This window comes from Haloarcula sp. R1-2, from assembly GCF_011627385.1.
In the GTDB taxonomy this organism is placed as follows: Archaea; Halobacteriota; Halobacteria; order Halobacteriales; family Haloarculaceae; genus Haloarcula; species Haloarcula marismortui.
Genome location: NZ_JAANTG010000001.1, coordinates 225,257 through 282,927, shown reverse-complemented (window position 1 = coordinate 282,927; position 57,671 = coordinate 225,257). Strand labels below are relative to the sequence as shown.

The following is a 57,671-nucleotide window of genomic DNA, read 5'->3' as shown; positions in this document are numbered from 1 at the left end:
TTCGTCGTGCAGGTCGACGCCGACGGCCAGCACGACCCGGAGAAGATTCCGACCCTCCTTGACCACGCCGAGGACGCGGACATGGTCATCGGCAGCCGCTACCTGAACGAGAGCATCGACGACTACCCGCTTATCAGACGGCTGGGAATCACCTTCTTTACGACCGTCGTGCGGAAGCTGGGCGGCATCGACATTACCGACGTAACGAGCGGTTTCCGCGTCTACCGCGTGTCGGCGCTGCAGGATATCCTCCACCGCTCGGACAACCACTGGGCAGTCGAACAGACGCTCGATGCGGCCCAGCGCGGCCAGCGGATCGAAGAAGTATCGATAGCGATGCCGATCCGGGACGAGGGCGAGTCACAGTTCAGCCTCGACACGCTCGTGCTCTACCCGCTCCGGATGACTGACACGGTGTTTCGCGTCCTCCTCTTTCGCTAACTATGGTCTTTGGATTCGACTACTCACTGGTTAACCTCCTGTCGCTGGTCGTCGGGCTGGCGTTCCTCGCGAACGGGTTTATTATCGTCAGGAGCGAACGCGAGTCGCTGGAGTTGTTCGTGATGTCGCTGCTGCTCGGCACGGGGCTCATCGTCGTTGCTATCGTCCCCAACGTGTTCGAGGTCGTGGCGCGGCTACTGGGCCTGGAGTGGAAAGCCCGCGCCATCCTCGTCATCTCGAACCTGACGCTGTTTGTGGCGGTGACGTACCTGCTCAACCGCATCGGGCACATGTACGACCGGCTGTCGCGGCTGAACGAGGAGCTGAGCCTTCTCCGGAGCGAACTTGAGGAACACCAGCTACAGACCGAGGACAAGCAAGATGAGTAACCGCGCGGTGCTATCGATAGATTTCGAACTGTTCACTCAGACGCCGGCCTACCGGAGCGCGTCGGGGACGACCGACCGCGACGGCGTCGGCCTCGACGGCGGCCGGTTTTTCAGAGAGACACTCGCGGAGTACGACGCGACTTCGACCGCGTTCGTGGTGTCGTCAGTCGCCGAGTCCCATCCAGACGCCGTGCGGGCACTCGCTGACGCGGGCCTGGAAATCGCCTCGCACACGCACACCCACCAGTTGCTCTCAGCACTCGACAGCGACGGGCGACGGGGAGAGCTGTCCCAGTCGAAGGACGTGCTGGAGCGAGTCACCAACGAGCGGGTTTCAGGGTTCCGAGCACCCGCCTTCGACATCACCGACGACCACTTCGATCTACTTTCCGACATCGGATACACGTACGACTCTAGCGTCGTCTCAAGCCGGTCGATTCCGGGGTGGTACGGCGGCGAGTACGACATTCACGAACCGGTCCAAGCGACGGCGGTCCGCCCGGACGCACCGGACAGCATTACCGAGTTCCCGGCAAGCGTCATGCCCGGCCTGCAGTTGCCCCTCACCGGGACCTGGCTCCGGTTTTTCGGCCCGCGATACACGATTCTGGGCATGAAACTGCTGGCCCGCCGGGGTATCACACCGATGCTGTACGTCCATCCCTGGGAACTGGTCGACCTGCCAGCTGTCGAAGGGGTGCCGACGCGGGTGTACGTCAGGACCGGCGACTGGATGCGCCGGGCCGTCGAGCGGATTCTCCAACAGGACTTCGAGTTCACGACCGTGCGGACAGTTCTGGAGGACGGTGAAGCGGCCGCGACGCAGCTACAGAGGGGCGAGACACCGTGACGAGTCGGGCTCGTGATCTGGGGATCACGGTCGCCCAGTACGGTATCGCCGTCGTTGCGCTTTCGTGGCTGCTCACGCAGTTCGACATCGCGAGCGCAATCGACCTGCTCGCCAGCGTCGAAACCGAAACGGCGCTCGCGGTCGTCGCCGTCAGCGTTCTCGGTATCTGTGGCCGGACCTACTCGTGGCACGCGGTAATCACCCCGCTCGCACCGGTCCAGTTCCGGACCGCCGCCGGGACGACGCTCATCGTGAACTTCGTCAATCAGTTGCTCCCGTCGCGGCTCTCGGGACGGCTGGCTGCGCCGTTCGTCCTCCGGAGCCAGACCGGAATGGCTTACAGCGACGCTGCAGCCGCGTCGGCGCTTCACACCAGCATCTTTGCCCTATACTACGGCGTCGCGGCGACTGCTGGCCTCATCCTGGCGATTCCACTGCTCCGGGTCGAACTTATTCTGTTGCTGGCGCTTGCGACAAGCCTGTACTTCGTGGCCGGCCTGACGGTACTGTTTGGCGGCCTCAACCTCGACTATCTGGACCGGCTTATCGGCTGGCTGTCAGGAGTGGCAGTCCGGGTTCCACGCGCCGGCGAGACACTCGCGGCGCGTCTCGACGGCCTGCTTGAGTTCACCGACAGTTCGACAACGACGTTTCGGTCGCTCGCGAGCGAGCCGGCAGTGTGGCTCCGCTACGCGGTCGGCTGGGCCGTCGACCTCGTGCTCGCACCCGGTGTCCGCGTCGGCCTGCTGCTGGGGAGTTTCGGCGTCGCGTTCGAACCGCTGGTCGCGTTGCCGCTGTATCTCTTGGTCGCGTACACCGTGACGCTCCTGCCGCTGACGCCCGGCGGCATCGGCATCACCGAGGCCACGGCGACGGCGGTGTTCGTCGCGCTGGGTATTCCAGCGGAGGTCATCATCCCCATCATCTTCGTCGACCGGTTCCTCAGTATTTACCTGCCGTCACTCGCAGGCTGGTATCCTTCTGTCCGGCTCGATGTCGCGTCACTGACGACGGAGTAGCCGGCCCCCAGGATACATCAAAGCGGACTCAGAACGGCGGATGACGGCTCGTATCGCACTCGCCATCGCGTTCCAGAATGAGGGTGTACTGATTTGCCGCGAGTTCCTGCTCGTCGGCGAACTGGTCCGTGTGCGGGACGACGCCGAGCCGGAGCAGGTCGGTGAACGAGCCGGGGGTCGGTCGCTGGGGCACGAAGTTCGGTGGCCGCTCCCCGAACTCCGCGACGATTCGGTAGTTGGACTCCTCGTTCAGGAGGTTCCGGAGATAGACGGCCTGTGCGTCACCGTTGCGGTAGTAGGTATCCTCCTTGAGGTACAGGAGGTCCCGATACCCGACCTGAATGTATCGCGGGCACGCCATCGCTTCCTCCGCCTCCGAGTCTTGGCCGGCGACGTGTCTTGCGGTCAGCGAGTGCGGGACGGCAGTGTCCTGAATATGGACGCGATACGTCTCCACCACGTCGCCATCCTCGCTGTTCTTTTCGAGCCACGCTGTCGCTTCGTCCCGGGGCATCGACGCGAACTGGGCCGTCCCGATACCGGCGTAGACGGCCGTTGTTACCAACAGAACCGCCATCACCGGTCGTGCCAGAGACGACGAGCGTTCGCGGAGCTCCACCAGTCGCCCCCCGACGAGTAAGGCGATGAGCGGGAACGTCGGTATGAGGTGGTGCACCCGGAAGTCGTGCCACTGGGAGAACATCGCGATGTAGGCCGTCAGGCCGGTCAGAATGAGGACGGTCCCGTGAAATGCAGAACCGCGGTCACGAATGGTTGCAACAGTCGCCACGACACTGGCGGCGGCCGCGGTAACCAGCGGCAGTCCCAGCGCGCTGAAGTAGCCCCGCAGGAACCACCACCACATCGGGGCGTCGGGTCCCGTCGGGTGGCTCATCCGCGAAGTCGAGCCGCCGAACACCCGCTCGATGAACGGCTCGGGCCCCGCCACGAGGGCGGTTGGAAATCCGAGTACAATCATGGCGAACCCGAACAGAGCGCCGCTCAGGAGGAGCTTCGGCCGGTAGAGCGTCTCCGTCAGCGGTGCGTCGGCGGCGTGAGCCCGGAGCAGGAAGGCCACGCCGATAAGCAGAATGACCGGCGCGGCCGTCAGTTTGAACGCGATGGCGACACCACCGGCCGCGCTCGCCGCCAGAAACAGCGTTCCGTCGTCGGTCTGGACGTACCTGACCAGCAGGTACAGCGCGAGGAGGACGAACACCAGCGCCGGCATATCCTCGCCGGCCTCCTTCGAGATTGTGAGAAAGCCGAAAGTCAGCGAGAGCACGACGGCCGAGAGCCGGCCGGCGTTGCGCCCCTCGATTGCGACACCGAGGCGATAGGTGAGGTAGACAGCACAGAGCGCAGCGACGACGTTTGTCAGGCGGATGGAGACGAGACTCCAGGTCCATATCCACTCGGGCGTGGCGGCCCAGACCTCGTAGTGGCCGAACTCCCAGCTGGGGAAGGCAATCGTGGTGAACCCGTCTAGATCCCCGGTGAGAGCCGCGACGAGCACGACGGGGAGGATGGCCAGCGCATAGAGATATAGCGTCGCGCCGAAGGGGGCCCGGCCCCACTCGATACCGGCTTTGAGCCCCTCGAAGCTCGGTTCTTCGAGAACCGATCCGTAGACGACCATGGCGTCGAGCAACCGACTGTACTCGTCACGAGTCGCAAAGTTCGGAATGCGATGCCAGAACCAGAACCCGACCATAACAGTCGATAGCAGGAGCACGTAGCGGAGATAGGGGTCGTCCCGGAAGTCCGACCGTACCTGTTCGACAGCACGTCGGGACAGTGACCGCCAGCCACTCATCGTGTCACCGCTCCGGGGTGTGAGTTGAAAAGACTGCCCTTCTCAGAAGTAATCGGCATCGAACTCCCGGCGGAGGATGTAGTGGTTCGCGTACCCGCGGACGTACTTCGCAAATAGCGAGACATATCCCTCGTCTGCCTCTCTGCGGGCCGACGTAGCGACACAGGAGTCAGCGTCGTAGACGATTCGGCCGTAGTCTTTCATCCGCAGTGAGAGTTCCGTGTCCTCCATGAACGGAATGTCTTCGTCGAAGCCGCCCGCGGCTTCGAAGGCGTCGGCCCGGAAGCTACAGTTGAAGCCCGGTTGCTGGACGAAGCCCAGCGGCCAGGACACCCGATACCAGTAGTCCGACAGCAGTTTGAACAACACGCGGTGTTTGAGACTGTCTTCGAGTGGCCGTGCGGGCCCGCCAACGCCGATCACCTCGTCGTCAGCGTAGTGCCTGAGATGCAGGCGAACCCAGTCCTCGGGGACCACCGTATCGGCATCGGTGAACAGCAGAATCGGGGCTGTTGCGGCCGCGGCTCCGCGGTTTCTGGCGATTCCCGCCCCGCCCTCGTCGCACCGGACGACGGTGTCGACGAAAGGGGTGTCGCGGGCCACCTGCTCCGTGCCGTCGTCGCCGCCGACTACGACGACCAGTTCGACGGGCTGTGACTCGAAGGGAGCCAGACAGCGGGCCAGCGACTCCGCCTCGTTGTAGGCCGGGACGATAACTGCGGCGTCCATCTGAGAGGCAGGTACAGTGTACAGACAGAAATAGCAAGCGATGCGACGGCCTGTCCGCAGCTTCAGGCAGTCACGAACGCCGCGCGAGGGCGGTCCCCGCAAGGACAGCGACGAGTGCAATGCCGGCAAGCGTCCCGAACAGCGCCGTCGCGTTCGCGAAGGCCAGAATCGACCCAGCGAGACCACCGCCGAGCGCGCCGACGCCGAACACGCCCAGATACGTGAAGCCGTACGAGAGTCCGCGCGTTCCGGCGGGCGTGTACTCCGCGACTGCGGCCTGATACATCGGCTGGACGACGAACAGCGCGACACCCAGCAGCGCACCCAGCACCGCCAGCGGACCGAGGCCCATCCCCGACACCGGGACGAACAGCACCGCAAGCACCGCAAGCACCAGGAACGAGCCGGCGATACCGTATTCGACGGGAATCCGGTCGCTCAGTTTGCCGCCAGCGTACTGGCCGAGGACGCCGATGAGCAACAGGCCGGCATAAAAGTAGTCCTGTGGCTTGAGCGTCTGGCCCGTCCCGGCCTCGATACCGAGCGCCGACAGGACGCCGGGAGGCAACAGCGTCTCTATCGGGATGGGCTCGAAGCCCGGCAGGCCTCGCAGGAGTTCCGGAAGGAACGTGAGGACGCCGCGGTAGTACAGCCCCGAGCACATGACGACGACGAACACCAGCAGGAAGCTCCCGGTCAACAGGTGCTTGCTCTCTGTGAGAAATTCCCCGAGCGAATCGATACCGCTGCTGGCTTTCGACCCGCCGTCAGTCGCCGTCGTCACCGCCGCCGTCTCGTCGAAACTCGCCTGTGAGGCGTAGACGGCGGCAAGCAACGCCGGAACGCCAAGGACGAGCGCGACCGTCCGCCACTCGGCGACCAGCAGGAGAACTGCGGCGACGAGCGGGCCGAGGCCGATTCCGAGGTTGCCGGCGACGCCGTGATAGGCCAGTCCGGTCCCACGTTGTTCGACACCTTTGCTGATGAGCGAGAGCCCGGCTGGGTGGTAGACGCTGGCCGAGAGGCCCCAGAGGACAAGCGCCAGCGCGATGACGACCATACTCGGGGCAAGGCCAAGCAGGATGTACGAGCCACCCATGCCGAGCAGACAGCCCGTGATGAGGCGACGGGAGCCGATACGGTCAACGACGATACCGCCCGGGAGCGCACCAGCCCCGAACAGGCCGTAGCCCAGCGTCACGATGACGCCGACGGTGGCCGTCGTCACGTTGAACTGGGCGATACCAAGATTGATGAGGTCGAATTCGGTGAGCCAGATGACGACAAAGATCGGGACTGCCATCTCGTAGGTGTGGACGAGTCCGTGTGCGAGCATGACCAGTGCGGTGATCGCTCGGTCGTTCGCGTTCACAGTGTGGTTCGTGTCGGCCGCCGGCAAGTGTGTGACGGTTTCGCGCATTCACGCGTGCGCCTTTTTGACCCCTCCCAAAAGCAGGGGTGGGTTTTTATGTCCGAACAGTATAGGCGGCAAGTGTGAGCAAGATCAAGGTGTCACTCCCGGACCAGGTGGACTCGGACATCCAGCGACTCGTCGAACAGGGCGAGTTCCTCAACCGCGACCAAGCCGTGGAAGACCTCCTAAAGCGAGGGATTTCGGCCTACAATACCACGACCGAAGAGACCGAGACGCTTGATGAAGAGATTTTCGACCAGACGGCCTCCGAACAGCAGGACCCGGCAATGCAGGACGATTTCCTCTAATCGCGGTTCTGTGAGAGTCGGCTGTCGTCCTCGGCTGCCCGTTGTCCGGAGCCGTTGTCTTCCTGCCGCTGTTGTTTCATTTTTGCGCCGGGTTTCGGACCTCTGTCGACTGACTCGTACGGCGTTTCCGCGATACTCTCCGGGATGATGTACCACGCGAGACCACCGCCAACGACGGTTCCGCCAACAAACATTCCAGCAACAATCAGCAGTTCCGCACCGCCGTACAACGTCACAAGCCCCATCGAGACGCCGATGAGAAGCGCGAATCCGACTTGTGTGTATCTGAGAAATCGTTTCCGGTCGGCGTCCGTCATCGAGGGGCCGACCATTAGCGACCCCCGGTACAGACTGGGAGTGTTCGGTTGACCATCAGTAGAAGCCCCGCTCTACGTCTTCTTCGATAACGTCCTCGAACTCCGCGTCGAGTAGTTCCTCCGCTTCTTCGAACGTCTCAGTGAGTTCGCTCATCTGGTCTGGTCGGTCGTGGTGGTCGAACTCCATCGGCCCGTAGGCCGGGGAGTCCATCGCGTCCATCATGTCCTCCAGCAGCGCTTGCGGTGACGTCGGTGCGTCCGCATGCGTTTCGAGGACCGTTTCGAGGTTCTTGGCCTTCTCTTTGGCGTCGTCCTCGTCTTCCGGCCCCTGCTGGACGCCGAAAATGCCGGACCCGTCGTTTGGAAACAGCGGGTCGATATCATCGTCGATACGGCGTGCCACTTGCGACCCGACGCCCTGTACCTCGAAGGGGTTCTTTGCGTAGGTTTTGAGTTGATAGACACCGGCGTCAGGGTGACCGAAGTAGATGTCCTCGCCGATTCCGTTCGCGCGGTCGCCCCCGACGGCACGCCAGTCCCCCGGATTGGCATTGCTCTCCATCACGTCTTCGAGAATGTCCTGCCAGTCACGAACGCGCATTGTAAGTTTCCTGTTCGGACTGGGTCAGAATGAACCCATCGGTCCCGACTGCTGCCAGGGGCGAAGAAATGTCGGATATACTGGCTTGGCTGCCCTGACGACTGTGGCCACTGTCGAGAACCATACCGGGGATTGATTATCTTTCACGTTAGTTTCCATGATAACAGCTCGGGGTGTCGCAGTACGGGCGTACGTTACGAGGGGCGACAAGTGGGTACAGCATCCGATACTGACCACGGCGGCGTTGACTGGCGGCAGCTACTACTGGTAAGTCTTTGCCTCGTTGGGCTAATCGTCGCTGCGTTTCTGGCCCCACCACCGGTCACCGAGAGCGGGGTCGACAGCAGTGGGGGCAGTGACGGGAGCCCCGGGTCTGAACCACTGACGCAGACGCCAGCCGACACACGAGAACAGCGTCGCGACGGTGGCGGGAGCAGCAACGTCACAGGCGACACAGAGCCGATTCCGATTCCCGGCGAGACTGCCCCGCCCACTGAAGACGGCTGTGGTGTCCTCATTGAATCGACGCCAAAAGCCGGGCATCCCCTCACAGTCCTGGTGTATCAGGATCTGGAACCAGCGGGCGCGACCCGTGTCTGGTTCAATGACCGGTATGTCGGTCGGACTGACCAGAGCGGGCAGGTGACCGGACAGGTGCCCTACCAGCGCGAACTGAACGTAACGGTCGAATCGCCGGGCCCAGAGCCATGTCAGTTCTACCGTCGACCGGACGAGGAAGCAGGCGCTGAAACGGCTGACCGCCTCGCGAAAGGCGATATGTGGCCATCTGGCGCGGGTGATTCGACAGCCACACGCCAGCAGACAGCGGCCGACAACGACACCGGTCAGTACCGTGTCGCCGGGAGCGTCAACGTGACACTGCTTGGCGAACCGTATCCCGGGACGACTGTCCCGCTCGTCGCAACGGTCGACGGCGTCCCGGTACGAAACGCGACTGTGAGCCACGACGGCGATATCGTCGGCCGAACTGACACCACCGGCCAGTCTCAACTAACAGTCCCAGATACCGATACTACTGCGGTAACCGTGTCCCGCGGCGAGTTCGAGGGTACCGCACGCGTCGATGTGCTGAACTTACACGTTCGCGTCATGCCAGCGAAGACCCTCCCAGTCCCGGGTGATAGCGCCGCAGTCAACGCCACGAGAAACGGAGAGGCAGTCACGAACGCGACTGTGACGCTCGGCGACCAGCGCCGGGGGACGACTGGCGCTGACGGCACCGTTGCTGTCTCACTCCCGGCAAATCCCTCGCTTACCGTTACAGCGGCAACAGACAGACAGACAGCGAGAACAACGCTCTGGGACGCGTACATCGGGACCGTCGTAGTGAGTTCAGTGCTGCTGGTGACAACTGTGGTGACTATCGCTATCGCCGCACTGCTGTACACCCCTAGGGTCGCACGCGGCATCGGTATTCTCTGGGCGCTCTTCGATTCGCTGTTTTTCATCGGCGTGCTCTGGGAACGCGATGGACTGGTCATCGCGCTCACAGTCGTGGGCGTCGCCGCGCTGTACCACTATCGGGCCGATATGCTTTCGCGCGGGCAGGCGGTCGCACATACAGTCAGGAACGGCAGTCAAATACTTGCTGGCCACGTCGCCCGCCTCATTCAGTTGAGTCGGCGAACAGCACTCTGGCTCGTTGGCCGTATCGAAGCCATGCTGAGCATTGGCCGACGACTGGCTATCCGTCTGGCCGCATGGCTCGCGTCGCTGCCGCTAACGGTGACAGGACTGTCCCGTCGCTTCCAACAGAGGCTCCGGTCGGCCGGGTATCGAGCCATCACTGTAGCCAGGGCTGAAACCACGCCGCGCAGGATTGTAACGCTCGGATTCTCGTGTGTCGTCGTGATACTGAGCTATGTTCGCTGGGGCACGACCGGTGCCGCCGTGGCTGGAGTGGGGCTGGGTGCGGTCAGTGTCTACACCTCTCGCCGGACCGACGATACGGACCGCCCAACTGCGGCATCTAGCTCCGGACCGAGCGAGTCGGTTACTGACTCGTCGGACGGCGACGAGTCTGCTCTTCCGTCGCTCCGGGACATCTGGCGTGCGTTCGCCAGGCACGTCGTCCCCGGACACTGGCGGACGCGGACGCCCGGCGAGGTGTCCCGGGCCGCAATCGACAGCGGCCTCCCGAGGGCACCCGTCGAAGCACTGACAGAGGCGTTCCGAGACGTCGAATACGGCGGCCAGTCGAGTGACAGTCGCCGTGAACAGGCCCGTAACGCGTACGATGCGCTGGTGAGCGCGAGCGACGAGCAGGAGGACACAGAATGAATCGTCGTCACGTCGGGCTGGGAATCGCCGTGCTGTGTGGCCTGCTACTTGTGGCTGCCGGCGCGGTTATCGGGCTGATAGGGACGCCAGAACCGGCGGCGTCCGGACCGGGTGCGGCGGGTGTCCTCGTCCTCCTCGTCTGCGTGCTCGTAGCCTTCTGGAAGCTTTTGCGGACGCCCGACGACCCCGCGATATCACCGTCACCGTGGGCTGCTGACGACGGGTTCACCAGAGAATATCTGGAGACGACGCCGACAGATGACGCTGTCTCCGGAACCGACCTCGCAGAACGCGTGGAGGCGGCGGTTGCGCAGGCCCGCGACGCCGGGTCAGTCGACGGGAGCGTCGGCCCCGTTCGGGAACCACTTCGGGCGACGCTCACGGAGGCACTGGTTCAGGGTGGTCACGACCCCGACACGGTAAGAGCACAGCTAGCCGCGGGGAGCTGGACGGACGACCCGGTTGCCGCCGCGGTACTGGACGAATCCGTCGCGCCGCCGGACCGGCCGTTTCGCGCTCGCCTCCGGGCCTGGCTGTTTCCAGAAAAGGCCGTCCGAAAGCGGTGCGCGCGGGCAATGGCGGCAGTCAGTGTCGCGGCCGACGACGCGTTGCCGACGGTTGTCGGCCAGCGAGCGCCGCGTCCGGTGCCAGTCGTCGCCCCAGCAGTCGCCGACCTGCAGCGGGCCGCTGACGGGAGCCTCCAGCGGGCCATCGACGGGTCGATTCCCAAGCGAGAAGACATCGAGGCCAGCGAAAACAGCACGTCTGAAGATGCCCGCGTCGACAGGGACGGAACTGCCGCGGACGGCGAGACCAGCAGTGAATCGGAAACTGACGGGACGACGCTGGTCAACGATGACGGAACGGATGCCACAGCCACCAACGGGGCCGACTGGGGCGATGTAACGGAGGGGAGAGACTGATGGGGCGACGGGCCACGCGGTGGCGCGGCGCAATCGTTGCCGCGCTGGCACTCGCCGGAGCGGGCATCTGGGAGGGAAACGGGACACTGCTGCTGGCCGCGACGCTCCCGCTCTCGTATCTGGCCTACGGAGTTCTGTCGACCGCTGCTGTCCCGGCAGCACTCGTCGTGTCGCGGGCGGTCGACCCGACGCCAGCGCCCCCGGGGCACCCGGTGACAGTCCAGTTGACGGTGACAAACAGCGGCCAGCAGACGCTGTCGGACGTCCGGGTCGTCGACGGCGTTCCGACTGACCTCGCAGTGCTGGATGGGTCGCCACGCGGTGGCGAGACGCTTGCTGCCGGCGAATCAGTCACAATAGAGTACACGCTCATCGCCCGCCGGGGCGAACACGACTTCGACGAGCCACGGCTCCGCGTCCGGGGGACGGGTGCCGGCGAAGTCGCGACGGCGACACGACACCCCGAGGGCGATGACAGGCTGGTGTGTCAGTTGGACGCGAAAGCGCCGCCGCTGTCCGACCGGGGGACCGACCGCGTGGGCCAACTCACGACCGACGCCCCCGGCGATGGCTTCACGTTTCATTCGACGCGGGAGTATCAGCACGGTGACCCGGCCGGCCGTATCGACTGGCGCGGCTACGCGAAGCGCGGCGAGCTGTCGACGGTCAACTACGAGCAGTGGGTGTCGACGACGGTCGTGTTCGTCGTCGATGCCCGTTCACCAGCGCGGGTGACCGCCGGCCCCGGTCGCCCGACAGCGGTCGAACTCGGCGCGTACGCGACCACGCAGGCACTGACATCGCTGCTGGATGCCGGCCACGAGGTCGGGCTGGCAATCGTCGGCATCGACGGCGACGGGCCAGCGGGACTGACGTGGCTCCAGCCAGGCGACGGACCCAATCAGCGGTCGCTAGCTGTCGAACAGCTACGGGCCGCTGCCGATGCTGCCGAGAGCGACCCGGCTGGTGGGCCAGCAGACGAGGCCGACACACAGCGACAGTTCCGGAAGGTGATGGAGATGGCCGGACCCCGCTGCCAGCTGGTGCTCGTATCGCCGCTGCTCGACGACGCGCCGGTCGCCGCGATGGAGTCCTGGGCGGCGTTCGATTGCCAGCGAACCGTGCTCTCGACGGACGTAACCGCGGCGAGCACCGTCAGTGGACAGTACGAGCACGTCCGCCGTCGGACCCGTCTGGCGCGGTGTCAGGCGTCCGGGGCCCGGACGATAGACTGGCGACGTGGGACACCGCTGCCGCTCATCCTCGATTACGCCTTCGCCGTCGCAGCGCGCCAGCCGAGTGGCAGCGCCCAGCTAGGAGGCGGAGCGTAAATGATTGGCGGGCCGCGACTCGACACACCATCGGCCGTCGGCGAGGAGGGGCGGCCGCGGGCGACCAGTCTGACTATCGCCGCGCTCATCATCGCCGCGTTCGCCCTGACGACAGGCGTTCTCTCTGGCGACCCGAAACTGTTCAGCGGTATCGCACTCCTCGCCGGCATTGCCGTGGCGGGGCTGACCCTGCTGGACCGAGACGGGCTGGGACCGACGGTCATTGGCCACCTCTGTTTCCTGCCGGCAGCGACTGGCCTCATTGCCTCGGTCGGGCAGGTGGCAGTCGCCCCGCTTCTCGCGCTCGGTGTCGCCGTCGCAATGGTTGGCGTCGCGGCTGCCTGGACCAACGTGCTCGACAGAGAGACAGTGTCAGCGGCGACAGTGAGCAGCGTCGTTTCGTATCTGTTCACAGTGGCGGGCCTCGTCGTGGGCACTGTCGTCCTCGCGCTCGCGTGGTTTAGCTGGGAACTGGTGAGCGCTGTCGCCGGTGGGACATCGCCGATTGCCGCCACGGTCTGTCTCGGTGTCCTCGGTGTCGCCGCATCGGGCTGCCTGTATTTTGCCGTGGCACAGCTTCCACTCGTGCAGTTGACAGCGCGGAGCCGCCGCGACGCGATAGCTACCAGACTGAAACGGGGGACTCGGGCGCTCAAACTGGTCGCAATCGGTTCAGCGGCGTTCACTGTAGTCGTGCCGTTGGCACTGCTGTTGACGCCGTTTGGTCAGCTTGTCGCGTCCCCACCGTTCAGTCTCGGTATCCGAGTGCTGTCGTCGTGGGTCGTTCTTGCGCCGCTTCTGGCAGTCACAGTCGGCGCGCTGGTTGCTGGTAGCGGTGCGATTGTCATCCGAAAGTTCACGACTGAGTTCAACGCCGCCTCGGTGCGGACTGTCGGAGCCGCCATCGCGGCAGTTGGCTATCTGGTGTTGCTAGCCCTGTTCCTCCTGCGGACTGGCATCTTCGGGTTCGGCTCGTTCATAACTGTGTTCTTCGGCGCACTCCTCCTCCCGTTGCTCGTGTATCTGGTGCTCGTGCTCGTCAACGGGGCACTCACATTTGGCCTGTTGCCAGCGCGTGCCGGCCCCGCAGCACTGACCGCTTCAGGACTTATCTGTGCGAGCATCGGGGCGGCACAGGCCGACCTTCCCACGCTACTGGTGTTTGCTGGTGTCGTCAGCGGCCTCGTCGCCTGGGACGTTGGTACATTCGGCCTCGGACTGACAGCAGAGCTGGGCCATCGTCCGGAAACACGACGGCTGGAGCTGTATCACAGCGTGTTCGCCGTCGGCGTCGGGCTGCTCGGTATCGCCGCCGTCGGCATCGTCGATGCAGCGCGCCATGCCGTCGGTTCCGCAATCGGGTCGCCTGAGACAATGGCACTCGCCGCAATCGGTGTGTTACTGCTGCTTGCCCCGCTTCGTGGCTAAGGGACTGGTTCATGCTAGCCCGTCCAGAATGGGTCAGTAGCCACTTTGAACTGACAGATACCGACTAATGGTACACATTGATACACCCCGAGTGCAACGCATGGAGCATGGCCGGGTCGTCGTCGGATTTGAGCGTTGCGGCGGCGTCAGAACACTGTCTCAACATTGTGGAGCGAGTTGAGGAGGCTGTCGTTGTCGAACGCCGAGTGCTGTTCGAGACACTGGCTGGCGTCATCGCCAGAGGACACGTTCTGGTGGAAGACGTACCGGGAACGGGCAAAACTGTTCTGGCGCGGGTGCTAGCGGAGGCGCTGGGGCTTGAATTTACCCGGATACAGTTCACACCGGACCTGCTGCCGGCGGACGTGACCGGGTCGAACGTGTACAACGAACACGAGCGGGAGTTCGAGTTCGCACAGGGGCCGGTGTTCTCGAATGTCGTGCTCGCAGACGAAATCAACCGCGCACCGCCGAAGACCCAGTCTGCACTGCTTGAGTCAATGGAAGAGCGGCAGGTCAGTGTCGACGGGACGACGCATCCCCTCCCGACACCGTTCGTCGTTATCGCGACCCAGAATCCCATCGAGCAGGAAGGGACCTTCCAGCTTCCCGAGGCCCAGCGGGACCGCTTCAGCGTGAAGACGTCGATGGCCTATCCCGATGTCGAGGGGGAAATGGGGCTGCTCGACCGGCGGGCCAACCGGCGAACACTCTCGCCGTCGGTCGACCCGGTAGTTGACCCAGAGACGGTGCGTGCCCTTCAGGAGTGTGCAGAAGACATCCGCGTCGACACCAAGGTTCGTCGCTATATCGTCGACCTGGCGCGGGCGACACGCGAAGACGACCGGACAGAGATCGGCGTTTCGCCGCGGGGCGTGCAGCGGGTCTTCGAGGCTGTCCGGGCCAGCGCAGTCATCGCCGGCCGGCAGTATGCCACACCCGACGACGTGAAGCGGCTGGCGAACGCGACGATGAGTCACCGACTGGTCCTGACAACGGAGGCTACCATCGAAGGGACCGAGAAGACCGACATAATTCAGGCTGCGCTGGACGCTGTCGACGTGCCCGCAGTCTCACCGAATGCACCGGAGACGGACGACAGGGCCGAATCGACAGCGGCGAGCGGGGCCGAGCCTGCTGACTCTCCGTCGAAAACCTCGCCAGACGATGATTCGCCCGAGCAGCAGCCGCCACAGAGTGCTGCTGGAGCAGAGAAGAGCAAGGCCAGGCAACCGGACAGGGATGGCGACCAGCCTACCGACTCAGCAGGTGACACGCAGAGCCGGAGTGACGAGGACGACATCGGACACGGACAGTGAGCGCGAGCGGGTAGCCGAACGGCTTTACTCTCCGGAACAGCCAGACGTAGTATGGAAAGCGAACGCAACGTCCTCGGCGGGGAGTTGGCTCCCTGCTCGATGGACCCCGAGACCGGGTTCATTCGCGACGGGTACTGCTACCCGCTCCAGCGCGACCCGGGCCGGCACGAGATTTGTGCCGTGATGACGGCGGAGTTTCTGGAGTACAGCAAGGCACAGGGCAACGACCTCGTGACGCCGCGGCCGGAGCTGAATTTTCCGGGTCTCGACCCCGGTGACAGCTGGTGTGTCTGTGTCCCGCGCTGGATAGAGGCCCACGAGGCCGGGCGCGCACCGCCGGTGAACCTCGACGCGACGAGCGAGGACGTACTCGAAGACGTGTCGCTGGAAACGCTGCAGGAGTACGCTGCCGATGGTGACTCGGATGCCGACGCGACCGCTGAATGAGCCACGCCGCGAACGACTTTTGAGGGACCGCCCCGTCGCTTTGGCCGTGCAACAGGGGAGGGCCAAGCGATGAGCGTGGACCGCGTTCGTGGCGTCGTCGTCGACATCGAGGAGCCAAAGACGGTGAACACTCAGTACGGCGAGAGCGACCTCTGTGAGGTGACGATACGCCCCGACCGAGGGGCCGGCGAGCCCACGACGGTCACGCTCTGGGGAAAGTGGACCGAGAACGCCGCCGTCATCGAGACGGGCATGGAGATTGCCGTTTACAACCCTGACGAACGCGAGTACCAGGGCGAACAGCAGTACTCCGTCGGCGGTGACGCCACGCTGGTCGTCCAGCCGGATTTCCTCGTCGACGTGACTGACATCCGGGCGTGGGTGCAGTGCCCGCGGATGTACTACCTCCGGAAACTCGACGGCGCGGAGCACGCTTACCCGCTGGTGAAGGGGACCGTTGTCCACGAGGTCTTTGGCGACCTGCTTCGGGGCCGGGACCTCGACACCGCTATCGAGGAGCAGGTCGACGCCGCTGGACTGGACATCGGACTGCTGGGCCGGGAGGCCGACGAGGTGGCCGGCGACGTGCGCGACCACGCGTCGGCCATCCAGGGGTGGCTCCAGCAGGGGACACTGACGGAGACCGACCAGTGGCGCTCCGAGATGACGCTCATCTCCGAGCGGTTCGGCATGAAGGGACGGGCTGACGCCGTCCGTCGCGGGATGCCCGTCGAACTCAAGACCGGCAAAAACACCAAGCGAGAGCCGCGGTTTCAGGACAAGATACAGGCGACGGCGTACGCCTTGATGCTGGGCGAGCGCGCGGCTGGCGCGGGCAGCGCCGTCGACGCAGCCCCGGACACGGGCACACTTCTCTACACCAAGAACGCCGCCGTCGACCGAAGCGAGGAGAGCGGCGACCTCTCGCCGGCAAAGGAGTTCTCTATCGGGAGCGGGCTCCTAAATTACGTCGTTCGGACCCGCAACGCGATTGCGGCGATGGAGTACGACTCTGGCGTGCCGACGGGCTACGAGGCCAACGCGAAATGCGAGTACTGCTTCGAGCAGGACACCTGCATGGCCGTCTCCGGCCGCCTCGACCAGGAATCCAAAGCAGGAACAGTCGGTCGGGCAGTGCCCGACGAGGAACTGGACTACTTCGAGCGGTTCTACACGGCCGTCGAGGCCGAACGCCGGTCCGTCCACCGGGAGTACGCGAAGCTCTGGGAGCAGACGCCCGAAGAGCGGGCCGACAACGACCGGGCGCTCATCGGCCTGAAACCGACCGGTCGCCGGGAACTCGACGGCGGCCGCTGGGAACTCCGGGCAACCGGGACGGGGGCCGTCTCGAAGATCCGCGAAGGTAATCTCGTGCTCGCCAGCGACGGCGACCCGGTGACCGGCAACGCCGAACTGGCCCGCGTGGAACGTCTCGGCGAAGAAATCGTCGTCACGGCCGACGAGCCGCTGGACCTCCGCCGACTCGACGTGTACCCCTCCGAACTGACGACCGACCGGCTCCAGAACGCGCTCCACGACGCCGTGCTCCTCCAGTCGCCCGAGCAGAAGGACGTGCTGTTCGGGCGGCGCGAGCCGGAGTTCAATCCGGTCACGGAGACGTTCATCGACAACAACGACGCCCAGAACGAGGCCGTCCAGCTAGCGGTCGGTGCCGAGGACTTCGCGCTCGTCCACGGCCCGCCGGGGACGGGCAAGACATACACGCTGGCGCGGATGGTGCGGGCCCTCGTTGCTCGCGGTGACCGAGTCTTGCTTTCGGCCTTCACCAACCGCGCCGTCGACAATCTGCTGGAGGCGCTGGAGGAGCAGGGGTACACCGATATCGTTCGCGTCGGCACGGAGAGCGGCGTCCGCGAGGACATGCAGAAGTACCGCCTGGAGACCAGCGGCGACCCCGGCGAGTGTGCGAGTCGGCTCCAGAGCGCGCAGGTCGTCGCGGCGACGACGGCCACCTGTGGCGGAAGCACGCTTCAGACGCAGGAGTTTGACGTGGCCGTCGTCGACGAGGCTGGCCAACTCACCGAGCCAGGGACGCTGGCGGCGACGACGCTGGCCGACCGATTCGTGCTGGTCGGCGACCACCAGCAGCTCCCGCCCGTGGTCCAGTCCGAGGACGAGACGTTGTCGACCTCGCTGTTCGAGCGGCTTATCGACGACAATCCCGACGCGGGCGTGATGCTGGACCGGCAGTACCGGATGGCCCAGCACATCCAGGCCTTCGCCTCGCGGGAGTTCTACGACGGGCAGTTGCGACCCGCGACCGGCGAGGTGGCGGCCCAGCGGCTCGATGACCTCGATGGCGTTGGAACAGCGAGCTTACCCGAGGCACTCCGAGACCGAGTGGCGTTTGTCGACTCCGGCGGCAGTCAGGTCGGCAACACCAACCCGACCGAAGCCGACCGGATTGCCGAAATCGTCGCGTCGTATCGGTCTGCGGGGGTTCCGGCCGCCGACATCGGCGTCATCGCGCCGTACCGCGCGCAGGTCGCGGAGATTTCCAAGCGCCTGCCGGACGTGACCGTCGACACGGTCGACCGGTTCCAGGGGTCGAGCAAGGAGGTCATCGTCATCTCCTTCGTCGCCACCGGGACGCTCGACAGCCCGATCTTCGAGGATTACCGGCGTATCAACGTCGCACTCACGCGGGCGAAGAAGGCGCTCGTCCTCGTCGGCGACGGCGACGCGCTGGCGACCGACGAGGTGTACGGTCGGATGGTCGAGTGGGCGCGGGGCTGACTACGCGTTCGCGTCGCCGCTTCTGTCGCCTGTCCGCAGCCCTGCAACGTGTGCGGTGAGCCGGTCTCGTAGCGTGTCTCTGAGTTCTTTTGCGATATCCTCGTCAATGTCGTACACCCGAGCGACACCGCCGAGCAGGCTTGATGAACTCGCCGTGTCAGCCCCCACGGTCGCCAGGTCACGGCGGCGCTGGAACGGCGACCGCGTGACGAACACCGTCTGGAGCCGGTAGTAGGGGACGATGCGCGTCGTCCGCCGCCAGAACCCGCTCCGGGTCGCCAGTACCGAGTCATCGAGGTCGAACCCGCGGTGTCGCCAGCGGAAGTGTGCCGCTGGCACGACCGGGAGAAAGAGGAGGGCGGCGAGCCACCAGTAGCCGGTCTCAAGCACCAGCGAGTCGACGGCGTAGGCGACTGCGGTGAGTCCGGCCGCCGCCAGCGAAAACCGCGCGAGATAGCGCCGACGGGCGCGCTTCGGCGACCGGTCGAAGTCGAGGTCGCCGAACGGTTCGATGTCACGGGCCAGTTCGTACACTTCCTCGCGGGGCGCGAGCGGGACGGCGACGCCCTGCGTAGACTGCTGGTTCCCACCGCTGTAGCCGGCCGTCTCAACGGCCAGCGTCGCGTAGCCGAACCGCCGCATCAGAACGTTCTCGCGGATGGTGACCGTCTGGACCTTCTCCAGCGGGATGTTGCCGCTGTACCGGCGCAACAGCCCCCGCTCGTACCGGAGGTCGCCGTCGGCCTGTGTGAGCCGGAAGCCGTAGTATTCGATGACTGTCAGCGCCACGCTGACGACAAGTGCGAGCAGGAGGAACTGGACGAGCGAAATCGCGGCGAAGACGGCGAGTCGCGTGGCTTCCGGCGAGCTAGCCAGCCAGCGGATGACGGGTCCATTCAGCGACGCGCCAACGAGGGTCGCGTTGAACCGAAGGACGGCCCAGACGACGTCCATCCCAAGCGGGAGCGACGCGAGCGTCAGGACCGGCGCGGCCGGCCGAACAGAGACAAGCGCGTACGTCAGGAGCTCGCGCTGGTCGAACGCGAACAACAGCGACCCGTCCGGCTGGTCGCGTGGTTCCGTGTCCGAAGCCGAGGCCGAGTCCTCGAAGTCGTTCGCCGTCTGGGCGTCGCCGGTGTGTGCAGGTGTGGGACCGGTCACGCCGGGGAGGTCAGCGTGGGCCGACCGGCCAGATGTTGCAGTCCCAGACACCGCGCCGGCGGTTTCTGCCGCCGACTCGGCGGCTTCGTCCCGGTCGTGAGTCCGCACGTAGTTCCGGAGGCGTTTGACCTCGGCCTCGTCAACTGCGTCCAGCGTGGCCTCCGTCGCGCTCCCACCGGCCGTCTCAAAGCGGACGATTGCGAGCCCGAGCAGGCGGTTGAGGATGTTCTGTTCGACATCGAGATTCTGGACGCGGCCCAGCGGAATCTGGCGGGACTGTCTGGCGAAGACGCCAGATTCGACGGTGAGCGTGTCCCCGTCGAGTTCGTAGCGAAAGCGGAAGTACCGTGCCAGCGCGTAGCCGCCAAACGTCAGCGCGCCGAGCAGGCCCAGCAGCGGAACCGCGAACGCTGGCAGTCCAAGCATTCCGGTCCCGACGGACCCGCCGAAGAAGCCAAAGAAGCCGCCTTGTAGCGCCGCTCGGGCGACGCTCAGAACCGCACTTCGCGGGTGGAGCCGGTTCATACCGCGTCCGTGGCCTCGCTCTCGTTCGCGAGGTCACGGAGTTGTTCTCGCAATTCGGTGGCTCGTTCGGGCCGCAGGCCGGGAATCGTGATGTCCGCGCCGCGGGTCCCAGCAGTGTAGACGACGACACTCGCCAGCCCGATAGCTCGCTCTACTGGGCCGCGCGTGGTGTCGACGTGCTGGACACGAACGTACGGGACCGACGTGTCGGTCCGGGTCACGACACCGCGGAGGAGAAAGAGCGCGTCGTCCTGTAGGTCAAAACGCCAAATCCGGTGGGCAGCGATGGCATGGGCAACACCCAGAAGCACGAGCACAACCCAGCCGCCGACGACCACCGTCTGTGGCAGTGAGACCGCGAACCGGTCGACAAGATACGCGATGACGCCGAGCACCGACGCCTGGATAACTGTCGACAGAACCCACAGCAGTCTCACTCGCGGGTGAAGCGACTCCATGTCCGAATCGAGGGGCCGGCCGCGGATTAACGGTTTGGCTCCGGAACGAAATTGGAAGCGTTCCAACCCACACATGGGTCAAACAGTGGGCAGAATCGTCTGAAACTTCGAAAAACGTCCTTGTATGCCCCCGACGCCGGACAAAGCGTATGTCACGAAGCCGACGGACGTTTCTGACAACGCTCGCCGCTGCAAGTGTCACGCTCCCGCTCGCTGGCTGTGCCGGCGGCGACGAACAATCCGCAGACGAGGAGGCGGAGTCAATGAACAATGAGGGGATGACTGACTCGATAGACGATGAAGGGATGACTGACTCGATGGAGGGCGGCGAAACGAGCAGCTCGATGGCCCAAGAGAATAGCACAGCGATGGACGGCAGCGCAATGACCGAATCGATGACGGAGGCAGCGGACGGCGAGTCGATGGGTGACGACGAAATGAATGACAGAATGACGGAAAACGAGACTGCGTCGTAAGCCGCCCGGTGATGACCGTATCGGACTACACGCGCTCGTTGACCTGTTCAGCGACGCGCTCGCCGGGCCGGCGGAGGTGGCCACTCTCGACTTCGTAGACGTAGCCTGTCACCGTGACATCATCGGGAATCAGCTCGTGGTTTTCGAGGTATTCGACCTGTGCCGCACAGGCCGCATCGATGTCGTCGGTCATCCGGACCCACTCCGCGATTGACGCGTCACCGGTGTCTAGCTCCGGCAGTGCCGGGTCTAGATCGATATCATCGAGGTCACCGTCGACCGCGGCCTCGAACCCCGCGACGATATCCTCGTCGGACGCACTCATCATTCCACAGTCGGTGTGGTTGACGACGATAATTTCCGTCGTATCGAAATACTGTGTTGTCAGCGCCGCCGAGCGAATTACGTCGTCTGTTACCTTCCCACCGGCGTTTCGGTATATCTGTGCGTCGCCCAGCGAGAGCCCAAGCGCGTCCTCGACGGGGATTCGCTCGTCCATACACGCGACGACGAGCAGTTGCTTGTCGGTCGGGATGCCCTTGCGCCGTCGACGCGCCCAGTCGTCCCTCGCGTCGACGCCGTCGTCAACCGATTCGTGGACGTGGCCGGCCTCCGGCTCTTCGTGGTCGTGCGCGTCGTCACTCCCGTGTGTGTGATGTGGCATTGCAGAACATGCCTTTGTGCCCCGTGGCCTTTACTGCTTGCTCGTCGGCAGTACAGCGGAGGAAAGTAATCCGAGTCGAACAGTCCCAGCCACTCAGTCGTCAGTGGCGACGGCGCTGTCTTCGCCGTTTCCGTCGTCAATCTCGTTTAGCACGCGCTGGTGGAACTCCTGCAGGACGGCCGACTCGTCCTCAGCGAGGACCACGTCGCTGGCCATCAGCGTTGCGAGGCCGAAGGCGCGTGGCGACGGCGAGTCGACGCGGGTCCGGACCACGTCAACGTCGCCGTCCTGCATCGCACGCAGGATAGTCTCAATGCCGTCGACGTTGAGCTTATCCTCCAGAATCTCCCGGTAGGTCTCTTCGACGACGGCGAAATCGCCAAGATCCTCGGCGAACCCGAGCAGCATCTCCGAGGAAACCTGCTGTTCGCTGGCCGATTTCTCGTAGCCCTTGTAGCGTTTGAGTATCATCAGGGACCGCGTGGCGTTGATGCGGAAGTATCGCTGGAGGAGGTCTGTCCCGTCGAGGCTGGCCCGGAGGTCCTCGCGGGCTGTTTCTGGGTCCAAATCGCGGACGATTCGCGCGATGTCGACTTTTCGGTTCAGCGGCATCGAGAGCGTGAAGCCGTTGTCGGCGACGGCGACCTGAACGTTCGCGCTGGCCGCCCGAGCGATGTGATACGCCAGCAGGCGCGAGAAGCCGTCGTTGAACCGCCGGCCGTAGTTCGAGTGGACGTGGTAGTGCCGTTCGTACTCGTCGTGGTCAAGCGTCTCCTCGATGACGAGCCGGTCGGTCGTCGCGACGCTATCAGGTCCAGCGTAGGCCACCTGCTCGCGGAACATCCGCGCGATGGCCCGGACGCTGTTCTCGTCGACGGGGAACGTCCGGAGCCAGTTCCGGACTTCGGACATCCCGCCGTCGGCCAGTCGGTCCAGCAGTTGGCCCTGAAAGTCGAGTATCTCGCGGCCGAGGTCGTACGACAGCGGGAGGCGCTCGGAGAACCACGACGGGACCGTCGGGCGGGCGGCGGTCCGGTCCACGTACACCTTCGACCCGCGGCGGTAGCGGTACTCGAAGTTGTTCCCACCCAGTACGAACACGTCGCCTTTCTCTAACGTGTCCAGATACGATTCGTCCAGCTGGCCGACCCAGCTGTCGTCGCTCCGGGTGACAACGTCACAGGTAAACGAGTCAGGAATCGTCCCGATGTTGGTCATGTAGATGACCCGCGCGAGCCGGCCGCGTTTGCCGATGAGCGGCTGGCCCACATCGTAGTCCTCGTAGTGGTGCTCGCCGTCGGGCGCATCGTTCGTGTCCCGCCAGATTTTGGCGTAGACGTTCTTGTCTTCCATCCCCGGGTAGTCGGCGGTCATGTACCGCATCAGCCGTTCCCAGTCCCCGTCGTCGTAGTCCCGATACGGGTAGGCCCGCCGGAGGACGCTTTTGAACGTCTCCTCGGGGCGGACATCGTTGATGGCCATGCCGTATATCTGCTGTGTGGCCACGTCCTGTGCGTTCTCGGGGATGAACACGCGGTCGACAAAGCCCCGTTCGGCCTTTTCGAGCATCACCGCACACTCCACGAGTTCGTCGCGGTCCAGTGCGATGACCCGGCCCTCGACAGTTTCGCCGAGCTGGTGGCCGGCGCGGCCGATGCGCTGGAGCAACGCGGCCACGGATTTGGGCGAGCCGACCTGCACGACGAGGTCGATATGAGGCATATCGATGCCCAGTTCCAGGCTGGTCGAGGTCGTCACCACATCGAGTGACCCCTCCTTCAGCGACTCCTCGATGTCGCGGCGTCGCTCCTTCGAGAGCGAGCCGTGGTGACAGCCGGAGTTGGACTCGTCGTAATCACCGAACTTTTCGCGGAGGTTGTGCAGGACGCGTTCGGCTCCCGAGCGCGTGTTCGTGAACACGAGCGTGTTGGTGTGAGATTGGATGTGGTCGTGGAGCTGGGTGTAGAACCGCTCGGTAATGATGTCCCGCGGCGTGTTGATGAGGTCGTCGGCCGGACAGGACAGTTCCATGTCGAAGTCGCGGGCAAACCGCGTGTCGACGATTTCGTAGTCGCGGGGCTCGCCGCCGGGATCCTCACAGCCGACCAGAAACTCCGCGACGGTGTCGAGCGGTTCGACGGTCGCCGAACAGCCGATTCGCGTCGGCGGTTCCTCGACCATCTCCTCTAGGCGCTCCAGCGACACCGAGAGGTGGGTCCCGCGCTTGTTCTCGGCGAGGCTGTGAATCTCGTCGACGATGACGTACTCGATGGTTTCGAGTTTCTTTTTGAACTTTGGGGAGTTCAGCAGAATTGCGAGGGTTTCCGGCGTCGTGTTGAGGATGTGGGGCGTCGTTTCGAGCATCGCCTGCCGCTCGCTGTCGCTGGTGTCCCCGTGGCGGATGGCGTGCCGGATTTCCACGTCCTCGCCGCGTTCATCGAGTTTGGCCGTGATACCGTCGAGCGGCTGTCCGAGGTTCCGGTGGATGTCGTTGGCCAGCGACTTCAGCGGCGAGACGTACAGACAGTAGACGGAGTTCTCCAGTTCGTCCTCGCGGGCCTTCCCGAACAGTTCGTTGATGATGCCAGTGAAGGAGGCGAGGGTCTTGCCGCTCCCCGTCGGCGCACAGATGAGCGCGTTCTCGCGCTCGTGGATGAGCGGGATGGCCTCTTTCTGTGGCGGCGTGAAGAAGCCGCCGTTACCGGGGACGAACTCGCCGAACTGCTCGACCCACCACTCCTGAACGACGGGCGCGAGGCGGTCAAGCACCTCGGCGTCGTCGATGTCGACCGCCTCCGGGTCGAACTCCGGGTCCGTCGCTGCGAGACGCTCGCGTCCTCCCATTGTCGGCTCTTACCAACCTGTAGGACTGCCGGGGCAAGTGGGTTCCGCCATATCGACGGGAAAACGACTAAGCGACCGCCACGTCTGGCCTGTGGCATGGCCGACTCCTTCGACGTACTGACGCCGCTGGTGACACCGTTCGACGCCGACGGCAACCTCGATGTCGCTGGCATAGAGTCGCTGGTCCAGCACGTCGTAGCGGCCGGCGTCGACGGCATCGTTCCCTGCGGGACGACTGGCGAGTTCGAGACGCTGTCGCCGCAGGAGTACCGGACCGTCGTCCGAACCGCAGCGACGACAGCGCCCGACGACTGCCGCGTCATCGTCGGGACGGCCGCCACCGACGTTGCGACTGTCCACAAGCGGATGGCGTTTGCCGCCGAGCAGGGCGCAGACAGCACGCTGGTCGTGCCGTCGTACTACGGCGGCCAGGCGAGCGGAGCGGGCAACGAGGCGTTCTTCGACGCGGTACTGGCCGACGCGCCGCTGCCCGTCTACCTCTACAACATCCCCGGGGCCGTCGGACAGGAACTCTCCATCGAGACGGTCGCCGCGCTCGCTCAGTCCGACGCCGTCGCGGGACTGAAGGACTCCTCGGGCGACCTCCCGTACGTCACCGCGGTCATGAATCAGACGCCTGCGGATTTCACCGTCTACCAGGGCCACGACGGCCTGTTCGTCCCGTCAATTGTGCTGGGCGGCGACGGTGGCATCAGCGCGCTCTCGCACCTACTGTTTGACGAACTGGAGCAGGCGGGTACTGCCGTCGCAAGCGGCGATGTTGCACAGGCCAGAACAGTCCAGCGGGATGTCCTCTCACCGCTCTCGGACGCGTGTGCCGAGTTCGGTTTTGCGCCAACGGTGAAGGCGCTGCTCGCCGACCGCGGCGTCATCGACCACGCGACGGTGCGACCGCCCAGAACCTCGCTTTCGTCCGACGCGGTCGCGTCGGTGACCGAACGGCTGGAGTGAGTCTCTAGACTCAAATGGGTCTGTGAGGTTCCACGAGATTCATTACGCTGGGCGGCAGTGAACGGAATATATGTCGTTGCTGCCCTCCCGCGGTCCCGACACGAGCACCTCACAGGACGGGGAGCTACAGGTCGTCGGGGTCGACGAAGATGTCTCGGCCGTACTCGATGCCCTCTCCTCGGAAACGGCCAGGGAAATACTCAACACGGTCTATGAGGAGCCGGGGACACCCTCAGAACTGGCCGACCGGCTCGATATGTCGATACAGAAGGTCTCCTATCATCTGGAGAAACTGGAAGACGAGGAACTCATCGCTGTCGCCGGGGTCCAGTACTCAGAGAAAGGCCAGGAGATGAAGGTGTACGAGCCCCCGAATGACCCGCTAGTGCTGTTTGTCGGCACACAGGACCGCAAGCAATCGCTCCGGTCGCTCGTCCGCCGCGTTTTGCCTGTTATCGGCATCCTCACTGCGGCCAGCGTCATGCTGCAACTCCTGCTCGGGCAGTTCCCGGTCCAGTTCGGGAGCTCCGGGGCCGGCGACGCAGGAACCGCCGGTGACGGTGCGCAGGGTGGCGGAGACGTCGAGCGTCTGGACGCGGCGAACCAGACAGCCGCGACGGCCGATACCACACCGACCCCGACAGCGGCGGACGACGGCGGATTCCAGGTGGCTGAGGCGACGGAGGCCCCAGAAGCCACGCCGGCCCCGAAAAGCACTCCGGCTCCGGAGGCCGACACCCCGGTCGAAGTAATGACCGAGGAGGCGCGGCAACTGACGACCGACGCCGCGGCCAGTGGCGGCTTCCATATCGAGCCCGGTGTGGCCTTCTTCCTCGGCGGGTTGCTGGTCCTGACGCTGTACGTCTCGTTCTGGGCGTACAGAAACTACCGCTAAGTCGATTAACGGTTCAGTCGCTTCAGTCCGATTTAACGCGTTCGGCGACCAACACGCCAGCCTGCTCGGTAACCATCTCGACGGCCGTCAGCGCGTAGCCGGCATCGGTGAAGGCGTCAGCGAGGACGCCGACTGTCGCCGGGTCGTCGACTTCAGGGCTGTAAAACGGTGCGTCGGGGTCGTCGTCGCCAAACAGCATCACGTCCCCGAGGACAATGCGCCGCGGCCCCAAGTCAGCGATTGTGTCGATAGCCTCGCGTTTCTCGTCGTCGCCAAGATGGTGCATCGCAAAGTTCGATGTGACGATGTCCACCGGCCGGTCGACGTTCGGAGCGCGGAAGCGGCCGTCGCCGAAGGAAACGTTCTCGACGCCTCGCCCGTCGGCTTTCTCCCGAGCTTTCTCCAGCATCCCGTCGCTGATGTCGCGGCCGATAATCTCCGCTGCGTCGGACGCGAGTGCGAACGCAATCGCTCCGGTGCCCGTGCCGAGGTCAAGTACCACGTCGTCGCTCTCGGGGGCCGCATGGTCGACAACGAAATCGACGCAGGCGCGATACGCCGCCGAATCCTGATCCTCGTCGTACGCGTCGGCGTGGTCGGAGAACCGCTCGGCGTGCTCGTCGAGTGATTTCTTCATACTCGCTTCTCGTCGTACTCGCACAAGTGTCTCCCGCTCCGTTTCGCGGTTTTGCCGCAGACGCGGTTCGGTTAAAACAGTTTTTGAGCCACGGGTGAATTTTTGCTATCCCCGTCCCAAGCATGAACTGCGCCGTCGACGGGTGACCTTCCCACACGGCCGCCCTGACCCCGTCCCCGCCGACGGCCACCGCCCTCACTCCGCTGACGCTCCCTGGTGGTTCCCCTGGCAACGTGTTCCCCCAGACACCAACCCTTTGTCCGTTCGCTCGCTGTCGTCCGGTATGCGTCTCACGTTTCTCGGCACCGGCAGCGCCATGCCCACCGGCTCTCGAATGCAGTCCGGCTATCTGCTGGAGCGCGACGGGAACCGGCTGCTCGTCGACTGTGGTAGCGGCGTGTTGCACTCGCTGGCACAGACCGACACGGGGTACGAAGGCGTCGACACTGTCTTGCTGACTCACCACCATCTGGACCACGTTTCCGACCTCGACGTGCTGATGAAGGCCCGCTGGCTGGCCGGTGAGACGGACCTCACGATAGCTGGCCCGCCGGGGACGAGCGATCTGGTTCGGGACCTGCTCGAAACACACGACTACATGCAGGACCGACTGGACCTGACACTCAGGGACCTCGATGGCGGCCCCTTCGAACTGGCTGGGTTCAGTGGCGACACCTGCGAGACGCGCCACTCGATGCAGTGTTTTGCCTACCGGCTTTCCGTCGGTGACGGGCCGGCAATAACGCTCGGTGCTGACTCCGAGGCGTTCACGGACCTCATCGAGTTCGCCGACGGGTCGGCCGTGCTCGTTCACGACTGCTCGTTCCCGGACGACGTGGACGTGTCGAACCACCCGACGCCGACAACACTCGGAGCGACGCTCCGCGATGCCGACGCCGAGGTCGGGCGCGTGTATCTCACCCACCTGTATCCACACACGGAGGGACGACACGAGGAGATGCTTGAGTCGATAGCGGACAGCTACGATGGCGACGTGCAGTTTGCCGAGGACAGCCTGACGATAACAGTTAGCTAGATGCGTTCGAGCGTGACGCGGAACTCGGCCCCGCCAGCGTCGCTTTCGCCCACGCTGACGCTGCCGCCGTAGGATTCAGTCAGCGCCCGAACGAACCCGAGGCCGAAGCCGGTCCCCGAACTCTCCTGGCCCTTCACACCCATCTGGAAAATATCCTCGCGCAAGTCCGGCGAGACACCGTCCCCGTCGTCGGCGAAACAGACCGTAACTTCGTCGGGGCTGACTTCCGCCGGATACACTCGCATGTGGACATCGCCCTCGTTGTGGACCGCCGCGTTGGACATGATGTTCGTGAACACCGAGTCGAGCAGGTCACCGCCGTACACCTGATACTCGAAGTCTGACTGCGCAAAATCGACAGTCAGTGACCCGTAGTTGTCTCTGACATCACGCACCGTGTCCCCGAGGACCGATTCGAGGTCCTGTGGCTCCGGGTTGTCCTGAGCTTCCAGCGTCGAGACGAGGTCGCCGACGCGCTGGATGAGGTCGGCGGCGCTCTCAGCCGCGCGCTGGATCTTGCCGGCGTACTCCTCGGTCTGGCCGTCGACCTGTCCAGCGACGACATCGGCGAACCCGGCAATGACCTGCAGGTCGTTACCCAGGTCGTGGCGGAGCAGCCGGTCGTACATCTCAATCATCTCCTTTCGCCGTTCCAGATCCCGATGAGCCCGCTCTAGCCGTTCACGAGAGCGGATATTGGAGATGGCCGTCGCGGCGTGGGTGGCAAGAATTTCCATCGGTCTGACGTATTCGTCTCCGAACTCCTCGACGGTCTGTGACCGAGTGACCAACACCGCAGTCACCTCATCGCCCATCCGGGACGGGACAGCCAGCGCACCCGTCACATCCGAGTCGGCCGTGACAGCGGCATCAGCGCCCTGTTCGACCAGCGTTTCGCCGGCCTCCTGCGCCCGTCGAGCCAAGTCACTCGGTGGCTCGCCCTGCACGAGATTCGGGTTCGTACTGTGGACGACGCGGAGCTCGTCGTCGCGAACCTCGACGAACGTAGAGTACGAGAACTCGAACAGCAGCGACATCGCTTCGAGCGTGAGCGAGACGACTTCATCGACGGACTCGCAGCGGTTGAGTGCCTGGCCGTATTTGTTCAGGTCGGCGACCTGTCTGGCAAAGTCCTGTTGTTCTTCGAACGACATATCACCCACTCCTCGCAGACATTGGAACTACGTACCAATGGAGAGCGGGGCAAAAAACGGTTTCGGGGGACTCACCGGCGGAATGAAAGACGGTAGACACGTATCGTGGGTAGCGGCCTCAATCGAGGCGGTAACGCAGTAGCGCCGCGACACCGCCCAGATTCGAGAGTTGCTGTCCGGGCGCAAACTCCGCGGAGAAGACGGTTACGTCGCCGCCTTTCTGTTCTGTCGTTTCGATGATCTGGTCGACATCGATATCCCAGTCGCCCTCGCCGGCCCGCTCCAGCCGGAGTCGTTCGTCCAGCACGAGCAGCGTCTCGATAGCGCCGTAGTCGGCCGCCTTGGCGACTTCTTCCGGTCCGTAGGCCACCTCCGAGCCTGAGCCGATGCGCGCCATCAGTTCGTCGATGTAGTCCGCCTCCTCGGCGATGCGGGTCTGCTGCTGGACGTCCTCGACAGCGCCGCGTTTGAGTACTTCGTGGACACCGCGGTCACCGACAGCGGACGTGTCGACGACAGTAATCTGTTCGGCGATATCGGGAATCTCGTCCTGAAAGTGGTCCAGCGCGTCCTGTTTGGTGAAGCCGGGACCCGCAAGGATGTAGGCGTCCACGTCCTGCCGTTTGAGGACTGACGCCAGCTCGTCGAACAGTTCCTTCCGTGGACGGGCGTACTCCCCCTTCCCGGTCGTCGAGGTGATCGTCGCTCGCTCCTCGGTGCCGTACTGGGCGACAGTGTGGACGTGAGCCTCTCCTTCCTCTACGGTCGCAATCGCCACGTCGGGGTTCTCCGTCGCCTCGACGGCCTCTTCCAGACGGTCGGCCTGATCGGGCTTGAGGTGCTTCTCGACGGTGAGTTCGGTGTGTTCCTCGACGTTGAGCGTGTGGTGAAAGCCCAGCTGGTCCTCGCGGGAGCAATCGACAATTTCGCCGCCGACACGGAGGCGGTTGGCGAACTTCGCGAACTCCACGTCGGTGACCTCGATCTGAATCCACATCGGCTCGCGCTCGCCGCCTTTGTCCCGGAGGTTGTCATCGTTGCGCTGGATGCGCCGCGTCGTGTCGCCAGAGACGAGGTCCCCCGGCTCGATGACATACGAGAGGTGCCAGAGGTCGTCAAGCGTCTCGGGGACCACCTCGATGCGTTCTGCCCCTTCCGCGGTGGTCTCCTGACTCTGTATTTGCATACTGAAGCGTCCGCTTCAGGGACACAAGTGTTCTGCCATTCGGTTCGCCGGAACGGTGAGACACCGAATCGGCGTACTGTGCCGATCAGGCAACCGAGCCTGTCGCGGGCGTCTCATCGCCTGCGTCAGTGGCGGGCATATCCCGCACGGCCGTTCCGATGGCGTAGGTCCCCGCCACGTTCGCGTAGAACGTCACGAAGGGGGCCAGCACCGCGCCGATGACGACAGCGTTCAGGACGCCGATGAGGACGCCGGCGATCAGGCTGATACCGAACGCGACCAGCCAGCCAGTGGCGTAGGTCCGGCTGAACGCGAGCCGGCGAAGTTCGTCCGGTGCGAACGCCGCCGCGATGCTGTCCGTGCGAACGTACGCGACGATTGCGGCCGGGAGCACGTATGCGATGGCGAGCGAAAGTACGGTCACCGCGAGCGTCGCGACGAGGGCAATGAGGCCGACAGCCAGTCCGCTTCCGGCCCCGTTGCCGCCCAGACCTAGCGTCGCACCGCTTGCGAACACCGCCGCAAGGGCGATGGCCGCCGGGACGAGTGAGTAGGCGAATCCGATAGCGAACACCTTCAGGCCGTCCATACCCAGGTCGCCCCAGTCGTCGAACACCGGCGGTTCGGCCTCATCGTCCAGCACCGCTCGGAGTGTCCGGGCGATATAGCCGAGGACGAAGAACACCGGCACGACGAGGAAACTCAGGAACAGCAACACGCCCCCGATGGCGATGGTTTTCACTGCGCTGTCGCTGTCCCGCGGATACGATAGTGCTTCTTGGAACATGGTGGTACTCCGTGACATTGGCCTGGCTGGCGTGGTCGCTGCCACGTCAGTCTCGACAAGGTGCCACATCAATTTATAATACAACGTACAGGTATATATAGCAGTACGTGCGCCGTGCTGGCAGTTGTAGCCGGCAGTCGGGCAATTCTCAGCGTCTCACTGCTGGTCAGGGGTGCCGTCGGCGGCCGCCTGTAAGCTGGCGAACGCCTCCCACGAGGGGTCCGCTCCGGGATGTGACTGTCGGGTGCCGTCGACGTACAGCCCCTCACCGTCGGTCACTTCGCCGACGACGGCGGCCGGCGTCCCGCGGTCGCGGAGCGCACCGACAACATCGTCGGCATCTGCGGGGTCGACGGCGGCCAGGAGCGTCCCGCAACTGCTGACGTGCCAGGGGTCGATGTCGAGCGCGTCACAGAGCGCGCCGACGCCGTCAGCAAGCGGCATCGCATCGCTGTCCACGTCGAATCGGACGCCCGCACCGTCGGCCATCTCGATGAGCGCACCAGTGATGCCGCCCTCGGTGGCGTCGTGCATCGCCATCACGTTTCCAGCGTTCGTCGCAGCCATGGCGTCCTCGACGAGTGCGGTGTCGGCCAGACGTTCCTGTGCAGTGGCGGTTCGGTCGGGCGACAGCCCGATCTGCGTCGGGAAGAGGGTCGCGAACAGGCCCGTGACTTCCGCACCGGGACCGGTCCCGACGACCAGTTTGTCGCCCGGCCGCGCGCCGTCCGGGCGGACGATGTCTTCGTGGGGCCCGACGCCAAGCACCGTTGCGCCACCGACCCATGAATAGTCGACGCCCGAATACCGGGCGGTGTGGCCGGTGACGACGCTCACGCCGACTTCTTCGGCCCGTTCGGCGAAGCCGTGCCACATCGCCGCCAGTTCGTCGTCTGTCATCTCGGGCGGGAGCGTGAACGTCACTGAGAGATGCGACGGCGGGATGCCGGAAACGGCAACGTCGGCAAGTACCACATCGAGTGCAAACCGACCAGCCCGTTCGAACCCCAGATCGGGGAGCACCGACAGCGGGTCGGTGGCTGTGACGAGAGCGTCACCGCCCACGTCGATGACGCCGAAGTCAATGCCGTGCGTCGGCCCCAGCGTCACGTCTTCTCGGTCCGCGCCCAGTTCCGGGTAGATGACGTTATCGAACAGGTCGCGGTCGATTTTCCCGAGGTCGCTCATCCGGTCAGTCACCTCCAGCGCGGTGTTCTCTCTGCCCCCGCATCGTCAATCCTCAGTCATCCGACTGCCGCCGGGCGGCAGGAACTCCTGTATCTGGTCCGGGCTGGCGACCTTGCGGACGAACGTCTCGTCGGCGAACCGCTCCTTGAACTCGCGGTAGAGGCGCTTGGCGATATCGTTCTGGGCGTACTGGCCCGGTTCAACGGTGATGCTCGTCGCGGCCTGTCCCTCGATAGCCGCCGGCGGGCCACCGATGACCCGCGTCTCATCGTCGCAGGTGATACCGACGGCGACGCCGGCCGGCGTGCCCTCGAAGTACGTCCGGTCGCCGCGGACGGCGAAGCCGCCCTTCTCCAGATACTCGCCGCTTTCCGGCGTTTTCGACACCTGGTCGGGGTCGACCATGTACACGTCGCCGGCGAACTTCCCGTCTTTCCAGACCGAGGAGTACGAGACCGCGAACTGGGCGGCCTGGTCCAGTGACGACTGCGGGAACTCAACCTCCTTGGACGGCTCACTGGGACCGGTGGCCTTGAGCACCGTGACCGGGCCGCCATGAGCCTGCGCGTGGAAGAACTTGTCACCGCCCTCCAGATACTTCTGGACGAGTTCTTCGTTGTCGTCGGCGTCGCGGCCGCCGATGACGAGGAAGCCGTCCGAGGTGTGGAACCAGCGGAACTGCTCGTACCAGCGCTCGGTCGACCGGGTCGGAATGGACTGCATCGAGAGCCAGTCCGTCGGTTCGTCCTCGGCCTCGTCGTTATCGGCTTCGTCCTCGCCGTCGTCGGCCTCCCACTCCTCGCGCCGCTCTTTGACCGCTTCGAGGTCCTCGCGGGTGTTCTCGATGGCAGCGAGCGCGCCCTCCTTCTTCTCCTCGATGCGTTTGGCCTCCTTGTACAGTTCGTCGGCGTTCTTCTCGACGCCGGTGAAGGCGTCCACTGTGACCCGCGTCCCGTCGATGTCGAGGGTCACCGTCCCCTCGCTCCCGTCAAGCGAGACAACTGCTTCGGCGGCCGCGATGCCGCGGTCGGCCCCCTCGTCAAACTTCGCCTCGATGTCGTCCCAGGACACGTCGTCCTGGCGGGCGGCCTGCACCGTCGAGAGCACGTCGTCGACGAGGTCGTAGTTGGCGTACAGCAGCTCGGCCTTCTCCCGTTCGACCTCGGCATCGGCCTCGAAGTCCTCGATAGCCTGCTCCTGTTGCTGGATGATGCGCTGCTGTTTCTCTATCTCGGCCTCGAAGTCCGGGCGCTGTGTCTCGCCGCCCTCGACTTCCTCCTCCCGCTGGAAATTGAAGAAGTAGTCGTCCAGCGCGGGGTTGAACTCCGTGAAAGATTCGCTGTAGAGTTCTTCGTACTCCGCCAGCGGAATCGGCGTCACGTCGATGCGCCGGCGGTCCGGGTCATCACCGGATTCCCCGTTGCCTGCACCGTCACCGTCGTCGAGCGTTTCGTAGTACACCCGCGGGTCGACATCTCCCTCACGCAGGCGCGTCCCCATCTCGTCGATGAGTTCGTACAGCCGCTCGAAATCGGACTCATCGAGGTCGTCGACGGCGACGTTGTAGTCGATGCCGGCGCGGGTACACAGTTCCTCGCCGTAGAGGCCGCCGAAGTTCAGTTGCGTCGCCAGCGTCCGCACGAGGTCAGCGTCGGATTCCTTGATGCGAGCGACAAACCCGTCGTAATCGACAGTCATCGGGTTGAACCGCGCCGACGGGAATTCGTAGGGCGTCCCAGGTGCGACGGTTCGGGATTTGAGCCTGACCGTTTCAAGACAGTCGATGACCTCGCCGTATTCGTCCAGCACGGCGACGTTCCCGTCGCCGAACAGCTCCGCGACGATAGTCGTCGACGCGTCCTCGCGGTCGAACTCCAGTTCGATGATGCGGTCGAACTCGAACTGCTCGACGCGGACGAGGTCAGCGCCCGACAGCCGGTTCCGGAGCATCATCGCGAAGTCCGGCGGCCGACCCGGCGCGTCGGGGACGTGGCTCTGGTCGGCAACGTGGGCGCGCTTGACATCACCGACTTCGATGAGGAACTCGACGCGGCCGCGGTCGAAGTCCCGGAGCTTCAGTCTGACGAGGTCGTCCTCGGGGTAGAGGTACGCCTTGTCGAGCTTCGCGCCCTCGTAGCCGGCGAGTTCGCCCTCAAGAGCGGCGAGGTCGACGCTCGTCAGTTCCCGCTTGTGGTCCATGTCGGTGGCTGTCGGCGGGCACCCAAAGGCGTTCCGTTACCTGCTGTCGGCGATTGCCTCGCCCGTCTCCAGTCCGTTCCGTAACGCCGCGTGGAGTCGCCCCTCGCCGGCCACCCAGTCGCCAGCGAAGTGCAGGTCGTGCTCGGCCGCACACGGCAGCAGGTCGTGGTCGACTTCGCCCTCGGGCTGGGAGTACCGCCAGTGCTGGTGGTCGGTCCAGTCGGGGTCGGCCAGCCGGTCGTCGTCCAGCAATCGGGCCGTCCGCGACGCGATGTCGTCGATGAGCGTGTCGGGGTGTTCGTCGTAGTTCGCAATCGACCACGGTTCGTTCATCTGGACCAGCAGCAGGGACTCGCCGTCGGGGACGTGGCCGTCCTTGCACTCTTCCCGGCCGACCCAGCCGATATCGTGCTCTTTGTCGCTGTTGACCGCGGCGTACCACGGCACGTCGAGTTCGAAGGGATAGTGCAACACGCCGGAGATAACCGTTCGATAGGGCACCGAAGCGATCTCTTGCCGAAGGTCCCGACAGTCGTCGTGGTCCCACCGCGACTGCCCCAGCAGGTCAGCCGTCTGGGGAGCCGGCGGTGTTAGCAACGCGGCGTCGAAGTGTCCAAGGTCCGCCCCCTCATCGTCCTCAAGCCGCCAGCCGTCGCGCTGTCGCTCCAGACGCTCAACCCGCACGCCGTTCTCTACGTCGGCGTCTGCCTCGTTGAACAGCCGCTTTGCGACCTGTGTAATGCCTGCCTCGTACGTCCATTTGTGTTCGTCAGCATCTCGACCGGTGCCGATGTCGCCGGTCCTGTCGAACGCGTACACCGGTTCCTCGATATCGACGAGTCCCTCAGTCGGGAGGGTCTCTGTGACCAGTTCCGTCACGCGGCCGTCGTCGGCCTTGAGATAGTTCGCCCCGTACTCGTACGTACAGTCGCCGTGCCGCCGGGTCGCAGCGCGCCCGCAGACGCCGCGGCTCTTCTCGAACACTGTTACGTCGACGTCCGCGTCGCGGAGCGCGTACGCTGCTGCCGCACCGGCACCACCGGCACCAACGACTGCGAGATTACGAGCCATACTTGCCCGTCGGACGGTACGAGTAAAAATCCACCACACAACCAGTTCGGACCGCCAGCCAGCGGTCCGATTCAGCGGCTCCGCTTGCGTCGAAGGCCCCAACACGTCCAGCCGATGACAGTGAGTATCGTGACACCGACGCCCACCTGTGGGAGCGAGAAGCCGGACCCTGTGCTGCAGTCGTTGCCCAGCCAGCACCGTCAGTGACCGAAACAGATGGGTTTTCGACTGTGAGCGAGCCCCGAAAGTCTGCCGCCTGTATGCGCTCTACACCCGACGATAGACGCGAGCAAGACCGGCGACCAGCGCCAGCACGAGTGCGGCTAGCTGGACAGTGAATCCCGGGCCGGACGCTGCGGCCGTTTCCGCGGCTGGCTCTGCGCCACCACCGCTTTCACCAGTCTCGTCAGTCGCGGACCCGCCTGTGCTCTGGGCGGTATCCGAGCCAACACGCAGGTCACCCGCACTGACGCCGTTGACCGCGACTGCGCCGTCGACAGCCTCGAACTCTATTGTCACAGTCGTTTGTTCGCCGGCGTTAAGCCGGACGGTCCGGGAAGCAACCGGGTCGCCGTCAACAGTGACCGTCAGCGTCTGTTCGGCGGTTTCGTCGGTCGGGTTCTCGACTGTCGCTCGCGCCGACGTGTTGAAACCGGCCCGGACCCAGTCAGCCATCAGCGACGCATCAGCAACGGTGAGTTCTGCGGGCGTCGACGTCGACATATTCGTATCCGAAGAGTCGGCTGTCATCGGAGTGGACGCATTAGCGGCCGGGGAAACGACAGCGATGGTTGATAGATTGGACGCCGTCACCCGAATGGACTTGTTCGTCGCGTTAACAGTACTGGGTAGCTGCCTCCAGGACCCGTTGTGGTACTGGAACACTCTGACGGCGTCCATCGACCCATTGGCCGGAAGCGCCGATTCGTTGAGCCGCAGGGTGTACGTCGCCCGGCTGATGGCAGACGCATTTGCGCCGGAAGTGACGGTCACGTATCCGCGCACACCGTCTTCCTGAACCGCGGCCATGTCGTTCGGCGTAGCGTGTGGGCCGAGCAGTGTCGCGTTGAACCCATCACTTTCGTTGGTTACGTTGAGCGAGAGTGCAGAGAGGGTAAAGGCCGGCGCGGTCTCGGACGGCCCGGAGCGATTCAGCGACTGGGAGACCGTCGAGTTCGCAGCGTCGGCGGTCACCTGAACAGTGACGCCGTTATCGATTTGCGACAGCGAGATAGCAGGAGCCTCTGCACCGCCGCCGTTGTCGGTCTCGTCGGACTCGTCATTGAAATTGAATCCGCCGCCACCACCGCCTCCGCCGCCACCGCCGCCTCCGCCGCCACCGCCGCCTCCACCACCGTCGTCACTATTGCTTTCAGCTTCCACAGCGAGCGTTTCGGTGGTGGCGCTACCAATAGCGAGCGACCGGTTGCTCTCATTGTCAAAGGAGATACTGAAAGAGACAGTTGCCGTCTCACCGCCGGCAATCGGACCGATGGTTTTGGACTTAAGCGTCTGATTGCTCTCTGTGAGCGCCGCGGTGTAGTTTCCACTCTCTGTACCGACATTTGCGACAGTCGCTGTCACATCTACTGACTCGCCGGTTTCGACGGACTGATTGCTCAGTTTTACGTCGCGAACCTCGAACGTCGCGGGTTGGGTCACTGAAATGTTTCCGCCGGAGTCACTGTTGACCGCCACGTCGTACTCACCGCCACTCTCGAAGACGTAGACGAACGTGACGTTGGTCTGCTGACCGCCCGAAAGCGAGACGTTCGTCGTGTCCACGATGTCGTCGTTGGCCTGCAGTCGAACCGGGGAGGTCCCCGTCTCGTCACCGTTGTTAACGACCGTGGCAGTCACCTCGACGGGCTCGCCTGTTCGAGCGCTCGTCCGGTTCAGTTCGACAGCAGCCGTGTCGAACGCCGCCGGCTCCTTGACCGTGACCGTGCCAGCCCGCTCACCATTGATATCGACTACGTAGTTCCCACTGCTGTTGAAGACGTGTTCGTGCGTGATTTCTCTCGCCTCACCGCCATCCAAGGTCACTTCTCGGCTCTCCACAACGGAACTCGCCACTGAGAAGTTCCCCGTGACGTTCCCCGCCTGTCCACCGGTGTTCGTTACGGTCGCGCTAAGTTCGACAGCGCCTCCCTGAGTCACAGACTCACTACTGACCGCCGCGTTGCTGATCTCGAACGTTGCTGGCTGCTCGACTGTGACCGTCTGGGTCTTGCTACCGACCGTGAACTGGTACGTCCCGGACTCCTCGAACGTGTGCACATACGTATCTGTCCCAGATTCACCCGGTGCAAGGTCGAAGGAAACGGCGTCGGGGACTTCGTTCTCTGTTTCGACCCAGAACTCCCGACCTGCGGTCACGGTGCCATCGTTTCTGGCCGTCACCGTCAGCTTTGCCGCGTCGCCTTTGGTGACCGTTGTTCTGTTCCACCTCGCGTCGGTGACCTGAATGTCGGGCTGACCGACAGTCAGGATCCCGGCGGAGACACCCCCGACTGTGACCTCGTGGTCAGCCTCGTCGACAGCACCTTCGGGTCGATAGAGGAGCGTCTCGTTGACTGTCTCTCCGGCCGGGACCGTTACCGACTCCTGGCCAACCTGTGTGCCGCCAACTTCGATAGGCAGCGTAATCGTTCCGGTCTGTCCGCCAGTGTTCTCCACCGTCACCCACAGCTCCGGCTCGCGGGTCCCGATGCCACCCGTGTCCGTGTCAGTATTGACCTGGGTGTCGATGAGCCCGGCGTCCTGAATCTGGAGCGAGCCCTCGTCCGCAACGTCGACGGTCCCGACCGATTCGCCGTTTATCGTCAGGTCGTAAGTACCCTCGCTGTCGAAGCTCGGTGAGAACTCCAGCGTCTCCGTATCGCCGTTCTCGATTTCGACGGTCCGGGTGGCGATTTCGGAGCCGTCAGTCTGCAGAACGACGTCCTCTGTCGCCGACCCGTCCCCGCCTCTGGGGTTTTGCATCCGGACCGTCAGGTCGACGGGCTCGCCGGTGACCGTCGAGTCGTCGCTTAGCTGCGAGTAATCGACGGTGAACTGCCTGGATTCCTCGATGGTGATGGTCGGGTTCGAGCCGGAACCGTCCCGCAGTTCGTACGCCCCGGCAGGCAGCTCGTCGATGGTCCCGGTGTCCAGCGTCCACGAGGTCGTCTCCGTGTCGCCGCCACCGACCTCGACATCGAGTTCGTTGACCATCTGAGACTCTCCGGTGTCCGTGTTCTTCAGCGTCGGTGTGACGGTCAGCGCGCCGGTTTTCCCGCCAGTGTTTTCCAGCGTGTGAGTTACTTCAATGTGTTCACCTCGCGTGACCGTAGTTCGGTTAACAGCCGTCTCAGTGACCGTGATATTCGGCGGTTCGACGACGGTCACCGTCCCGGCTGAGACACCGCCGACGGCGAGGTCGTGCTCGCCGGTGTCGTCGAGCGCGACAGGAACGGTCTTGTTCGTCTGCTGGCCGCTGTCGAGTGCAACGTCGACTTGCTCGACTTGCTCGCCGTCAACCGTGACGGCTACTTGTTTCGTGCTGTCGCGGTCTCCGGTGTTTGTAGCCGTGAACTCTACCTGAAACTCCATGTCGGGAACGACCGAGAACGGCGCGTCGTGCGTTCCGGAGCTGTTGGTCTTTGTCGTCGAGGCGTCGGTCACCTTGATAGTCCCTGTCTCGTGATTAGACGCAGCCGCAACGCCCGGCCCAAACATCGGGGCCGTCGACACCGCAACCACAGCCAGTAGCGTCATCGCTGATAGCCACAGGCCCGTAATCTTACCCATGGGTTGGCCGATGACAGTATGGTAATTAGTTAGCGGGAACGAATCGCCAAGTAAGGTCCTATTATCGCGCCTACCGTCCGCTGCTGCCGGTTCTAGTCTAATAAGGAATGCAGCCAGACATTACAGGTAATGGCCTAGTCACACCACTCCGGCAGTACAGCTGTCACGTCAGTATACATATAGTACCTCAAATGACGTCTGTCCTTTCAATCGTCGCCCAGCACCCGTGGCGCGGTGGCGGCACCGCACGCTGAGCGGACACACAACATCGCAGTTCTGTAGCTATGGGCCACTCACAAGCCGTACGGTTACACAGTAGCGATGGGAAAGTCAGGTCGGAACGCTATCAGAGGCGCTTGCTCACGTACGGGCCGTCCTGCTTGTACCCCAGTTTCTCCCGGTAGTACTGCCGGACACCGATGCCGGAAATGACGGCCAGTTTCGGGAAGCCGGCGTCCCGGGCCAGTGCCTCCGCTTTCTCCAGCAGTTTCTTTCCGTAGCCTTTGTGCTGGTGGTCCTCATCGTCACCTTCCTGCCCGACGCCGACGGCGTTGCCGTAGACGTGGAGTTCGCGGACGATTGCGGCATCCTGTAGCTCTCGGCGCACCGGGTCGTTGGGGAACCGAAGCCGACAGAAGCCGACGAGGACATCGTTCTCGAAGTCCTCGAAGGAGATGAAGTGTTCCGTGCCGCCACAGGCCTCGTAGGTCATCACGTCGAGTTCGATGTTCTCGGCGACGTCATCGCTGTGTCCGGCCTCCCGACAGCGGATACAGTCACACGTCCAGTCGTGTTCTTCCATCCGCTTCCAGGCGAGTTGCCGAAGGTTCGACTTCCAGACCCCGCCTTCGATGAAGTCAGCCGGGATGTCCCGCTGGACGCGCTGAAGTCGGGTGTAGCGGGGAATCATCTCCTTGATTTCGGCGACTAACTCAGCGGCCTCGTCGTTGTCCAGCGGGTCGAACTCGTCTTTGCGCCACCAGTCGTATGTGACGGTTCCCTCGACAATCAGTGTCGGATAGATTTTGAGGTAGTCGGGCCGCCAGTCGGTCTGGTCGAAGATGCGCCGGAAGTCCTCCAGACACATCTCCTTGGACATCCCGGGCTGGCCCGGCATCATGTGGAAGCCAACTTTGAACCCTGAGTCGCGCAGGCGGCGGTTGGCGTCGATGGAGGCCTGGACGCCGTGACCGCGGTGCATCTCGCGGTTGATGCGCTCGAAGGTGGTCTGGACGCCCACCTCAACTTTCGTGGCGCCAAGGTCGAGCATCCGGTCGATCTGCTCGGGGTCACACCAGTCGGGCTTCGTCTCAAACGTCGTGGCGACGTTGCGGACATCGGCGGTCTCGTTCTCAGCGATAACGTCCTCCAGATAGCGGAACTCGTAGTCGTCTTCGGCGAAGCTCACGTCCTCTGCGGGCGTCGGCTCTCCGTCCACATCGAAGTCATTCATCGCTTCGAGGGCTCGCTTGACGAACCACTCCTGATAGTCGTGGCTCCGGGCTGTCATCGTCCCGCCCATCACGATGAGTTCGGCCTTATCCACGGGATGGCCGATTTCCCGAAGTTGGTTGAGCCGGAGTGTGACCTGCCCGTACGGGTCGTAGTCGTTCTGTTCGCCGCGTGCGGCCGCGGGTTCGTGACCGGTGTAGGACTGGGCGGAGGAGAACTCCGAGTCGGGGCCGCCGGGACAGTACAGGCACTTCCCATGGGGGCACCGCTCTGGCGAGGTCATGATAGCGATGGGGGACACACCCGAGGCGGTCCGAACCGGCTTGCGCTGGAGAACCTCCTCCAGCACCTCGCGGTGCTCCTGTGGCGCGTAATCGAGCAGTTCGGAGTTTTTCGGCACTTTCGGCGCGGAGTACTCGCGGCAGACATCGATCTTGGCTGATTCGACGTCGTCGCGCTCGACCTCACCTGCGAGAATCCGGTCGACCAGCTCCGCACACACCTGCTGGAAGGTCTCTGTCTCGTCTGGGTCCGGCGTCTCCGTGCTCATCGGCGTTGTGCGAAATCGGCGTCTCGGCCGAATAAGCGTGTCGCTCGGGTATCGTCAGCGACGGGGGTAGCCGTGGGGTTCATTGTGCTGTCGCAGCAAACAAGAGTATGAGCAGTGAAACGGGTGACACCGGGAGCCTCGACCGGCCGACCTTCCGCGGCTGCGTGTTCTGTTACAGCGCGGAGTGGGCGTACTACGGTGCGAAGAAGGCAGCCAAGTCTGTCTCAGGGGCTAATAAGTAGCACGGCCGGAGTCGCGGTTGGTAGATAGTGCGCAACTGGAAACAGCACATAGACTGTCAGATCGTGACTGCAGGTACCTGGCCTCGGTATGTCAGTTGATACTGCCGGATGAGTATTCTGTGTTTGAACGCAGCGTGTGAGTGACGGGTAATACAGCAACGCTGGGCTCCAACCACTATTTCCAATCCACTGGGTTGCGAGCAATCCATCATACTGCGTCCGCCTGCGAGCGTAAACGGGAGCCAGTGTCGGTTACAGGAGCGGCGTAAAGTTCTTTCAGTGCATGGAGTCCGTGGCAATACCGCAGTTCAGGAAATGATAATCTGCGCGAAAAGGTTAATTTGCGGTATCCATACCATGTGTGCATATGGCACAGCCAACGGGAGACATTGGGCAGCAAACAGATCGCAATCCAGGCCCAGTCGAGCGGCTAGAAAGCTTCGTATCCTATATCCCGGATGGTTCGACAATCCCGGACAAGCAGTGGCGCAACCGACACCGGAGTGTGGTGCTCGTGACATTGCTGCATATCCCGTTTCTGTTCGGGCTTGGCATCTACACCGGGTCCACTCCGATAGCTGAAGCGCAAATCCCTGCTACCGCGCTGCCACGGGTACTGTTACTCTGTGGGGTTGTGTTCGCCCTGTCAGCTGGGAGCCTCATCGCTCGCTTCAGGCGGCGTGTCAGGACAATCCTCTCAGTCACGGCGGTGTTTGTGTCGTCACTGGCCCTCGTTCAATTATCCGGCGGCTATATCGAAGCCCATTTTCATTTCTTTGTCGGGATGGCAATGGTTGCTGTGTACGAAGACTGGGTCCCATTCTTATGGGGATTGGCGTATGTGGTTCTCACCCACGGGTACTTTGGGACCATCGACCCGAGTCGCGTCTATAACCACGCGGCAGCAATTAACAACCCATGGGCGTGGGGGCTCATCCACGGTGGGTTCGTCCTGATGCTGTGTGTCGCCCTCGTGAACAACTGGGTGTCAACCGAGCGATCACGCGAGAAGTCACAGGAGCGTTTCGAACAAGCCGAACAACGCGCCTCGGAGATTGACGACCTTCAGGCCAAACAAGAGGAGATAGAGCGGAAACGCGCAGAGGCAAAGGAGGCCCGCGAGAAGGCGGAGGCAAAAATGCAGGCCGCCGAGCAGCAAAACACGGAACTCCAGGAGACAGCCAGCAGATTCAGCGAGGCGATGGCGGCCGCCGCTGACGGTGACCTGACGGTTCGCGTCGACCCCGACGTGGCCGACAACGAAGCGATGGCACAGATCGCAGAGTCGTTCAACAAGATGATGACGGAGACGGAGTCGGCGATGGAGGAGATACAGACGTTTTCGGAAGAGGTTGCAACGACGAGCGACCAGGTCACGGCCGGTGCGAACGAGGCGACCGGAGCCAGCGAGGACATGAGCGAGTCGATTCAGGGCATCGCCAGCGGGGCGGACGAACAACGGGAGATGCTCGAAACCGTCTCCGGCGAGATGACCGATCTGTCGGCGACCGTCGAAGAGGTCGCCGCGTCCGCCGAAACCGTCGCGGAGCGGTCCCGCGAGACGGCTGAGATTGCAGACGCGGGCCAGGAGACGGCACAGGAAGCGATAGCGGGCTCCCGTGAGGTCCAGACGGCGATCGACTCGACCGTTAAAAATGTGGAGCGATTGGACGAGAAGATGGCCGAGATCGGTGACATCGTCGAACTCATCGGCGACATCGCCGAACAGACGAACATGCTGGCCCTGAACGCCAACATCGAGGCAGCCCGGGCCGGGAACGGATCTGGCGGCGACGGGTTCGCCGTCGTTGCGGACGAGGTCAAACAGCTAGCTGAGGAGACGCAAACCTCGGCGAGCGAAATCGAACAGCTCATCGCGGAGACCCAGGCGCAGACCGAAACCACGGTCACGGAGGCACGGGGAGCCAAGGAGGACATGCAAGAGAGTACCGAAGCCGTGGAAGCTGTCGTCGACACGTTCACGCAAGTGGCTGAAAACGCCGAGGCGACCGACAACGGTATTCAGGAGATCAGCGACACGACCGATGACCAGGCCGCCACGACCGAGGAAACGGTGGCGATGGTCGAGGAAGCCGTGGACATCAGTGAGGCGACCGCCGCGGAAACCGAAACCGCCTCCGCGACCGCGCAGGAACAGGCCGCGTCCATGTCACAGGTCAGTGCCAGCATCGAATCACTCGCCGACCAATCGGAGCGGCTCCAGACGATGCTGTCGGAGTTCGAGGTCGGCAGCCGCTAGCGACTCACTCCTCCCAGTACTCTTTTTCGGCGTTCCTGTCGAGATACGTCGACAGCGTCCGGTCTGCTTTCTCGCCGCCCGGGGGCGACCCGGCGTACAGTCCGACCATCTCCCGGTCGGGGTAGACAGTGATATCCGGTTCTTCCATCGTCGAAACCATTAGCAGTCGGAGTTCAGACTCACCCGCTTCGATTTCGTGCGCGCTCTCCTCTCCGGCCGGGAGCGCCACGTAATCGCCCGGTTCCAGCGCGTGCTCGTCGGCCTCGGGGCCGAGCCGGAGCGTTCCCGTTCCGCCACGGACGAATATTGCTTCCTCGTTGCCCTCGTGGTAGTGGCGCACCCAGAGTCGCTTGCCTGGCGGCACCGCATAGAGGCTCGCGCCGAGTTGCTCACCCCCGGCGGCGTCACCGATCTGCTTGCGCTTGAACGTCCGGTCGCCGTGTTCGTGGTCGGTCCAGTCGAGGTCGGCTTCGTTGACGGGGCCGTCGCTCATGCCCGGTCAGACTGCCGGCAGGGAGAAAAAGTCTGTTGCGTTACAGTTCGTCGGCCAGCACGTCGAGCGTGGCGTCGAGGACGGCCGGGCGCTCGCCAGCCAGATAGCGGATGGTCCCCTCGCGGACGCTCCGTGTCGCGACGCCGCCTTCGGGAACTCGCTCGCTGACCTCGTTGACTAGCTCGTGCAGGTCCAGATCACCGTTGGCACGGACGTACATCGTGTCCGTCGAGATGCCGAGCACGGCGTCACTCTCGTCGCGGACATCCCGGTGGAGTTCGTCGAGCAGGAGCGACTCCGGCGGGAACTCGTACTGGTGAGTGAACGCGTCCGTGTCGAGCACGGCGATGTCAACGCCGTCAACAGTCCGGTGGTCAAGGTTGGCTCGGGCGGTGGACACCTCTTCGTCAACCTTCTCGCGGAACTGCTCGGCGATGTGGCCGGCCAGGCCGCCCACGTCTTCCTCGTCGTCACCGAACACGAGGTCGGTGATGAGTTCGCGCTTGTCCTCGTAGGACTGGTAGTGGGCTTCGAGGGCGACAGCTTCGCGGAGTTCCGACACCGCAGTCTCGTCGTAGCCGGCCTCGCTGGCGGCGTCGACGTACGGCTCGGGGATATCCTCCCAGAAGCTCACGGCCGGGAGGTGTTGCAGGTCGTCGCGAACGTCCTCGTTGACGTGTGCGGCGACGTTGGCCGCGAGCGCCGTCGAGGTGGTCTCGGAAACGGCGTCAGCCGAGGGCGAGACGACGGCGTCGACGGTGTCGACGACTGCGCCGTCGACGTCGATGTCGTCGATGACGACGCTCGGCGCGCCGTAGACGTTCAGCAGGTCGAAGCCGTCGAGGCTCTCGCGCGTGCCGCCGGCGGCGACGAAGACGAACAGCGGGAGCTTCTCCTCGTGGCGCTCTCGGTTGTCGAGCATCGTCGTCGTGTCCTTCGTTGCGTCGTCCATGTCGTAGACGCCGCCCTCGATAGGTCGCCGGTCGAAGTAGTGATACTTCGCGTCGGCGCGGCGGTGCTGCTCGGTGACGAGCGGGAGCGCCGCCCGTTCGAGCGCGCTGCCGGCGAGGTAGCCGTCCGCGGTGTTAGCGTGGCGGACGATGACCGGTCGGTCGGTCAGCACTGCTTTCCGGATCTGGGTCGCCGCCTCGACCAGTTCATCGGAGAGGGCCGCGACCGCCGTGTCTTCGGCGAGCGGGTCGGCCGTGTCGGGTCGGGCCTCGTCATCGAGCGCATCAGCGAGTCGCTGTTCGACTTCTTCGCGCTCTTCTGCTTCGAGCACGTCGAGGTCCTCGGTCTCGACCTGCAGTTCGCCACGTCGTTCACGGACGTCGCCCGACAGTCGAATGTAGTCGTCTTCTTCGACTTCGGGGTAAGCGCGGACACCCGCTTCGACGAAGGCCGCGCAATCGACAGTGCCGGTCTCGTCCTGCAGTTCGAACACTGTCGGCCCAGAGGTCTGTCGGATGCCGACGACTTCGCCTTCCAGCCGAACGTCCGCACCGACGTGGTCGTCAAGGTCGCCGATAGCCGCGGCGACCGGTTCATCGGTCGTCGTCTCGTCTGACTGGCTTGCCTCGCTCTCTGCGTCGGCTTCCTCATCAGACTCGGTCATGACGGCGGTGTTCGACCCACTGTCGTTGCCGCCAACGGACGCAGTGCCCTCGACGCGGTCGTCGTCGCTGGCTCGGCTGACAGCACCAGCGCTTGTGGAACTCTCGGAGTCAGGCTGGCTTGCGCCGGAGTCGTCGTCCGCACTCGACTCGTCGTCACTCTGGCTTGTTGACTCGTCGGCTGTCGATTCGGACGCTGCTTTCTCGTCCTCCTCGTCGTCTTCGTTCTCAAGCAGGACGGAATGGCCGATTTCCGGGTCGTCTACGAGGACGCCGCGGAACTCGCGTTCGGACTGGCGGATCGACCAGCCGAGGTCGACGTTGCCGTTGTCACGTACGTTTTTAACCTGGACGTAGACGGTGTCACCCGACTCCCAGTTGAGGGAATCGAGCCGCTGGTCCAGTTCGCTCCGGTGGAGCAGCCCCGTTACGCTGTCGCCGATGTCGACGAACACGCCGAACTCGGCGAAGCCGTCGACACTGCCGCGGTAGTAGCGGTCGACCGATAGCTGGTCGGCACGCGAGCCACGGAACTCGAACAGGGCGTCCTCCTCGTGGAGGTCACAGATGCGTCCTTCGACAGATTTGCCGCAGATGATACACGAACCCATTACACGGTGCAAGCATGTCGGGCCTAAAACGGTTGTCGAATTCCGGACGAGCCAAACGGGATCTCTATTCGAACATCTCGCTTTCCTCTTCAAGTAGCTCTAGCCCTGAAGCGACGGCTTTCGCCTGTTCCGGGAACAGGGCGACCTCGATTTCGCTTCCCTGTTCGTCTTCGAAGGCAATTTTCACGCGCTTGTCGCCGTATTCGCGAACGTCGACGCCGTCCACGTCGTACATCTTGATCGTCGCTTCCTTGTTTGAGGGACCGACGCTCTTGAACGCTCCATCCTTGAGTTCCAGCATGAACTGGTCGATATCAATACTGAGCATCGTGCGGAAACGCACGCCGGCGGACCCTAAAACCCGTAGTTAGCGGCCAGCACCGAGAGGGCCTGGAAGCCGCGGAAGCCGTAGCCGAAAATAATCGCGGCGGGGATGGCCCCGACGATTGCAGCCACCGGGAGCCTGACGTTGTGGACGACAGCGGTCCCGATCAGGTACAGCCCTGCGCCCCAGGCGGTGACGAGCACCCGGACCTCTGCGCTCGGCAGACCCGCCAGCAGACAGGGGGCCATCGCGTAGCACATCACCTGCACGGTCTCACTGACGCCGCCGCGGTCCGACGCGACGGGGAGCAACAGCAGCGTCTGCAACGCCGCCGTCAGATGTACCGTTGCCGGCGTGACGAACACGAGGATAGCAAACAGCGCCAGTACCGCAACGCCGGGCGAGAACCCGCCGATAGCGGGGTAATCGAACGGCCCTGTCGAAAGTAGCCCCCGCTCGGCCAGATTGACGACGGCATAGCGGCTCACCTCCTCGAAGAGGACAACCGTCGCCGCAAACACCAGCCCCGGAGCCTGGTCACCCGGCGCGACGCCAGTGCGGAAGAACCGCCGCGGACGCCGTAGTATCTCGACCCACGCACGCACCAGCGCGGTTGGCCCCCGGTCCCGGCCACCGGTCGGATTCTCGACCCACTGAGTCACGACCGTCTATAAGACGTGGGTCGGTTTGACCGTTTCCTTCTCTCGGTCAGCGGCCGCTCACAGCTCAGACACCCACGGCGGTCCTCGCGGCTAATCGTCCGCTCCTTCGAACCGGCCGCTCACGGCGCCGACACGCACAGCGGTCTTCGCGGTTAATCGTCCGCTCCTGCGAAGCGGATGCTCACAGTTCGGACACGCAGAGTGGTCCTCACGGCTAATCATCCGCTCCGACGTTCTCCGCACTCTCGAAACACGCCGGGTCCGGCTCGATGTTCGCGTACTGGACCGCTTCCTCGCCGAGGGTCACCACGCGTTCCTCGATGTCGGCGTCAACTATCTGGCCATCGGCGATATGGTTGCGCGCGTTCGGAACTGCAGCCTGATGTGGGATGACCCAGCAGTTCAGCGCCCGACAGACCGAGCGCAGGTGTTCGAGTGCGGTGATGGGAAAGCCCCCGCCAGCGACCGCCAGTAACCCCACGGTCTTGTGTTCGAACTCGTCGAACCCGCAGTAGTCGAGTGCGTTCTTTAGCACGCCGGAATAGGACCCGTGATACACCGGCGTCCCCAGCAAAACTGAATCAGCCGCGTGGATGCTGTCAGCGAACGCGACGGCGTCACCGGCCTCGCGGTGGTCGGCGTCGAACACCGGCAGGTCGAACTCCTGGAGGTCGAGCAGTTCCGTCGTCGCTCCCGTCTCTTCGGCGGCAGCGAGTGCGCGCTCGATGCCGACTCTGGTGTAACTCTGCTCCCTGAGACTGCCGACGACGCCGACGACGCGTGGTTCGGACATGGCAGACCTATGCAGTGGGGCCGATATATTGGTGGGGGACTAGGTGCGTCGCTAGTCTCGGTTCTGCTGCCGGATTACCACGATTACGAAGGTCGCTCTGGCCGACGTTCAGTTGTCGTGGTACACGTAGAGGAGGTTCGGATACGGGATGTACGCGACCCGTTCGAGCCCGCCACCGCCGACCTCCTTCTTCAGGTGGACACCGTTCGACCCTTCGACCACGTCGTGAATATTCTTGATTTCGGTACCGTCACTCAGCTCAGCAGTCATATGCGACATTGTATACCATACTCACTCTGGTCGTAAAGCATCCCGGGCTGTGCGCGATCGACCGGCAGCAGTAGCTGAGAGTGTTCCGGATTACGTATGGTTTGCTGGCGTGAGCGGCTAAAAAAGGCGTCCGTGGTTCAGGAGCCGAGCTGGACCTTCTCGGACGAGGCCTCCTCACGGGAGCGGTGGCCGAGGTCGGCTTTCAGTGCCTCGATGGCTTCCTCCGGGTCGGTCTCCGAATTGAAGACCCGGTCGAAGCCGAGCGCTTTGAACGTCTCCCGCGTCTCCTCGAAGGAGTCCTGCCCGACGGCGAGGTTGCCGCCGATGTACGTCGTCACGTCGAGTCCTGCCTCGTTAATTTGTTGCTGGAATCCCTGGCAGTCCTGCTCGGCGTGGCCGTACAGCGACGAAACGAGTATCGCTTCGGCGTCGTGTTCATCCGCAGCGTCGATGAACTCCGACTGGGACGACTGGACACCGAGGTTGACTACGTTGAACCCTGCCGCTTCGAACGCTCGTTCCAGAATGGTAATCCCAACGACGTGCGCGTCGGAGCCGATGACACCGAGGATGACTGTCCTCATACAAGAGCATCAACGGGTGTCACCTACATAAACCTAATGATAAACCATTATAGATAGTGAGAGAGATTCACACACCAAGGAGAGGATATTAGCCATGATAGCCCAAACGAACCGATAGACACAGCATCTATGGTACGCGACACGATTCAGCATCCGGCCGAGCCGCCGGGACTGCGCCGTCTATCGCGTCAGTCTACCCGGTGTAAAGCCGGCTCGGAACAATCACTCTGTCCGGCGTCGAGGCACAGATGACGGCTATCCGCCGAGCCTTCGACGCCGACGCCGACGGCATCCGCCGGGTCGCACGGGCAGCGTGGCACGACGCCTACGACTCGCTGGACTCCGAGGTCATCGACGAGACGATATCCGACTGGTACGCCGACCCACTGGGTAGCGCGCTCCACGGCTGGGCCGGCGGCGTCCCCGCCAACGACCTCGACGATATCGAGGCGACACTGCTGGTCGCCGAACAAGACGGCGAAATTATCGGCTTCACTCAGGGTATCACTATGCATACGATGGGAACGATGCTGCGGCTGTACGTCCATCCGGAGCACCACGGTGAGGGTGTCGGGACGGCACTGTACGACCGGCTCGAAGACATCTTTCTGGAGCACGGCGTCGAGCAGTTCCGGGCGCTCGACCTGGCCTCGAACGACCGGAGCCGGGAGTTCTTCGAGAATCTCGGCTTCGAGCGGACTAATGTTCGCACACTGACTATCGGTGGCGATCCCTACGACGAGGCTGTGTATTCCCGCGAACTATCGCCCGGAGAAGGCGATGAGTAAGCCCAACAGGGCAGTTTCCCGAGGGCATCGAGGGCGGATGCTGGCTCACCAGTGACGGCACTGTGGACCCGCCTCAAATACCGCTGACCGTCTCAATAAGCCCGACCGATTCGAGGGCCATCCAGCAGACGAACACCACGTACAGCCCAAGCAGGGTGTACGCTTCGCGGTCGGTGAGTTCGAGATCGGTCCGGATAAACACGATGAACACCAGCGTTGCAGCCCCGAGAAAGCCCATCGTCGGGATCGCCACGAGGAAATCGATGGTCGCCCGGCCCGCGAGGAGAACACCGACTGGAATCGCCACTAGCAGATTGAACGTATTGCTTCCCAGGACGTTCGTCAGGCTCGTGACGCTGTCGTCGTCTTTCGCCGCGCGAACGCTGACGAAGGCATCGGGAAGGCTCGTGCCGGCGGCGATAACGGTCAGCCCCCAGAGAAACGTCGGCGTCTCGAAGATGACACCGAGAGAGAGCGCGCCCTGAACCATCCCCTCGACGCCGACCGTGATGACGACGAGTCCGACCCCCAGCATTCCCCACTCCCGTCCCGGACGGACGCTGTGGGTTTCGTCTGCGACGTGCTCGCTGGCGTCCTGCTGGTGCAAGAAGACGTAGATGCCGTAGGTCACGAGCGGAATGGCAGCGAGCGTCGGGGTCAGGATAGCCGCCTCGTTCGTTCCGCCCGGGACGTACGTCGCCCCGAGCGCGAACACGATAAAGAGGATGAGGACGCTGATGACATAGAACTGGGCATCCTTGTGGACGATGTCACGCGTGGACCGAAGCTCCTCGCTCGAAAGCGCTGCGAGGGCCGGAATCACGAGCAGATTGAATATCGCGCTCCCGACGATAGCACCGACGCCCAGCGAGAATTCATTGTGGATGACGGTGCTGATAACGACTGAACTAATCTCAGGAAAGCTTGACCCGACGGCAACGACGATTGCGCCGTGGACCGCCACTGGTAATCCGTAGTACTTGCTCAGCCGTTCCGCGGCCCGCTCGAAGTAGGCACTCCCCTTCCAGATGACAGCGGTTGCGACGATGATAAGAGCGACCGAACCCGGCAAGCCAGCCATTGTGGACGTATTGACCGCATGGGTTCAAGGGTGTATGCCACTCGCGGTCAGCGCTGGAGACGCGCGACCGTCTCGCCATCGCCGACCTCGACATCGACCAAGCCGTCGTCCGCAAGGTCGTCCAGCAGGCCGCGGAGCCACTCCCGGCCGTACTCCCCCTCAGGTGCGTAGTCGACGCGCACACGCGGACCGAGTTTGTCCAGTCGCAGGTCGTCATACTCCTTGAGCGCCGAGATGACGCGGCCACGCATCTGTCGACGGCTCCCCTCGAACTCGGGTTGGGTCGGGACATCCGGTGCGGTGAAATCACCCGTTTCGTAGGCCGAACACCACTCCCGCCAGGGACATTGCGCGCCGTCACAATCTGGCGTCTTCTCGCAGGCGACACCGCCCAGTTCCATGATGGCGTTGTTCCAGACCCGGGACTGACCCTCGGGCATGAGCGCGCTCGCGGCCGCCTCGAAGTCCGAATCGTCGTCCGGCACGTCGAAGGCGCGATACAGGACACGCTTGACGTTCGTATCGACGACGGCATTCCCGTTGTTGAACGCGAAGGAGGCGACGGCGTTGGCGGTGTAGGGACCGACACCCATCAGTTCGCTGAGACCGTCCGGGTCGCGGGGCCACTCGCCGTCGTAGTCATCGACCACTTGATTGGCTGCTTCGTGGAGATACTTCGCCCGGTTGTTGTATCCCAGCGAGTGACTGGTCCAGAAGCCCACCACGTCCGACCGGTCGGCCGCTGCCAGTGCCGCCGCGGTCGGCCAGCGGTCCAGAAAATCTTCCCAGGCGTCGACGACCCTGTCCAGTTGGGTCTGTTGGCTCATCACCTCGGAAACGAGAATCTCGTACGGGTCTGTCGTCTCTCGCCACGGGTACGAGCGGTGGTCCGCCTCGTACCACTCCACGAGCGCGTTCTGGACAGCCGACGGGTCCGCGGGCACGCCTCCCGGGCGGTCCGTCGCTGTCGACTGGTCGGTCATACCCTCGCTTAGCCCTGTCCTGATTTGTGCGTGGCGGTCGTCGTCGCGCGTCCCATCGGCTGTCCGTCTGGAAAAATGCCGCCCCAGAATCGAAAGCAGCGTGCAATAGCGACAGCCGATAGTCTCAGTCGCTGGCTTCGGATCGTCCCCACTCGAACTCGGTTCCGTACCAGTCCGGTTCGTCCTCGCTGAACACGTCCGCGAACACGAACATCGCGCCGTCGGGGTAGGTCGTATCGACGTACAGCCGCCAACCGTGGGCTTCCGCGATGGTCTTGACGATAGAGAGGCCGAGCCCAGTTCCGTCCTCGCTCGTCGTGTGGCCGTACTCGAAGATGTTGTCGACCGCGTCGGTCGGAATCCCCGGCCCATCATCGGCAACGTAGAACCCGTGGTCCGTCAGCCCGACTGTGACGGTCACTTCCGGGCCGACGTGGTCGATGGCGTTGCGAAACAGGTTTTCGAGGGCTCGCAAGAGTCGCGTCCGGTCGGCGTCGATGGTTCGACTGCCCGCGACTTCGATGCTGGCGCTTTTGTTGTCGATGTTGTCCCACGCATCGGTGATGACGGCCGCCAGCGGCACCGGGGCCGTCTCCTCGACGCTTGCGCCCTTTCTCGTCAGCGTCAACACGTCGTCGATTATCGACTCGATACGGTCGTGTGCGTCCTCGAGTTTCTCGATGTGGGACTGGAGATCAGCCGAATCCGTCCCCGGGTCCGACAACCGCGTCGCAAGCAGTTCGACGTGCCCCCGGGCAACCGTGAGCGGGTTTCGGAGGTCGTGACTCAGCGTCGATGCGAATTCGTCCAGCCGCTCGTTCTGGCGCTCGAGTTCGTGGCTCGAACGCTCAGCTTCCTTCCGGGCTGCCTGCGCCTGCTGTATCTGTCTCCGGAGCGTGTCCCGCATATTTCCGAAGGCGTCGTACAGCCGCCCGACCTCGTCCTGCCGGGCTGTCGAGATGTCAACACCGAGGTCACCCTGTTCCATCGCCTGCGTCCGGTGACGGAGCTGTCTCAGAGGCCGAACCGTGTGCCGTCCGAAGAGGTACCCTGCGACGCCCAGCGAGATGGCTGCCGTCCCGATGACAGCGAGGAATCCCCAGCGGACGAGCCGGCTTGTTCCGTACAGCGACTCGCGCTCAGCGCTCGTCACAACCACCCACGACGTGCCGTTGACGGGTGTGTACGTTGCGACGCGGTCCCCAGTTTCGATGGTCGTCGTTTGGCCCGCTGTCGCGGCTCGGCGGCCGTCTTGACTGATGGGCGTGGAATCGCCCTGACCGCCGATAAGCGGGCCCCCGTCCCCGGTGAGCAGTTGCGTTTTGAACCCGTTGCGCCCATCGTGAAACTGTGCGGCTGGGACCCGGGCAACCAGAACTAGTGCCCCATCGCTATCGGGGACGGGGGTCACGAACGCAATCGAATAGCCGTCACCGTCCTCGTATGCTGTCGATCGCACGACTGTCTCAGTACCGGTGGTGTCGTTCATCGCCGCCAGTACAGGGGACTCCCAGACGGGTTCGACCGCCCACGGTGACCGGCCTTCTGTGCTCGTCTCAGTGCTGGCGACAACCATTTGGGAGCCGTCGACGGTGGAGACGTAGTGGAGCGAACGAACCTGTGACGACTCTGCCGTGGTGAGATACTGTCTGATATCTGTGGACGTCCCAGTGTCGTACACGCCTGCAGCTGCGATAGCAATCGTCTCCGTCTCGGTGGTCGTCCGCCACTGCTCGATACTGTCGGCGTGATGCGTGGCCGACGTTTCGAGGTCCGTCGCCGCGTCGCTGACGATCCGTTCCTGTATCTGCAGATAGCTGCCGAAACCGACGGCTGCGAGTACGATGACGATTACTGCCAGGGCGACAGCGAACTTCGCCGTGTAGCTCCTGTTCAGGACGACTGCGCGAAGCCGCTCTAGCAGCCCATCGGGTTGACTGGACGCTGCTGTCTCGTCCCCACCACCTGTCATTATCTGATCTGAATCCTTCGGTAGTTGACCGCTACCCATCGTTATGTTCAACCCATGATATAATTTATCATATGTTATACTCGTAGGGACCCGTGCTTCGAGGGAGCGGCCCAGACGAGTCGTAAGGGGTTTCCTCGCGCTCGTCGTCCTCTTTCGTATGAGCCTTGAGGATCTACAGGAGGATATCGAAGCGGCGTACGGCGACTTCGACGACGAGTTCGCACTCTCGATCGACCGCGAGACGCGCAACGAACTCGCGATGCTGTCAGTCGCACTCGACCCGGATGACCCGGACGAACTCGTCAGGCGCGCGGCTCACATGCTGTTCCAGTCGACCGTCGACCGCGGGACGCTGGATTTCCACCTCCGGTCGAGCTACGACTGCACGTACGACGAGTACCTCTCGGGGATGACCTTCGACCAGATGACCGGGAACGACTTCCCCAAGCAACAGGACAAGGACGACCGGCGCTACCAGTTTTAAATCAAGAGCCCCAGCGCCAGTACCGTGGCGACGCCAAGGACCACTGAACTCCAGAACGCGACACGCGTGGCGAAGGCGCGGTTCGGCCCCGGGGCAGTCAACGCTGCTTTGATCATGATGCTGGCGGCGGTTGCGGTCAGAATGGCGACCATCGCCGTCGGCCCGTCGATAGCGCCGCCGCGGTACAGCAACACGGCTGAGGTTGTCGCCCCGGCACTGGAAACGAGGCCACTGAGCGCCGACGTGATGTAGAGGCCCGCCGTCCCGAACTGCGTCTCCGCGAACCCGCCAGCGACCACGACCAGCAGGAATACCCCGCCAAAGGCAAGTGCATTCCGAAGCGAAAACGGACTTTCAAGCCCCATATCGACCGTCTCAGACCAATCAGCGGTGTATGCGGCGACAACGACACTGCCGACAATGACGGCCCCCAGCGGAACGATCGCTTCGACCAGAACGCCCCGCTGGATAGTGAAAAACACGGTAATGAGGAGGTTCCGGAGCGCCATCGCTGCGTCGGCCAGTAGAATCGCAGCCACGGCGTACGAGGTGGCGTCCGGCCGCTGTCGAACATGGTCGAGCATCGTCCCGACTACCGCCGTCGACGACGCAAGGCCGCCGAAAAAGCCGGTGACGGCGATACCACGGCCGCCGTACGTCTGGACGATGCCGTAGTTGACGATGCCGATGCCGGCGACGAACACTACCATCAGCCAGATGACGCGCAGTTCCACGGCCACGTCAACCAGTCCGCCGGGTATCTCGACCGGTTCTGACGGGAGCAAGGGGTAGATCACAAAGGCGATGATGGCGAACTCCGTCGCCGACCGCAGTTCCTCGCGGGAGAGCCCCCACGCCAGGGAATGGAGTTCCCGCTTGAGCACCAGCAGGAGCGACGAGAAAACCGCGACTGAAACGCCTTCGAGGATGAACCCCTGTGCGACCAGCGCCCCGATGCCGTATGCAACGAGCATCGATACAGAGGTAGTGAGTGAGAGCCCCTCTTCTTCCCCATCGTCAAGGAGTCCCTGCACTGCGAGCAAGATCCCTTGCACGATGACCAGCACGCCGCCGACGACGAGCAGCGCCTGGTTCTCGACCAGCGTGAACACCGCAGCGAGCAGGCTAATCAGTGCAAACGTCCGCACACCGGCTGACTTCTGTGACCACTCCCGCTCAAGGCCCAGAAACATCCCGAGCGCCCCCGCAAGCAGGATTCGAAACACGGTCGCCTGAATCGGCTCCGGGGATAGTTGCAGGAGGGTCGACATAGCGCCCATACGTGAGTTGTGAGTTAACAGTTGGTGATGTCATACATTCGTTCCGCACCCGTTTACCTGATGTCTAGTCTGAAATGTCCGAGATGCGGCGACTGATTCACTCCTCTCTCCGCTATGACAGCCTATTACATCTCTCGGAAGTTGTCTCTGGCTTGAGAGCTACATACTGGCATGAAACAGACAGTGTATTCTGCCGATAATCGAGGCTGTATGCGTGAAATATTACATCATCGCTCTTAGCACAGACACACCTCCGCCCTCAGTTTCCGGTATTTGTATTCCCACGAGTATCACTCAATCAAACATCGACTACCTGATTGCTGTCTACTGTCTTCCGTTATCCATGGATAAGACGGCATATTCAGGCATAATGTATGTACTCACAGACATACTTATTCAACATTGATAATAGAAGGAAGTTATAAACAAGCCCTAAATCAACTCCTTTGTGTGGGATTAGCGCCAGGCATACCGACGTGGATTCTCCTCATCGCTTTCGGTATAAATCTGGGAATTGCTGGCATTGCGATCCGCCGGAGGGGAGTCCGCGGAGCGGTCCCGCTCGCCGCGATAATGGTCTGCGTAGCGGTTTATTCGCTCGGTAACGGCATACTGGCAGCAAGCACGTCTATGTCGACGTACCGGGCCGGTCTCCTTGTCAAATACCTCGGGTTGCTCGGACTCGGGCCAACGCAGTTCTGGTTCGGGCTGACATACAGCGGCCGGGAATCGGTTCTCACTCGCCGACGCTGGGCGCTACTGCTCGCTCCGCCGGTCGTCATTTTGGGGTTTGTCGTGACCGCACAGTCACACGACCTGATGTGGACCCTCGACGGGTTCGTGCAGGGACCGCCGCTCGCGAATCCAGAGCGCGAGAACGGCCCCATCTTCTGGCTCAATCTCCTGTACCAGTATAGTCTGATAGGGACGACGTACGTCATCGTCGCGCTCTTCGGACTCAGGCGGAGCGGTCGGTACCGAACACAGGCGACGTTGATGTTGCTTGGCGGCATTATTCCGCTGATTGCGAGCGTGGTGTTCGTCTTCGGCAGCGGTCCGATGGGATCCGCAGACCAGACGGCGTTCGCATTCACTTTTACCGGGATTGTCTTCGCGATCGCGCTCTTTCGCTTTGACCTCCTTGACCTGATGCCCGTCGCGAGGCACACGCTCGTCGAAGAAATGGCCGACCCCGTCTTCGTCGTCGATAAAGACGAGCGGCTTGTCGACGTAAACGAGACTGGCGCAGCCCTCCTCGACAATGAAGGGACGGCGCTGGGCCGGTCTGCGACGGAGATCATGCCGCCCTACGACTCGCTACCAGACGGCGACGACAGTGCCGACGCCGATGTCGTCATTGAGTCCGACAGTGGGCCCCATTACTTCGATATAAACCGTTCAACGCTTACCGACCAAACTGGCTCGGTGATCGGAAAACTGCTCATCTACCGTGACGTGACTGAGCGCCGTATCGCCGAAGAGCGGTTCCAGCGACTCATCGAGCGGTCTTCGGATATGGTAACTGTACTGGACGAAGGCGGGGAGTTCACGTACGTCAGCCAACCGGTCGAAAAGATACTTGGATACGAACCCCCCGAGCTGGTCGGTGAGAACGTCGTCGAATACATCCATCCCGACGATAGACAGGGTGTTGCCGAGGATTTGGATAAGTACGTCGACGATTACGGCTACTCCGGCACGTACGTCGTGCGATTCCGCGACGCAACGGGTGACTGGCGTTTCATCGAAGCCCGCGCAACAAATCTGCTTGCCGACCCGTTCGTCGAGGGCAT

50 protein-coding genes (2 of these 50 running past the window's edge) are annotated in these 57,671 nt (G+C 63.5%); 21 read left to right on the top strand and 29 right to left on the bottom strand.

The features are described from left to right. The 4 genes in view from G9C82_RS01315 to G9C82_RS01300 are tightly spaced (at most 2 nt apart) and all read left to right on the top strand, a layout consistent with a single transcriptional unit that may run on beyond the window. Positions 1-441, top strand: the 3' portion of a protein-coding gene (locus tag G9C82_RS01315; protein WP_007190347.1) for a glycosyltransferase family 2 protein. 234 nt of this gene lie to the left of the window's left edge; only the last 441 of its 675 coding nucleotides appear in the window; its start codon lies off the left edge, out of view; it ends in the stop codon at positions 439-441. 2 nt (positions 442-443) lie between these two features. Then, complete coding sequence (locus G9C82_RS01310; protein ID WP_004961262.1) at positions 444-830, top strand: DUF2304 domain-containing protein; 387 nt, start codon at positions 444-446, stop codon at positions 828-830. Continuing rightward, positions 823-1,680, top strand: a complete 858-nt coding sequence (locus G9C82_RS01305; protein WP_127013173.1) for a polysaccharide deacetylase family protein — start codon at positions 823-825, stop codon at positions 1,678-1,680. The genes G9C82_RS01310 and G9C82_RS01305 overlap by 8 nt, the downstream gene beginning before the upstream one ends. Continuing rightward, a complete protein-coding gene (locus tag G9C82_RS01300) occupies positions 1,677-2,699 on the top strand; it encodes a lysylphosphatidylglycerol synthase transmembrane domain-containing protein (RefSeq protein WP_127013172.1) in 1,023 nt (340 codons plus the stop codon). The genes G9C82_RS01305 and G9C82_RS01300 overlap by 4 nt, the downstream gene beginning before the upstream one ends. 28 nt (positions 2,700-2,727) lie before the next feature. Here G9C82_RS01300 and G9C82_RS01295 read toward each other — a convergent pair whose 3' ends face one another. The 3 genes from G9C82_RS01295 to G9C82_RS01285 all read right to left on the bottom strand — a co-directional run bounded on the left by G9C82_RS01295 (position 2,728) and on the right by G9C82_RS01285 (position 6,664). After that, the gene (locus G9C82_RS01295) at positions 2,728-4,515 is read right to left on the bottom strand and encodes a glycosyltransferase family 39 protein (RefSeq protein ID WP_127013171.1); all 1,788 of its coding nucleotides are present in this window, start codon (positions 4,513-4,515) and stop codon (positions 2,728-2,730) included. Between the two features lie 42 nt (positions 4,516-4,557). Next, positions 4,558-5,244, bottom strand: a complete 687-nt coding sequence (locus G9C82_RS01290; protein ID WP_127013170.1) for a glycosyltransferase — start codon at positions 5,242-5,244, stop codon at positions 4,558-4,560. 70 nt (positions 5,245-5,314) lie between these two features. Then, the gene (locus G9C82_RS01285; protein ID WP_127013169.1) at positions 5,315-6,664 is read right to left on the bottom strand and encodes an MFS transporter; all 1,350 of its coding nucleotides are present in this window, start codon (positions 6,662-6,664) and stop codon (positions 5,315-5,317) included. 74 nt (positions 6,665-6,738) lie between these two features. On the opposite strand from G9C82_RS01285, the gene G9C82_RS01280 reads away from it, so the two are divergent. Continuing rightward, the gene (locus tag G9C82_RS01280) at positions 6,739-6,966 is read left to right on the top strand and encodes a ribbon-helix-helix domain-containing protein (protein ID WP_004518043.1); all 228 of its coding nucleotides are present in this window, start codon (positions 6,739-6,741) and stop codon (positions 6,964-6,966) included. Here the strand turns inward: G9C82_RS01280 and G9C82_RS01275 are convergent. Next, positions 6,963-7,298, bottom strand: a complete 336-nt coding sequence (locus G9C82_RS01275) for a hypothetical protein (RefSeq protein ID WP_004961249.1) — start codon at positions 7,296-7,298, stop codon at positions 6,963-6,965. The two genes, G9C82_RS01280 and G9C82_RS01275, sit on opposite strands and share 4 nt — an antisense overlap. 40 nt (positions 7,299-7,338) lie before the next feature. Further along, positions 7,339-7,884, bottom strand: a complete 546-nt coding sequence (locus G9C82_RS01270; RefSeq protein WP_004961247.1) for a hypothetical protein — start codon at positions 7,882-7,884, stop codon at positions 7,339-7,341. A 210-nt stretch (positions 7,885-8,094) separates the two neighbouring features. Between G9C82_RS01270 and G9C82_RS01265 the strand changes: the two genes are divergently transcribed. From G9C82_RS01265 to G9C82_RS01235, 7 genes are all read left to right on the top strand, one after another. Beyond that, positions 8,095-10,185: a DUF4129 domain-containing protein gene (locus G9C82_RS01265; RefSeq protein WP_127013168.1), complete on the top strand. Its 2,091-nt coding sequence runs from the start codon at positions 8,095-8,097 to the stop codon at positions 10,183-10,185. Then, the gene (locus G9C82_RS01260; RefSeq protein ID WP_127013167.1) at positions 10,182-11,108 is read left to right on the top strand and encodes a hypothetical protein; all 927 of its coding nucleotides are present in this window, start codon (positions 10,182-10,184) and stop codon (positions 11,106-11,108) included. Before G9C82_RS01265 ends, G9C82_RS01260 begins: the two co-directional genes overlap by 4 nt. Further along, the gene (locus tag G9C82_RS01255; RefSeq protein WP_127013166.1) at positions 11,108-12,439 is read left to right on the top strand and encodes a DUF58 domain-containing protein; all 1,332 of its coding nucleotides are present in this window, start codon (positions 11,108-11,110) and stop codon (positions 12,437-12,439) included. The genes G9C82_RS01260 and G9C82_RS01255 overlap by 1 nt, the downstream gene beginning before the upstream one ends. Then, complete coding sequence (locus G9C82_RS01250; RefSeq protein WP_127013165.1) at positions 12,440-13,867, top strand: glycosyl transferase; 1,428 nt, start codon at positions 12,440-12,442, stop codon at positions 13,865-13,867. It begins immediately after the preceding gene. A gap of 107 nt (positions 13,868-13,974) precedes the next feature. Next, positions 13,975-15,186, top strand: a complete 1,212-nt coding sequence (locus tag G9C82_RS01245) for a MoxR family ATPase (protein WP_127013164.1) — start codon at positions 13,975-13,977, stop codon at positions 15,184-15,186. A gap of 51 nt (positions 15,187-15,237) precedes the next feature. Continuing rightward, on the top strand, positions 15,238-15,633 hold the full coding sequence (locus G9C82_RS01240; RefSeq protein ID WP_127013163.1) for a DUF2237 family protein: 396 nt from the start codon (positions 15,238-15,240) through the stop codon (positions 15,631-15,633). 69 nt (positions 15,634-15,702) lie between these two features. Next, positions 15,703-18,390 carry an AAA domain-containing protein gene (locus G9C82_RS01235; protein WP_127013162.1) on the top strand — a complete coding sequence of 896 codons (2,688 nt, stop codon included), beginning with the start codon at positions 15,703-15,705 and terminating at the stop codon, positions 18,388-18,390. Here the strand turns inward: G9C82_RS01235 and G9C82_RS01230 are convergent, their stop codons facing one another. Together G9C82_RS01230 and G9C82_RS01225 are read right to left on the bottom strand one after the other, a co-directional pair. Continuing rightward, positions 18,391-20,076, bottom strand: coding sequence for a PH domain-containing protein (locus G9C82_RS01230; RefSeq protein WP_127013161.1), 1,686 nt, complete (start codon positions 20,074-20,076; stop codon positions 18,391-18,393). Further along, a complete protein-coding gene (locus G9C82_RS01225; RefSeq protein ID WP_004961231.1) occupies positions 20,073-20,534 on the bottom strand; it encodes a PH domain-containing protein in 462 nt (153 codons plus the stop codon). The genes G9C82_RS01230 and G9C82_RS01225 overlap by 4 nt, the downstream gene beginning before the upstream one ends. Before the next feature lie 149 nt (positions 20,535-20,683). Here G9C82_RS01225 and G9C82_RS01220 point away from each other — a divergent pair, with 149 nt between their 5' ends. After that, positions 20,684-21,010, top strand: a complete 327-nt coding sequence (locus G9C82_RS01220) for a hypothetical protein (RefSeq protein WP_127013160.1) — start codon at positions 20,684-20,686, stop codon at positions 21,008-21,010. Between the two features lie 25 nt (positions 21,011-21,035). On the opposite strand, the gene G9C82_RS01215 is transcribed toward G9C82_RS01220, so the two are convergent. Then, a complete protein-coding gene (locus tag G9C82_RS01215; protein WP_127013159.1) occupies positions 21,036-21,674 on the bottom strand; it encodes a carbonic anhydrase in 639 nt (212 codons plus the stop codon). A 93-nt stretch (positions 21,675-21,767) separates the two neighbouring features. Beyond that, positions 21,768-24,518 (bottom strand): ATP-dependent helicase, encoded by a 2,751-nt coding sequence (locus G9C82_RS01210; RefSeq protein WP_127013158.1) that lies wholly within the window; start codon positions 24,516-24,518, stop codon positions 21,768-21,770. 96 nt (positions 24,519-24,614) lie between these two features. On the opposite strand from G9C82_RS01210, the gene G9C82_RS01205 reads away from it, so the two are divergent. Continuing rightward, positions 24,615-25,490 (top strand): dihydrodipicolinate synthase family protein, encoded by an 876-nt coding sequence (locus G9C82_RS01205; protein ID WP_007190330.1) that lies wholly within the window; start codon positions 24,615-24,617, stop codon positions 25,488-25,490. Between the two features lie 70 nt (positions 25,491-25,560). Beyond that, positions 25,561-26,385: a winged helix-turn-helix domain-containing protein gene (locus G9C82_RS01200; protein WP_127013157.1), complete on the top strand. Its 825-nt coding sequence runs from the start codon at positions 25,561-25,563 to the stop codon at positions 26,383-26,385. Between the two features lie 22 nt (positions 26,386-26,407). Here G9C82_RS01200 and G9C82_RS01195 read toward each other — a convergent pair whose 3' ends face one another. Continuing rightward, positions 26,408-27,022 (bottom strand): class I SAM-dependent methyltransferase, encoded by a 615-nt coding sequence (locus G9C82_RS01195; protein ID WP_007190328.1) that lies wholly within the window; start codon positions 27,020-27,022, stop codon positions 26,408-26,410. 283 nt (positions 27,023-27,305) lie between these two features. Here G9C82_RS01195 and G9C82_RS01190 point away from each other — a divergent pair, with 283 nt between their 5' ends. Further along, positions 27,306-28,058 carry an MBL fold metallo-hydrolase gene (locus G9C82_RS01190; protein WP_121303116.1) on the top strand — a complete coding sequence of 251 codons (753 nt, stop codon included), beginning with the start codon at positions 27,306-27,308 and terminating at the stop codon, positions 28,056-28,058. On the opposite strand, the gene G9C82_RS01185 is transcribed toward G9C82_RS01190, so the two are convergent. From G9C82_RS01185 to G9C82_RS01150, 8 genes are all read right to left on the bottom strand, one after another. Continuing rightward, positions 28,055-29,212, bottom strand: a complete 1,158-nt coding sequence (locus G9C82_RS01185; RefSeq protein ID WP_121303117.1) for an ATP-binding protein — start codon at positions 29,210-29,212, stop codon at positions 28,055-28,057. The two genes, G9C82_RS01190 and G9C82_RS01185, sit on opposite strands and share 4 nt — an antisense overlap. 118 nt (positions 29,213-29,330) lie before the next feature. After that, complete coding sequence (locus G9C82_RS01180) at positions 29,331-30,398, bottom strand: mRNA surveillance protein pelota (RefSeq protein WP_007190325.1); 1,068 nt, start codon at positions 30,396-30,398, stop codon at positions 29,331-29,333. An 85-nt stretch (positions 30,399-30,483) separates the two neighbouring features. Continuing rightward, a complete protein-coding gene (locus G9C82_RS01175) occupies positions 30,484-31,185 on the bottom strand; it encodes a DUF4013 domain-containing protein (protein ID WP_007190324.1) in 702 nt (233 codons plus the stop codon). A gap of 156 nt (positions 31,186-31,341) precedes the next feature. Further along, the gene (locus tag G9C82_RS01170) at positions 31,342-32,373 is read right to left on the bottom strand and encodes an AIR synthase family protein (RefSeq protein ID WP_127013156.1); all 1,032 of its coding nucleotides are present in this window, start codon (positions 32,371-32,373) and stop codon (positions 31,342-31,344) included. Positions 32,374-32,418: 45 nt separating this feature from the next. Further along, positions 32,419-34,572: a ribosome rescue protein RqcH gene (gene rqcH / locus G9C82_RS01165; RefSeq protein WP_011223348.1), complete on the bottom strand. Its 2,154-nt coding sequence runs from the start codon at positions 34,570-34,572 to the stop codon at positions 32,419-32,421. Positions 34,573-34,608: 36 nt separating this feature from the next. After that, positions 34,609-35,643 (bottom strand): NAD(P)/FAD-dependent oxidoreductase, encoded by a 1,035-nt coding sequence (locus G9C82_RS01160; RefSeq protein ID WP_127013155.1) that lies wholly within the window; start codon positions 35,641-35,643, stop codon positions 34,609-34,611. A gap of 267 nt (positions 35,644-35,910) precedes the next feature. Next, on the bottom strand, positions 35,911-39,402 hold the full coding sequence (locus G9C82_RS01155; protein WP_164734748.1) for a CARDB domain-containing protein: 3,492 nt from the start codon (positions 39,400-39,402) through the stop codon (positions 35,911-35,913). 379 nt (positions 39,403-39,781) lie between these two features. Continuing rightward, positions 39,782-41,437 carry a tRNA uridine(34) 5-carboxymethylaminomethyl modification radical SAM/GNAT enzyme Elp3 gene (locus G9C82_RS01150; protein ID WP_127013153.1) on the bottom strand — a complete coding sequence of 552 codons (1,656 nt, stop codon included), beginning with the start codon at positions 41,435-41,437 and terminating at the stop codon, positions 39,782-39,784. 107 nt (positions 41,438-41,544) lie between these two features. On the opposite strand from G9C82_RS01150, the gene G9C82_RS20830 reads away from it, so the two are divergent. Both G9C82_RS20830 and G9C82_RS01145 read left to right on the top strand, forming a co-directional pair. Next, a complete protein-coding gene (locus G9C82_RS20830; protein ID WP_277601693.1) occupies positions 41,545-41,679 on the top strand; it encodes a hypothetical protein in 135 nt (44 codons plus the stop codon). A gap of 367 nt (positions 41,680-42,046) precedes the next feature. Then, entirely contained in the window at positions 42,047-43,939 is a 1,893-nt protein-coding gene (locus G9C82_RS01145; RefSeq protein ID WP_127013152.1) for a methyl-accepting chemotaxis protein, read from the top strand. 4 nt (positions 43,940-43,943) lie between these two features. On the opposite strand, the gene G9C82_RS01140 is transcribed toward G9C82_RS01145, so the two are convergent. From G9C82_RS01140 to glmS, 7 genes are all read right to left on the bottom strand, one after another. After that, positions 43,944-44,432 carry a cupin domain-containing protein gene (locus tag G9C82_RS01140; protein WP_127013151.1) on the bottom strand — a complete coding sequence of 163 codons (489 nt, stop codon included), beginning with the start codon at positions 44,430-44,432 and terminating at the stop codon, positions 43,944-43,946. Between the two features lie 40 nt (positions 44,433-44,472). After that, on the bottom strand, positions 44,473-46,656 hold the full coding sequence (locus G9C82_RS01135; protein ID WP_127013150.1) for a DHH family phosphoesterase: 2,184 nt from the start codon (positions 46,654-46,656) through the stop codon (positions 44,473-44,475). A 64-nt stretch (positions 46,657-46,720) separates the two neighbouring features. Further along, on the bottom strand, positions 46,721-46,984 hold the full coding sequence (locus G9C82_RS01130; protein WP_004961193.1) for a hypothetical protein: 264 nt from the start codon (positions 46,982-46,984) through the stop codon (positions 46,721-46,723). A 26-nt stretch (positions 46,985-47,010) separates the two neighbouring features. After that, on the bottom strand, positions 47,011-47,643 hold the full coding sequence (locus G9C82_RS01125; RefSeq protein WP_007190316.1) for a YIP1 family protein: 633 nt from the start codon (positions 47,641-47,643) through the stop codon (positions 47,011-47,013). A gap of 214 nt (positions 47,644-47,857) precedes the next feature. Continuing rightward, positions 47,858-48,436, bottom strand: coding sequence for an NADPH-dependent FMN reductase (locus tag G9C82_RS01120; protein WP_004961190.1), 579 nt, complete (start codon positions 48,434-48,436; stop codon positions 47,858-47,860). Between the two features lie 108 nt (positions 48,437-48,544). Continuing rightward, on the bottom strand, positions 48,545-48,706 hold the full coding sequence (locus G9C82_RS01115) for a hypothetical protein (RefSeq protein ID WP_004961188.1): 162 nt from the start codon (positions 48,704-48,706) through the stop codon (positions 48,545-48,547). 137 nt (positions 48,707-48,843) lie between these two features. Then, positions 48,844-49,290, bottom strand: a complete 447-nt coding sequence (gene glmS / locus G9C82_RS01110) for a methylaspartate mutase subunit S (RefSeq protein WP_004961186.1) — start codon at positions 49,288-49,290, stop codon at positions 48,844-48,846. Positions 49,291-49,538: 248 nt separating this feature from the next. On the opposite strand from glmS, the gene G9C82_RS01105 reads away from it, so the two are divergent. Beyond that, entirely contained in the window at positions 49,539-50,078 is a 540-nt protein-coding gene (locus tag G9C82_RS01105; protein ID WP_004961183.1) for a GNAT family N-acetyltransferase, read from the top strand. A 73-nt stretch (positions 50,079-50,151) separates the two neighbouring features. On the opposite strand, the gene G9C82_RS01100 is transcribed toward G9C82_RS01105, so the two are convergent. The 3 genes from G9C82_RS01100 to G9C82_RS01090 all read right to left on the bottom strand — a co-directional run bounded on the left by G9C82_RS01100 (position 50,152) and on the right by G9C82_RS01090 (position 54,114). Further along, entirely contained in the window at positions 50,152-51,159 is a 1,008-nt protein-coding gene (locus tag G9C82_RS01100; protein ID WP_127013149.1) for a sodium:calcium antiporter, read from the bottom strand. Positions 51,160-51,206: 47 nt separating this feature from the next. After that, positions 51,207-52,142 carry an A/G-specific adenine glycosylase gene (locus G9C82_RS01095; RefSeq protein ID WP_127013148.1) on the bottom strand — a complete coding sequence of 312 codons (936 nt, stop codon included), beginning with the start codon at positions 52,140-52,142 and terminating at the stop codon, positions 51,207-51,209. A gap of 124 nt (positions 52,143-52,266) precedes the next feature. After that, positions 52,267-54,114 (bottom strand): sensor histidine kinase, encoded by a 1,848-nt coding sequence (locus tag G9C82_RS01090; RefSeq protein WP_127013147.1) that lies wholly within the window; start codon positions 54,112-54,114, stop codon positions 52,267-52,269. 157 nt (positions 54,115-54,271) lie between these two features. On the opposite strand from G9C82_RS01090, the gene G9C82_RS01085 reads away from it, so the two are divergent. Then, positions 54,272-54,598 carry a hypothetical protein gene (locus tag G9C82_RS01085; RefSeq protein ID WP_127013146.1) on the top strand — a complete coding sequence of 109 codons (327 nt, stop codon included), beginning with the start codon at positions 54,272-54,274 and terminating at the stop codon, positions 54,596-54,598. Here the strand turns inward: G9C82_RS01085 and G9C82_RS01080 are convergent. Continuing rightward, on the bottom strand, positions 54,595-55,878 hold the full coding sequence (locus G9C82_RS01080) for an MgtC/SapB family protein (RefSeq protein ID WP_127013145.1): 1,284 nt from the start codon (positions 55,876-55,878) through the stop codon (positions 54,595-54,597). The genes G9C82_RS01085 and G9C82_RS01080 overlap by 4 nt on opposite strands. A gap of 450 nt (positions 55,879-56,328) precedes the next feature. Here G9C82_RS01080 and G9C82_RS01075 point away from each other — a divergent pair, with 450 nt between their 5' ends. Continuing rightward, positions 56,329-57,671 carry the 5' portion of a histidine kinase N-terminal 7TM domain-containing protein gene (locus G9C82_RS01075; RefSeq protein ID WP_127013144.1) on the top strand. Its footprint extends 715 nt past the window's final position, so 1,343 of the gene's 2,058 nt are visible here — the first part of the coding sequence; its start codon is at positions 56,329-56,331; its stop codon lies off the right edge, out of view.

Bases quoted from the DNA above. Each gene is read 5' to 3' on its own strand.
- G9C82_RS01310 (WP_004961262.1), top strand. From the start codon at position 444: ATGGTCTTTGGATTCGACTACTCACTGGTTAACCTCCTGTCGCTGGTC.
- G9C82_RS01305 (WP_127013173.1), top strand. From the start codon at position 823: ATGAGTAACCGCGCGGTGCTATCGATAGATTTCGAACTGTTCACTCAG.
- G9C82_RS01295 (WP_127013171.1), bottom strand. From the start codon at position 4,515: ATGAGTGGCTGGCGGTCACTGTCCCGACGTGCTGTCGAACAGGTACGG.
- G9C82_RS01290 (WP_127013170.1), bottom strand. From the start codon at position 5,244: ATGGACGCCGCAGTTATCGTCCCGGCCTACAACGAGGCGGAGTCGCTG.
- G9C82_RS01285 (WP_127013169.1), bottom strand. From the start codon at position 6,664: ATGCGCGAAACCGTCACACACTTGCCGGCGGCCGACACGAACCACACT.
- G9C82_RS01275 (WP_004961249.1), bottom strand. From the start codon at position 7,298: ATGGTCGGCCCCTCGATGACGGACGCCGACCGGAAACGATTTCTCAGA.
- G9C82_RS01270 (WP_004961247.1), bottom strand. From the start codon at position 7,884: ATGCGCGTTCGTGACTGGCAGGACATTCTCGAAGACGTGATGGAGAGC.
- G9C82_RS01260 (WP_127013167.1), top strand. From the start codon at position 10,182: ATGAATCGTCGTCACGTCGGGCTGGGAATCGCCGTGCTGTGTGGCCTG.
- G9C82_RS01255 (WP_127013166.1), top strand. From the start codon at position 11,108: ATGGGGCGACGGGCCACGCGGTGGCGCGGCGCAATCGTTGCCGCGCTG.
- G9C82_RS01250 (WP_127013165.1), top strand. From the start codon at position 12,440: ATGATTGGCGGGCCGCGACTCGACACACCATCGGCCGTCGGCGAGGAG.
- G9C82_RS01245 (WP_127013164.1), top strand. From the start codon at position 13,975: ATGGCCGGGTCGTCGTCGGATTTGAGCGTTGCGGCGGCGTCAGAACAC.
- G9C82_RS01240 (WP_127013163.1), top strand. From the start codon at position 15,238: ATGGAAAGCGAACGCAACGTCCTCGGCGGGGAGTTGGCTCCCTGCTCG.
- G9C82_RS01235 (WP_127013162.1), top strand. From the start codon at position 15,703: ATGAGCGTGGACCGCGTTCGTGGCGTCGTCGTCGACATCGAGGAGCCA.
- G9C82_RS01230 (WP_127013161.1), bottom strand. From the start codon at position 20,076: ATGAACCGGCTCCACCCGCGAAGTGCGGTTCTGAGCGTCGCCCGAGCG.
- G9C82_RS01225 (WP_004961231.1), bottom strand. From the start codon at position 20,534: ATGGAGTCGCTTCACCCGCGAGTGAGACTGCTGTGGGTTCTGTCGACA.
- G9C82_RS01220 (WP_127013160.1), top strand. From the start codon at position 20,684: ATGTCACGAAGCCGACGGACGTTTCTGACAACGCTCGCCGCTGCAAGT.
- G9C82_RS01215 (WP_127013159.1), bottom strand. From the start codon at position 21,674: ATGCCACATCACACACACGGGAGTGACGACGCGCACGACCACGAAGAG.
- G9C82_RS01210 (WP_127013158.1), bottom strand. From the start codon at position 24,518: ATGGGAGGACGCGAGCGTCTCGCAGCGACGGACCCGGAGTTCGACCCG.
- G9C82_RS01205 (WP_007190330.1), top strand. From the start codon at position 24,615: ATGGCCGACTCCTTCGACGTACTGACGCCGCTGGTGACACCGTTCGAC.
- G9C82_RS01200 (WP_127013157.1), top strand. From the start codon at position 25,561: ATGTCGTTGCTGCCCTCCCGCGGTCCCGACACGAGCACCTCACAGGAC.
- G9C82_RS01195 (WP_007190328.1), bottom strand. From the start codon at position 27,022: ATGAAGAAATCACTCGACGAGCACGCCGAGCGGTTCTCCGACCACGCC.
- G9C82_RS01190 (WP_121303116.1), top strand. From the start codon at position 27,306: ATGCGTCTCACGTTTCTCGGCACCGGCAGCGCCATGCCCACCGGCTCT.
- G9C82_RS01185 (WP_121303117.1), bottom strand. From the start codon at position 29,212: ATGTCGTTCGAAGAACAACAGGACTTTGCCAGACAGGTCGCCGACCTG.
- G9C82_RS01180 (WP_007190325.1), bottom strand. From the start codon at position 30,398: ATGCAAATACAGAGTCAGGAGACCACCGCGGAAGGGGCAGAACGCATC.
- G9C82_RS01175 (WP_007190324.1), bottom strand. From the start codon at position 31,185: ATGTTCCAAGAAGCACTATCGTATCCGCGGGACAGCGACAGCGCAGTG.
- G9C82_RS01170 (WP_127013156.1), bottom strand. From the start codon at position 32,373: ATGAGCGACCTCGGGAAAATCGACCGCGACCTGTTCGATAACGTCATC.
- rqcH (WP_011223348.1), bottom strand. From the start codon at position 34,572: ATGGACCACAAGCGGGAACTGACGAGCGTCGACCTCGCCGCTCTTGAG.
- G9C82_RS01160 (WP_127013155.1), bottom strand. From the start codon at position 35,643: ATGGCTCGTAATCTCGCAGTCGTTGGTGCCGGTGGTGCCGGTGCGGCA.
- G9C82_RS01155 (WP_164734748.1), bottom strand. From the start codon at position 39,402: ATGACGCTACTGGCTGTGGTTGCGGTGTCGACGGCCCCGATGTTTGGG.
- G9C82_RS01150 (WP_127013153.1), bottom strand. From the start codon at position 41,437: ATGAGCACGGAGACGCCGGACCCAGACGAGACAGAGACCTTCCAGCAG.
- G9C82_RS20830 (WP_277601693.1), top strand. From the start codon at position 41,545: ATGAGCAGTGAAACGGGTGACACCGGGAGCCTCGACCGGCCGACCTTC.
- G9C82_RS01145 (WP_127013152.1), top strand. From the start codon at position 42,047: ATGGCACAGCCAACGGGAGACATTGGGCAGCAAACAGATCGCAATCCA.
- G9C82_RS01140 (WP_127013151.1), bottom strand. From the start codon at position 44,432: ATGAGCGACGGCCCCGTCAACGAAGCCGACCTCGACTGGACCGACCAC.
- G9C82_RS01135 (WP_127013150.1), bottom strand. From the start codon at position 46,656: ATGGGTTCGTGTATCATCTGCGGCAAATCTGTCGAAGGACGCATCTGT.
- G9C82_RS01130 (WP_004961193.1), bottom strand. From the start codon at position 46,984: ATGCTCAGTATTGATATCGACCAGTTCATGCTGGAACTCAAGGATGGA.
- G9C82_RS01120 (WP_004961190.1), bottom strand. From the start codon at position 48,436: ATGTCCGAACCACGCGTCGTCGGCGTCGTCGGCAGTCTCAGGGAGCAG.
- G9C82_RS01115 (WP_004961188.1), bottom strand. From the start codon at position 48,706: ATGACTGCTGAGCTGAGTGACGGTACCGAAATCAAGAATATTCACGAC.
- glmS (WP_004961186.1), bottom strand. From the start codon at position 49,290: ATGAGGACAGTCATCCTCGGTGTCATCGGCTCCGACGCGCACGTCGTT.
- G9C82_RS01105 (WP_004961183.1), top strand. From the start codon at position 49,539: ATGACGGCTATCCGCCGAGCCTTCGACGCCGACGCCGACGGCATCCGC.
- G9C82_RS01100 (WP_127013149.1), bottom strand. From the start codon at position 51,159: ATGGCTGGCTTGCCGGGTTCGGTCGCTCTTATCATCGTCGCAACCGCT.
- G9C82_RS01095 (WP_127013148.1), bottom strand. From the start codon at position 52,142: ATGACCGACCAGTCGACAGCGACGGACCGCCCGGGAGGCGTGCCCGCG.
- G9C82_RS01090 (WP_127013147.1), bottom strand. From the start codon at position 54,114: ATGACAGGTGGTGGGGACGAGACAGCAGCGTCCAGTCAACCCGATGGG.
- G9C82_RS01085 (WP_127013146.1), top strand. From the start codon at position 54,272: ATGAGCCTTGAGGATCTACAGGAGGATATCGAAGCGGCGTACGGCGAC.
- G9C82_RS01080 (WP_127013145.1), bottom strand. From the start codon at position 55,878: ATGGGCGCTATGTCGACCCTCCTGCAACTATCCCCGGAGCCGATTCAG.